General features: G+C 70.9%; 40 protein-coding genes and 1 pseudogene (2 of these 41 only partly in view). 26 read left to right on the plus strand and 15 right to left on the minus strand.

Annotation, left to right across the window (positions count from 1 at the left end):
• The 6 genes in view from G406_RS0131835 to G406_RS0131860 are tightly spaced (at most 54 nt apart) and all read left to right on the plus strand, a layout consistent with a single transcriptional unit that may run on beyond the window.
• Window positions 1-568, plus strand: partial view of an LLM class flavin-dependent oxidoreductase gene (locus tag G406_RS0131835; protein ID WP_028936940.1) — the 3' portion only. 551 nt of this gene lie to the left of the window's left edge; the window shows 568 of its 1,119 coding nt (coding positions 552-1,119); its start codon lies off the left edge, out of view; the stop codon is at window positions 566-568.
• On the plus strand, window positions 565-1,683 hold the full coding sequence (locus G406_RS58565) for an Rrf2 family transcriptional regulator (protein ID WP_051342953.1): 1,119 nt from the start codon (window positions 565-567) through the stop codon (window positions 1,681-1,683). The genes G406_RS0131835 and G406_RS58565 overlap by 4 nt, the downstream gene beginning before the upstream one ends.
• The gene (locus tag G406_RS0131845; protein ID WP_028936941.1) at window positions 1,680-2,147 is read left to right on the plus strand and encodes a cupin domain-containing protein; all 468 of its coding nucleotides are present in this window, start codon (window positions 1,680-1,682) and stop codon (window positions 2,145-2,147) included. Before G406_RS58565 ends, G406_RS0131845 begins: the two co-directional genes overlap by 4 nt.
• 54 nt (window positions 2,148-2,201) lie before the next feature.
• Complete coding sequence (locus G406_RS0131850) at window positions 2,202-3,185, plus strand: ABC transporter substrate-binding protein (RefSeq protein WP_028936942.1); 984 nt, start codon at window positions 2,202-2,204, stop codon at window positions 3,183-3,185.
• Window positions 3,182-4,513 carry an MFS transporter gene (locus G406_RS0131855; RefSeq protein WP_028936943.1) on the plus strand — a complete coding sequence of 444 codons (1,332 nt, stop codon included), beginning with the start codon at window positions 3,182-3,184 and terminating at the stop codon, window positions 4,511-4,513. Before G406_RS0131850 ends, G406_RS0131855 begins: the two co-directional genes overlap by 4 nt.
• Window positions 4,510-5,871, plus strand: coding sequence for an LLM class flavin-dependent oxidoreductase (locus G406_RS0131860; RefSeq protein WP_028936944.1), 1,362 nt, complete (start codon window positions 4,510-4,512; stop codon window positions 5,869-5,871). The genes G406_RS0131855 and G406_RS0131860 overlap by 4 nt, the downstream gene beginning before the upstream one ends.
• A 93-nt stretch (window positions 5,872-5,964) precedes the next feature.
• Here the strand turns inward: G406_RS0131860 and G406_RS54745 are convergent, their stop codons facing one another.
• Window positions 5,965-6,846: a TetR/AcrR family transcriptional regulator gene (locus G406_RS54745; RefSeq protein WP_051342954.1), complete on the minus strand. Its 882-nt coding sequence runs from the start codon at window positions 6,844-6,846 to the stop codon at window positions 5,965-5,967.
• A gap of 123 nt (window positions 6,847-6,969) precedes the next feature.
• Here G406_RS54745 and G406_RS57435 point away from each other — a divergent pair, with 123 nt between their 5' ends.
• Window positions 6,970-7,386 carry a nuclear transport factor 2 family protein gene (locus G406_RS57435; RefSeq protein ID WP_037079463.1) on the plus strand — a complete coding sequence of 139 codons (417 nt, stop codon included), beginning with the start codon at window positions 6,970-6,972 and terminating at the stop codon, window positions 7,384-7,386.
• Entirely contained in the window at window positions 7,383-8,177 is a 795-nt protein-coding gene (locus G406_RS51165) for an enoyl-CoA hydratase/isomerase family protein (RefSeq protein ID WP_051342955.1), read from the plus strand. Before G406_RS57435 ends, G406_RS51165 begins: the two co-directional genes overlap by 4 nt.
• Here the strand turns inward: G406_RS51165 and G406_RS0131875 are convergent.
• Together G406_RS0131875 and G406_RS0131885 are read right to left on the minus strand one after the other, a co-directional pair.
• Window positions 8,174-8,716, minus strand: a complete 543-nt coding sequence (locus G406_RS0131875) for a 3'-5' exonuclease (protein WP_028936945.1) — start codon at window positions 8,714-8,716, stop codon at window positions 8,174-8,176. The two genes, G406_RS51165 and G406_RS0131875, sit on opposite strands and share 4 nt — an antisense overlap.
• Before the next feature lie 723 nt (window positions 8,717-9,439).
• Window positions 9,440-10,375, minus strand: coding sequence for a LysR family transcriptional regulator (locus G406_RS0131885; protein WP_028936946.1), 936 nt, complete (start codon window positions 10,373-10,375; stop codon window positions 9,440-9,442).
• 118 nt (window positions 10,376-10,493) lie between these two features.
• On the opposite strand from G406_RS0131885, the gene G406_RS51170 reads away from it, so the two are divergent.
• Entirely contained in the window at window positions 10,494-11,777 is a 1,284-nt protein-coding gene (locus G406_RS51170; RefSeq protein WP_211241330.1) for an MFS transporter, read from the plus strand.
• Here the strand turns inward: G406_RS51170 and G406_RS0131895 are convergent.
• The gene (locus G406_RS0131895) at window positions 11,681-12,703 is read right to left on the minus strand and encodes an enoyl-CoA hydratase/isomerase family protein (protein ID WP_028936947.1); all 1,023 of its coding nucleotides are present in this window, start codon (window positions 12,701-12,703) and stop codon (window positions 11,681-11,683) included. The genes G406_RS51170 and G406_RS0131895 overlap by 97 nt on opposite strands.
• Before the next feature lie 126 nt (window positions 12,704-12,829).
• Between G406_RS0131895 and G406_RS51175 the strand changes: the two genes are divergently transcribed.
• The 6 genes from G406_RS51175 (at window position 12,830) to G406_RS51180 (ending at window position 19,817) form a co-directional block, all read left to right on the plus strand.
• Complete coding sequence (locus tag G406_RS51175) at window positions 12,830-13,252, plus strand: cobalamin B12-binding domain-containing protein (RefSeq protein WP_084216506.1); 423 nt, start codon at window positions 12,830-12,832, stop codon at window positions 13,250-13,252.
• 26 nt (window positions 13,253-13,278) lie between these two features.
• Window positions 13,279-14,664 carry a phenylacetate--CoA ligase family protein gene (locus tag G406_RS0131910; protein ID WP_028936949.1) on the plus strand — a complete coding sequence of 462 codons (1,386 nt, stop codon included), beginning with the start codon at window positions 13,279-13,281 and terminating at the stop codon, window positions 14,662-14,664.
• Window positions 14,661-15,581 carry a methylmalonyl Co-A mutase-associated GTPase MeaB gene (meaB, locus tag G406_RS0131915; RefSeq protein WP_028936950.1) on the plus strand — a complete coding sequence of 307 codons (921 nt, stop codon included), beginning with the start codon at window positions 14,661-14,663 and terminating at the stop codon, window positions 15,579-15,581. Before G406_RS0131910 ends, meaB begins: the two co-directional genes overlap by 4 nt.
• Before the next feature lie 8 nt (window positions 15,582-15,589).
• Window positions 15,590-17,269: a methylmalonyl-CoA mutase family protein gene (locus tag G406_RS0131920; RefSeq protein WP_245607285.1), complete on the plus strand. Its 1,680-nt coding sequence runs from the start codon at window positions 15,590-15,592 to the stop codon at window positions 17,267-17,269.
• A gap of 94 nt (window positions 17,270-17,363) precedes the next feature.
• A complete protein-coding gene (locus G406_RS0131925) occupies window positions 17,364-19,007 on the plus strand; it encodes an L-lactate permease (RefSeq protein ID WP_028936952.1) in 1,644 nt (547 codons plus the stop codon).
• A gap of 90 nt (window positions 19,008-19,097) precedes the next feature.
• Window positions 19,098-19,817 (plus strand): FadR/GntR family transcriptional regulator, encoded by a 720-nt coding sequence (locus tag G406_RS51180; RefSeq protein ID WP_037079465.1) that lies wholly within the window; start codon window positions 19,098-19,100, stop codon window positions 19,815-19,817.
• Between the two features lie 46 nt (window positions 19,818-19,863).
• On the opposite strand, the gene G406_RS0131935 is transcribed toward G406_RS51180, so the two are convergent.
• The gene (locus G406_RS0131935; protein ID WP_028936953.1) at window positions 19,864-21,411 is read right to left on the minus strand and encodes an acyl-CoA synthetase; all 1,548 of its coding nucleotides are present in this window, start codon (window positions 21,409-21,411) and stop codon (window positions 19,864-19,866) included.
• 132 nt (window positions 21,412-21,543) lie between these two features.
• On the opposite strand from G406_RS0131935, the gene G406_RS51185 reads away from it, so the two are divergent.
• From G406_RS51185 to G406_RS0131960, 5 genes are all read left to right on the plus strand, one after another.
• A complete protein-coding gene (locus G406_RS51185; protein WP_037079828.1) occupies window positions 21,544-22,713 on the plus strand; it encodes a TetR/AcrR family transcriptional regulator in 1,170 nt (389 codons plus the stop codon).
• 90 nt (window positions 22,714-22,803) lie between these two features.
• A complete protein-coding gene (locus G406_RS0131945; RefSeq protein ID WP_028936954.1) occupies window positions 22,804-23,991 on the plus strand; it encodes a lipid-transfer protein in 1,188 nt (395 codons plus the stop codon).
• Complete coding sequence (locus tag G406_RS0131950; protein ID WP_028936955.1) at window positions 23,991-24,455, plus strand: MaoC family dehydratase N-terminal domain-containing protein; 465 nt, start codon at window positions 23,991-23,993, stop codon at window positions 24,453-24,455. The genes G406_RS0131945 and G406_RS0131950 overlap by 1 nt, the downstream gene beginning before the upstream one ends.
• Window positions 24,452-24,880 carry a MaoC/PaaZ C-terminal domain-containing protein gene (locus G406_RS0131955; protein ID WP_028936956.1) on the plus strand — a complete coding sequence of 143 codons (429 nt, stop codon included), beginning with the start codon at window positions 24,452-24,454 and terminating at the stop codon, window positions 24,878-24,880. The genes G406_RS0131950 and G406_RS0131955 overlap by 4 nt, the downstream gene beginning before the upstream one ends.
• Before the next feature lie 8 nt (window positions 24,881-24,888).
• Window positions 24,889-25,725, plus strand: coding sequence for an SDR family NAD(P)-dependent oxidoreductase (locus tag G406_RS0131960; protein WP_028936957.1), 837 nt, complete (start codon window positions 24,889-24,891; stop codon window positions 25,723-25,725).
• Between the two features lie 310 nt (window positions 25,726-26,035).
• Here G406_RS0131960 and ilvY read toward each other — a convergent pair whose 3' ends face one another.
• Window positions 26,036-26,881: an HTH-type transcriptional activator IlvY gene (ilvY, locus tag G406_RS0131965; protein ID WP_028936958.1), complete on the minus strand. Its 846-nt coding sequence runs from the start codon at window positions 26,879-26,881 to the stop codon at window positions 26,036-26,038.
• Between the two features lie 87 nt (window positions 26,882-26,968).
• Here ilvY and G406_RS0131970 point away from each other — a divergent pair, with 87 nt between their 5' ends.
• Window positions 26,969-28,438 (plus strand): ketol-acid reductoisomerase, encoded by a 1,470-nt coding sequence (locus tag G406_RS0131970; RefSeq protein ID WP_028936959.1) that lies wholly within the window; start codon window positions 26,969-26,971, stop codon window positions 28,436-28,438.
• On the opposite strand, the gene G406_RS0131975 is transcribed toward G406_RS0131970, so the two are convergent.
• Window positions 28,425-29,612, minus strand: a complete 1,188-nt coding sequence (locus G406_RS0131975) for an MFS transporter (protein ID WP_084216508.1) — start codon at window positions 29,610-29,612, stop codon at window positions 28,425-28,427. The two genes, G406_RS0131970 and G406_RS0131975, sit on opposite strands and share 14 nt — an antisense overlap.
• Window positions 29,613-29,637: 25 nt before the next feature.
• Between G406_RS0131975 and G406_RS59145 the strand changes: the two genes are divergently transcribed.
• Window positions 29,638-30,093 carry a MerR family transcriptional regulator gene (locus G406_RS59145; RefSeq protein ID WP_245607312.1) on the plus strand — a complete coding sequence of 152 codons (456 nt, stop codon included), beginning with the start codon at window positions 29,638-29,640 and terminating at the stop codon, window positions 30,091-30,093.
• Between the two features lie 26 nt (window positions 30,094-30,119).
• On the opposite strand, the pseudogene G406_RS59150 reads toward G406_RS59145, so the two are convergent.
• Window positions 30,120-30,917, minus strand: a pseudogene (locus G406_RS59150) (alpha/beta-hydrolase family protein); the annotation flags it as partial.
• A 266-nt stretch (window positions 30,918-31,183) separates the two neighbouring features.
• On the opposite strand from G406_RS59150, the gene G406_RS51195 reads away from it, so the two are divergent.
• Complete coding sequence (locus G406_RS51195; RefSeq protein WP_169736824.1) at window positions 31,184-31,447, plus strand: hypothetical protein; 264 nt, start codon at window positions 31,184-31,186, stop codon at window positions 31,445-31,447.
• A 171-nt stretch (window positions 31,448-31,618) separates the two neighbouring features.
• Here G406_RS51195 and G406_RS51200 read toward each other — a convergent pair whose 3' ends face one another.
• From G406_RS51200 to G406_RS51210, 5 genes are all read right to left on the minus strand, one after another.
• Window positions 31,619-32,314 carry an HNH endonuclease family protein gene (locus tag G406_RS51200; protein ID WP_084216509.1) on the minus strand — a complete coding sequence of 232 codons (696 nt, stop codon included), beginning with the start codon at window positions 32,312-32,314 and terminating at the stop codon, window positions 31,619-31,621.
• Window positions 32,315-32,380: 66 nt separating this feature from the next.
• Complete coding sequence (locus G406_RS0131995) at window positions 32,381-33,316, minus strand: alpha/beta hydrolase (protein WP_028936962.1); 936 nt, start codon at window positions 33,314-33,316, stop codon at window positions 32,381-32,383.
• A gap of 46 nt (window positions 33,317-33,362) precedes the next feature.
• The gene (locus tag G406_RS0132000; RefSeq protein WP_028936963.1) at window positions 33,363-34,355 is read right to left on the minus strand and encodes an iron-siderophore ABC transporter substrate-binding protein; all 993 of its coding nucleotides are present in this window, start codon (window positions 34,353-34,355) and stop codon (window positions 33,363-33,365) included.
• A 41-nt stretch (window positions 34,356-34,396) separates the two neighbouring features.
• Window positions 34,397-36,139, minus strand: a complete 1,743-nt coding sequence (locus tag G406_RS51205) for an ABC transporter ATP-binding protein (RefSeq protein WP_064743120.1) — start codon at window positions 36,137-36,139, stop codon at window positions 34,397-34,399.
• Window positions 36,136-37,854, minus strand: a complete 1,719-nt coding sequence (locus G406_RS51210) for an ABC transporter ATP-binding protein (protein WP_037079470.1) — start codon at window positions 37,852-37,854, stop codon at window positions 36,136-36,138. The genes G406_RS51205 and G406_RS51210 overlap by 4 nt, the downstream gene beginning before the upstream one ends.
• Window positions 37,855-38,514: 660 nt before the next feature.
• Here G406_RS51210 and G406_RS0132015 point away from each other — a divergent pair.
• The 3 genes from G406_RS0132015 to G406_RS0132025 all read left to right on the plus strand — a co-directional run bounded on the left by G406_RS0132015 (window position 38,515) and on the right by G406_RS0132025 (window position 55,584).
• Window positions 38,515-42,411 carry a non-ribosomal peptide synthetase gene (locus G406_RS0132015; protein WP_028936964.1) on the plus strand — a complete coding sequence of 1,299 codons (3,897 nt, stop codon included), beginning with the start codon at window positions 38,515-38,517 and terminating at the stop codon, window positions 42,409-42,411.
• A complete protein-coding gene (locus G406_RS51215) occupies window positions 42,408-51,977 on the plus strand; it encodes a non-ribosomal peptide synthetase (protein ID WP_028936965.1) in 9,570 nt (3,189 codons plus the stop codon). Before G406_RS0132015 ends, G406_RS51215 begins: the two co-directional genes overlap by 4 nt.
• Window positions 51,978-52,137: 160 nt before the next feature.
• On the plus strand, window positions 52,138-55,584 hold the full coding sequence (locus tag G406_RS0132025) for a non-ribosomal peptide synthetase (protein WP_028936966.1): 3,447 nt from the start codon (window positions 52,138-52,140) through the stop codon (window positions 55,582-55,584).
• Window positions 55,585-55,591: 7 nt separating this feature from the next.
• Here G406_RS0132025 and G406_RS0132030 read toward each other — a convergent pair whose 3' ends face one another.
• Together G406_RS0132030 and G406_RS0132035 are read right to left on the minus strand one after the other, a co-directional pair.
• Window positions 55,592-56,830 (minus strand): hypothetical protein, encoded by a 1,239-nt coding sequence (locus G406_RS0132030; RefSeq protein ID WP_028936967.1) that lies wholly within the window; start codon window positions 56,828-56,830, stop codon window positions 55,592-55,594.
• Between the two features lie 239 nt (window positions 56,831-57,069).
• On the minus strand, window positions 57,070-57,671 hold the 3' portion of the coding sequence (locus tag G406_RS0132035; RefSeq protein ID WP_028936968.1) for a DEAD/DEAH box helicase. Its footprint extends 2,785 nt past the window's final position; the window shows 602 of its 3,387 coding nt (coding positions 2,786-3,387); its start codon lies off the right edge, out of view; it ends in the stop codon at window positions 57,070-57,072.

Raw genomic sequence — 57,671 nt, forward strand, 5'->3', positions numbered from 1 at the left:
GGTCGGTGGCCGCCACGCCGACGTGTTCGCGCTGTGGGGTGAGCCGCTGGCCGAGACGGCCGAGCAGATCGCGTCCGTGCACGCCGCCGCCCGCGCCGCCGGCCGTACCGAACTGCCGGGGATCAGCGTGTCGTTCCGGCCGATCCTGGCTGCGACCGAGGAGCTGGCCTGGGAGCGCGCGCACCGCATCCGGGACCGGATCGTCGCCGCGAAGGGCGGCCACGGCTCGTTCACCGGCAGCAAGCTGCACCGCGTCACGCCGAGTGGGAGCCCGCCGAACGTCGGTTCGCAGCGGCTACTGGCGGCGGCCGAGCGGGGTGAGCGTCACGACAGGGCGCTCTGGACGGCCACCGCCGCCGCCTCGGGCGCGGCGGGCAACTCGACCGCGCTGGTCGGCACGCCGGACACGGTGGCCGCTGCGTTGCTTGACTACGTCGACATCGGCGTCACCACCCTGCTCATCCGCGGCTACGACCCGCTCGACGACGCGGTGGACTACGGCCGTGAGCTGATCCCGCTGGTGCGCCAGGAGCTGGCGCGCCGCGAGTCGGGGCTGGTCCGGGCATGACGGTTACCCACGAGGGCAGAAAGCCCGGCCTGTGGCAGCCGGATTCGACATCGCGTGGTCTGGTCGTACTACTGACGGGGCGCGGTGAGCACCCCGGCGTCTACCAGCGGCTCGGGCACAGATTGACGATCGATGGCTACACGCTGGTGGCGGCTCGCCAGGACACGGAGGAAGACACCGAGCTGGTTGCCTCGCTACTCGAAGACGGGCGGGGCTCTCGCGTGCTGATCGGGTCCGACTCGGGTGCAGTGGCGGCATGGCGGCTCGCATCGGCGGGAAGCCTGCCGATCGACGGGCTGGTGCTGGCCGGCCTGCCACTCGAACCGCCCCTCAGCGTCCCGTCGACCCGAGACGCCGAGCTGGCCGCCCGCACCTCCTGCCCCGTGCACAGCTCGCTGATCAGCGATGATCCGTCCTTCCAGTGGGGTGAGCTCGCCTCGCCGGCGGGGCCGACCCCGAGCGCGCTTCCCGACCTGCCGATCCTTCTGCTGCACGGCGAGGTCGACTCGATCGCTCCGCTCGAGCCGGTTCGGCGGTTGGTCGGTGCGCATCCGGCCGCGACCTTGTCGGTCGTGCGGGACGGCGTGCACGACGTGCTCAACGACCGGTTCCACCGCAGCGTGGCGGCCCGGCTGGTGCTGTTCCTGGAGGAGATCGGCAAAGGCGCGGTGCTGCGCGACGGTGTCCCGGAGCCGAGCAAGCCGGTGCGGGCGCGGCGTGCCGCACCGGTGCACGTGTCCGCGCGGGTCGACTACGCGCTGCGTGCGATCGCCGAGCTGGCCGGTTCGGGGCGGGTCCCGATGCGCTGCGAGTCGATCGCGCAGGCCCGGGGTCTGCCGCTGAACTCGCTGGTGAACCTCATGATCGAGCTGCGCCGTGCCGGATTGGCGCACAGCCAGCGCGGCTGCGAGGGTGGCTACTGGCTGGCCCGGCCCGCCTCGGAGATCACCGTCGCCGAGGTGGTGCGCGCGGTGGAAGGCGAGCTGGTCTCCCGCCACGCCGACGGACCGGACTCCTGGCTGTGGGACCGACTCGGCCAGACCGTCGCCGAGTTCCTCGACGGATGGACCGTCGAGGACGTCGCGGCCGGCCCGGGCAGAAAGGCACGGCCGTGAGCACGCACGAGGGATTCCACCCCGACCTGACCTCGAACACCGCTCCGCTGCGCACCCGGCTGCACCACGTGCGGGCCGGGGAGCTGGACGGCAACACCGCGCAGTCCGGCGGCATGACGCGGCTCGCCGCGATCAGCGGGGCACGCGTCGGTTCCGAGGCGATCTGGATGGGGGAGACGCACGTCGCGCCGTCGACCGCGTCGGACAACCACCATCACGGCGAGTCGGAGACCGCGATCTACGTGGTCAGCGGCCGCCCCGAGTTCGTCTTCCACGACGGCACCGACGAGGTGCGGATCAAGACCGGGCCCGGCGACTACATCTTCGTGCCGCCGTTCGTCCCGCACCGCGAGGAGAACCCCGACCCGGACGACCCGGCGGTCGTGGTGATCTCCCGCAGCACGCAGGAGGCGATCGTCGTCAACCTGCCAGAGCTGTATCCCCTGGAAGACACCCGTGAGTGAGTTGGGCTGCCAGGGCAGCCCAACTCACTCACGGGTCCTGATCTCGGAGGTTCTATGAAGTCCCGGCGATTGTTGGTTGCGCTGGCCGGCGCACTGGCGTTGTTGCTGCCGACCGCGTGCTCCAGCTCGTCGGACGGGCCCGCCGACCTCAGCTCGGTCACGCTGAAGGTCGGTGACCAGGCCGGCATCCAGCAGGCGCTGCTGCAGGCCTCCGGAGTGTTGAACGGGACGCCGTACAAGGTGCAGTGGGCGCAGTTCCCGGCCGCCGCGCCGCTGCTCGAAGCGCTGCGCGGCGGTGCGATCGACATCGGCATCGCGGGCGACGCGCCGACGCTGAACGCACTGGCCGCGACGAAGGACATCACCGTCGTCGCGGCGAACGAGTCACCGGCGCGCGGCGGGCTGGCGATCCTGGTCCCCAAGGACTCGCCGATCAAGACCGTCGCGGACCTGCGTGGACACACCGTGTCACCGACGACGCAGGGCAGCATCGGGCACTACCTGCTGCTGCAGGCACTCACCGAGGCGGGGCTGACCGCGAAGGACGTCACGATCAGCTTCCTGCAGCCGGTGGACGCCGCGGCCGCGATGCAGTCCGGCTCGATCGACGCCTGGTCGACCTGGGACCCGTACACCGCGGTCGCCCAGCAGGAACAGGGTGCGCGGATCCTGCGGGACCCGATCGGGCTCGCGTCGGGGCTGAGCTTCCTCGACGCGAACAACGACTCGCTGGCCGACGCGTCCACCCGCGCCGCGATGACCGACTTCGTCCGCCGCTACAACACCGCACTGCAGTGGGCACGAACGAACCCGGGTGAGAACACCCGCATCTACGTGCAGCTCACCCGCCGCCCCGAGGCGGTGGCCGGGCTGGTCGCGCAACGCTCGCTGCGCACCGGGGTGCCGCTCGACGCGCGGGTCGTCGGGAAACTGCAGGAGGTCGCCGACAACTACCACCGCTACGGCGTCATGCGCCAACCCGTGGCGGTCGCGCAGCGGGTCCAGGATCTGGCGGCACCCGCCCAGGAGCAACGATGACACTGAGCACCACAGCGCCCGCCCGCCCGCGCCGGGCGGCGGTCGCGGGCCTCGTCGGGACCACCATCGAGTGGTACGACTTCTACCTCTACGCCACCGCGTCGGCGCTGGTCTTCGGCCCGCTGTTCTTCAGCAAGGCCGACCCGTCGGCGGGTGTGCTCGCCTCGTTCGCCGTGTACGCCGCCGGGTTCGGCGCCCGACCGGTCGGCGCGCTGGTCGCCGGTCACCTGGGCGACCGGATCGGCAGGCGCACCATGCTGGTCGCCTCGCTGCTGCTGATGGGCGTGGCCACGGCGGCGATCGGGGTGCTGCCGACCTACGCGAGCGTCGGGCTGCTCGCCCCAGCACTACTGGTCGTCATGCGGCTGCTGCAGGGCCTCGCCGTCGGCGCCGAGTGGGGCGGCGCGGTGCTCATGTCGGTCGAGCACTCGGAAGGCTCGGGGCGGCGCAGGCGCGGGTTGTTCGGCAGCTTCCCCCAGATCGGCTCGCCCGCCGGCATGTTGCTGGCCACCGGCATCTTCGCCGCGGTGCGGGGTTCGATGGACAAAGCCACCTTCCTGGACTGGGGTTGGCGGCTGCCGTTCCTGCTCAGCATCGTGCTGGTCATCGTCGGGCTGGCGATCCGGCTCGGGCTCGCGGACGCTCCGCTCTACCAGCAGGTCAAGGACAGCGGCCGGGTCTCGACGGCGCCGCTCGCGCAGGTCACCCGGGGTCATCGACGCAACCTGTGGCTGACCATCGGCATGCGCATGTCGCAGAACGCGCTCTACGTGCTGTGTACGACGTTCGCGCTGACCTACCTCACGCAGGGCTCCTCGGCGGACCCGAACGCGGGCCTGACGGCGGTGATCGTCTGCTCGGTGATCGGGCTGATCAGCACACCGGCGTGGGCGATCCTGTCCGACCGGGTCGGCAGACGCCCGGTGTACCTGTTCGGCGCGATCGGTGCCGCGGTCGCGATGATCGGCTTCTTCCTGCTGCTGGATACCGGGTCGACCGTGCTGATCGTGGTGGCCATGGTGATCACGGTCAACGTGTTCCACGACGCGATGTACGGGCCCCAGGCGGCGTGGTTCACCGAGCTGTTCCCGACCGGCGTCCGCTACAGCGGTTCCTCGATCGGCTACCAGTTCGGCTCGGTCCTCTCCGGCGGCACGGCGCCGCTCATCGCGGCCGCGCTGCTGCTGGAGGGCGGTGGCAGGCCGTGGCTGATCTGGCTGTACTTCCTGGTGCTGTCCGCGCTGACGATCACCGCGACGGTGCTGGCGCCGGAGACGTTCAGGGCGCCGATCACCGACGCGGCGGCAGGGGAGAGGATCGACGAGTGAGCCGAATCCTGCTGAACGCCTTCGACATGGCCTGTGTCGGTCACCAGTCGGCCGGCCTGTGGACCCACCCGGACGACCAGGGACACCGCTACCGCGACCTGGACTACTGGACCGAGCTGGCGACGCTGCTGGAACGCGGCGGCTTCGACGCGCTGTTCCTCGCCGACGTCCTCGGCGTGTACGACGTGTACGGCGGCTCCCGGGACGCCGCGGTGCGCCAGGCCGCGCAGATCCCGGTCAACGACCCGCTGCTGGCGGTGCCCGCGATGGCGGCGGTGACCGACCGGCTCGGGTTCGGGGTCACGGTGTCGCTCGCCTACGAGCAGCCGTATGCGCTGGCCAGGCGGTTCACCACGCTGGACCACCTGACCAAGGGCCGGGTCGCGTGGAACATCGTGACGTCCTACCTGGACAGCGCGGCGCGCAACCTCGGCAGGGGCGAGCAGATCCCGCACGACGAGCGCTACGAGCTGGCCGACGAGTACCTGCAGGTCTGCTACAAGCTGTGGGAGGGCTCCTGGGAGTCCGACGCCGTGGTGCGCGACGCGACGCGCGGGGTGTTCACCGACCCGGCCAAGATGCACGACATCAACCACAAGGGCCGCTACTTCGAGGTGCCCGGCCCGTTCCTGTGCGAGCCGTCGCCGCAGCGCACCCCGGTGCTGTTCCAGGCCGGCGCCTCGCCCCGAGGCGCCCGGTTCGCCTCGACGCACGCCGAGGCGATCTTCGTCAGCGGACCGTCGCCCTCGGTGCTGCGCCGCACGGTCGACGCCGTCCGCTCCGGTGCCGAAGCAGCGGGACGGGATCCCCGGTCGATCAAGGTGTTCGCGATGTTGACCGCGATCGCCGGTGCCACCGACGCCGAGGCACTCGCCAAGCGCGACTCCTACCTCGAGCACACCAGCCACGAGGGTGCGATGGCGCTGTTCGGCGGCTGGACCGGCGTCGACCTGGCCGAGGCGTCCCCCGAGCAGCTCCTGGAGTACGTCGAGACGGACGCGAACCGCTCCGCGCTGGCCTCGTTCACGACGTCGGATCCGGACCGGCGGTGGACGGTCGGCGAGCTGGCGAAGTTCATCGCGATCGGCGGCCGGGGACCGGTCGTGGTCGGCTCCGGCGCGACCGTGGCCGACGAGCTGGAACGCTGGGTCGACGAGGCCGACATCGACGGCTTCAACCTCGCCTACGTCGTCACGCCAGGCACGTTCGTCGACTTCGTCGACCACGTCGTGCCGGAGCTGCGCGCGCGTGGTCGGGTGCAGTCGGAGTACGCGGCGCCGACACTGCGGGAGAACCTGGGCACCGCGCCAGGACCGCTGCTGCCCCCAGACCATCCGGGCGCCGCCTACCGGCGCTGACGCACGTTAATGCGGGTCACCTCGCAGAGCCTCGTGTTGCGTCGCAGACGCTGCAGTGTCTGCGACGCGACGTGAAGCTCTGCGACGTCGCGCTCAGTGTGGGTTGCCGGCTACCGGAGCTGAGGCACCGTCCAGGATCAGCCGCCGGATCGCGTCGGTGAGCTCTCCGGTCGTGCGGTGCGCGCGCCAGGCCCACTGCGAGGCCGCCTCGATGGAGTTCACCACGAACAGTCGGATGAGGTAGCGGTGGATGTCGTCGCGCAGTGCACCGTCCTCGATGGCGGCACCGATCAGGTCGGACCACAGCGCCCCGTAGGCGAGCCGGTGGGTCCGGACGCGGCGGCGCATGGCGTCGGGCAGCTGGCCGTAGACCTGGGTGTGCGCCCGGACCAGCACGTCCAGCTCGATCATGGTCTGCAGGTGTGCGGCCATCGCGGCGGCCAGCCGGTCGATGGGCGCGGCGTCGTCCGGCAGGGCGGACAGACGCTGGTGGACGCGGCGGTGCGTGGTGGTCACCCCGAACCGCAGCACCTCCTCGATCAGCTCGTCCTTGGACGGGAAGTGGTGGTAGACGCTGCCGGCACGCAGCTGCGCCCGCGCCGCGATGTCGCTGATCCGGGTCGAGGCGTACCCGCGTTCGGCCAAGACCTGGGCGGCGGCGTCGAGGATGCGCAGCCGGGTGCCCTCGGAACGGGGACGCGGGTGCGGTTCGGCGGTGTCGAGCCCGGCCGTCGGTGCGGGACCGGCGGCGATGAGCGGCGACCCGGCGTCGTCCCCGACCCGTTCGGACAGCCGGCGGAACCGTTGCTCGGCGGCTTGGCGCGACCGCAGGCCGAGCGCGTCGGCGATGTCGGTCCAACTGCCGCCGTGCCCTCGGGCGGCGGCGATCAGCGTCAGCTCCGACCGCTCCAGCGCGGCGAGCCGGGGCGGAACCTGGCTGAGCTGATCGAGCGCGGCGCGCCTCGAACCGTCCATGGCGCCAGCGTGACACAGATTGTCAATTTTTTGTTGACACTGTGGCGCCGAAACAGGCACGAAGTCGACGTGGTGCTTCGAAATGGTGGACGAATCCGGTCGAGTGTTCGACCATCGTCGTTGATGAACGTTACTGAGACGACTGTCCGGCCACTGGTCGAGCGACTGTACGCGGCGCTCGGCACCGGCGACCGAGCCGCGCTGACCGAGGTCCTGCACCCGAACTTCGAGGGCAACTACAGCCCGGGGCTGCCGGAACCGATCGGCGGCCGCCACGTCGGTGCGCAGGCGTGCATCACCGAGGGGTGGTGGGCGATCGGTGCACTGTGGTCGATGCGGGCGAAGCCGGAGCGCTGGCTGGACTGCGGTCCCGGCGAGCTGCTGGTCACCGGTCAGTACGAGGGCACGGCGCGGGCGACCGGCCGCCCGGTCAACGCCCCGTTCGCGCACCTGTGGTCGGCCTCGGAAGGCACGTTGCGCACCCTTCACCAGTACACCGACACCGCTCTGTGGCGCGATTCCCTGGAGGCCAGGTCGTGAGCGATCCGGATGCACGCACGCGCCTGACCGTGGAGGGTGGGCTCGCGCACCTGCGGCTGGTCCGCGTCGCCGGGCGCAACGGCATCGACCTGGCGATGGTCCGGTCGCTGGGTGCGCACGTGGAGCAGATCGCGGCGGACCCGAGTGTCCGGGCCGTCCTGATCGGCGCGGACGGCCCGGCGTTCACCGTGGGCGGCGACCTGCGCTACCTCGACGGTCAGCTGGACCGGTTGCCGGACGAGCTGACCACGATGATCTCGGCCTACCACCGGACACTCGCCCTGCTGGCGCAGCTGCCCGTCCCGGTCGTGGTCGCGGCACGAGGCGCGGTCGCGGGCGGCGGCCTCGGTCTGCTGTGGTGTGCCGACCTGGCGATCGCCGCCGACGACCTGCGGATCGCCACCGGTTTCGCCCAGCTCGCCCTGTCCGGCGACGGCGGCAGCTCGTGGCACCTGCCCAGACTGGTCGGTCTGCGGCGGGCGCAGGAACTGATCCTGGGTGGCCGGGTGCTGGACGCCGCCGAGGCACTCGACTGGGGTCTGGTGACCAGGGTCGTGCCGGCCGCGGACCTCGAGGACACCGCCCTGGAGCGGGCGCGGGCGCTCGCGCAGGGGCCGACCTACGGGCTGGGCCGGATGAAGCGGCTACTGCTGGAGTCCTCGACGAACACCTATCCGGAACAGCTCGCCGCCGAGCAGCGGGCGATCGTGGCGTGCGCGGGTACCGACGACGCCCGGGAAGGAATCACCGCGTTCGGCGCCCGTCGACCACCCAAGTTCGTCGGTCACTAGGTCCAGCTGCCGCGCTCGACCATCAGCAGGATCAGCGCGGCGATGTTCCACGCGTCGTCCTCGCCTCGGTGGTGCCTGCCCTCCAACGGGAGACCGGCTACCTCCAGCGCGCCATCCATACCGGTCGGTTTCGGCAGCCCGAACGCGGCCGCGAAGGCCTTCTTGGCGTTCGTGTGGTGCTCTCCGAACGGGTAGCTCGTGCCGGTTGCCTTGCACTGGCGCCGGAACTGGTTGCGGTCGTAGTCGCCCCAGCTCGCCCAGGGCCTGGTGCCCGAATCGTGTTCGTCGACCAGAGCCGCGCACGCCTCGGCGAAGTCGATCCCGGAGTCGACGTCGGGCTGGGTGAGGCTGGTCAGCTCGGTGCAGAAGTCGCTGACCGTCGAGGTGCGCGGGCGGACCATGATGCCGTGGCGGCTGACCCTGGTGCGGGCTTCCAGGTCGACGACGGTCAGGCCGATCTCGATGATCTCGCTGGACTGGCCTTCCGGGGGGCTTCCCCGCCAGCAGGTGGCTTCCAGGTCGACGACGTTCAGGAGCATCCGTGCACGGTAGAGCGTCGTTTCCGGGTGATCCCCGCTGGCTCGTCAGTGTGCATCCCCGCTGGCTTTCAGTGTGCTTGGCGTGGCCGCCCGCTCTCAACCCCCGGCTGGCGCCGGCCTCGCGCGGGTCCTGGTTGCACGTAGTTCGGGGGCGAGGTTTCAGGGTTGACAGCGGGCGGCCACGCCAAGTGCTTAGCCAGGATCGCGGGGATGGGGCAGGTGTGCGTGCATGCCGTGCGGGGTGGCGGGCCGATCGCGCTGTTGTTGCGCATCGGGCTGCGCCCTCGCGCGATCACGTAGTCCCAGGAGTCTCTGTGGTCACTCGTGTCCCGCCTCGCAGAGCTTCGTGTCGCGTCGCAGATGTTGCAGTGTCTGCGACGTGACGTGAGCTTCTGCGAAGTTCTCGGCGTGTGGCGTGTGGCGCGTGGCGCGTGTGGCAGGTGGGGTGCCGTCGCGGACTGTGCACACCTACGTGCTGCGTCGCATATGTCCGGAGGTGTGCGACGCGGCACGTAGGTGTGCACAGTGCCGCGATGTGGCTGGTGTGCGCATCGGGCTGCGCCCTCGCGCGTTGCGGGCGGTACCTCTGGTCCCGGTGGTCGCTGGTCACGCGTCGCAGAGCTTGGTGTTGCGTCGCAGGTGTTGCAGTGTCTGCGACGTGACGTGAGCCTCTGCGACGTTCTCGGCGCGTGGCGTGCGTGGTGGTGATCATGGGGGAGTCGATCACCGGGGCGGTGTCCAGGTGGGGAGCCAGGTGTTCGGGTGGGGTGCTGCTGTTCGCCTCGCGTCCAGGTAGGTGCGCAGAGTGGTGAGGGCTGGGTGGGAGTTGTCCTCGCGCCAGATCAGGGACAGGGGGTAGATCGGGGCGGGGTCGCGGATCGGGATTCGGCGCAGGTCGTAGCTGTCCGGCCACATGTAGCGCGAGCGCACGCCGATCAGGGTCGCCAGGTTCGAGGAGTCGGCGATCTCGTCCAGCAGTGCCTCGTTGCCGAAGACCGGGCCGGTCATGTCGATCGTGAGGTCGAAGGCGGCCGCGAGCTCGGTGTAGTAGTCGGCCACCTCGCCCCTGGCGTCCAGGCCTGGCATGCGGATCCGGTGACCGGCGAGCCCGCCGGGCGTGACGGAGTGCGCGTCGGCGAGGGGATGGCGCGGCCCGACCAGCAGCTCGTGCGCCTCGTGGACCATCGGGATGGTCCGGACCGTGCGCGGGACGTGGAGCCGAGGTGGGACGCCGTGGAACGTGACGTCGATCGTCCCGTTCTCCACCGCGGCGATCGCGCCTGCGACGTCGGCATCGAAGGTCACGATGTCCAGCTCGATCTCGGGGTGCGCGCGGTAGAAGTCCTGGAGGAGTACCGCCGTCGCGACCCGGCGGTTGACCACGTCGACGCGGAACGCGCGCCTGCCGGGGCGGACGGACGCGTCGGCCCGCTCGGCCGCCCGGAGCAGGTCGCGGGCGTGCGGGAGGAACGCCTGGCCGTCGATCGTGAGCCGGACACCGCGCGGAGTGCGGGTGAACAGGCGCACCCCGAGGTCCTTCTCCAGCAGGGCGATACGTCGGGAGACGGCCTGCTGGGTGACCGCCAGCGTGGCGGCGGCCTCCTGGAACTGGCCGGCGTCCGCGGCGGTGACGAACGTGCGGACGGCGTCGAGATCCACGGCCCGAACCCTACGGACACAACGGTGCGTTGTGGCTCGCCGCCCGGCCGGTTGTTTGATCCGAGGGGACCGGATGGCTTTGGATCGGTGCCGTGTCGGGTGAGCAGCAGGTGGACGTGTGAGGCGGTCTCTCGGGCGGCGGTTCGGCTGCCTGTGGGCGGCCTACGCGGTTAGTGCGTACGGGACGGGACTGGGGTTCGGTGCGTTACCGCTCATCGCCGTGCTGGCGCTGCACGCCGCTCCCTCGGAGGTGTCCGCGCTGGCCGCGGTGGGGCCGGCGGTGGGCGCGCTGATCGCGGTCAAGCTCGCGCCGTGGGTGGAGTTCCACCGCACACGGCCGGTCATGATCGGGATGGACCTGATCCGGTTCGCCGTGCTGGCGACGGTCCCGGTCGCCTACGCACTCGGCCTGCTCAGCCTCGTCCAGCTGCTCGTCGTCTCGGCCGTCGTCGCGGCCGCCAAGATCGCGTTCAACGCGGCGAGCGGCGCCTACCTCAAGGTCCTCGTCGCGCCGGAGGACCTGCTGGTCGCGAACGCACGGTTCGAGTCGACGAACTGGAGCTCCATCGCCGTCGGGCCACCGCTGGGCGGTGCCGCGATCGGGCTGCTCGGGCCGGTCATCACCGTCGTCGCCGACGCGCTGAGCTATCTGCTCTCCGCGCTCTGTCTCACCGCGATCCGCGTCCGCGAAGAACCCGCGCGGCGGACCGACGCGAACCCGGTCCGGGCAGGCGAGCTGCTCGACGGGTGGCGGCACATCCTGGGCCACCCCGTCCTGCGCGCGCTCTACCTCAACAACCTGCTCGTCTCCGGCCTGATCATGGCGACCGAGCCGCTGCTGGCTGTGCTCCTGCTGCGTGAGCTCGGGTTCCCGCCCTGGCAGTACGGGCTGGCGTTCGCCCTGCCGTGCCTCGGCGGACTGGTCGGTTCCCGGCTGGCCCGCCGCGTCGTGGCCCGCCTCGGCGTGCGCCGGGTGTTCCGGACCGTCGGCACGCTGCGTGTCGTCTGGCTGATCGGTCTCGTCCTCGTCGGCCCGGGGGTCCTCGGCCTCGTCACCGTCATCGTGGTCGAGCTGGCGATCATCGTCTTCATGAGCCTGTACACCCCGGTGCTCGCCACCTACCGGCTCCAGCACACCCCTCGGCATCTCGTCGCCCGCACGCTGTCGGCATGGTCGATCGGCCAGCTGGCATCCATCGCACTGTTCACCGCGCTGGCCGGCCTGCTCGCGGACCTCACCAGCCTCCGCACGGCGCTCCTCACGGCCGGACTGCTGATCCTCGCCAGCCCCCTGTTGCTGCCCGGTCAGGACTCCAGTGACAGCTCGTCGCCGTCCAGCGGGTCGAAGAACGCGGCGACGGAGGACGGTTCGACCTCGGCGAGGCGCGACGGCGTCCACTGAGGCACGTGGGTCCGGTCCACGACCCTGGCGGTGATTCCTTCCACCAGGTCGGGGTGGGCCAGGAACCGTCGGATCGCCCGGAAGTCACGGATCAGACAAGGTTCCAGGCCCGGTTCGTCGGCGGCCAGCCGCAGGGCGTGCAACGTCACCGCGACCGCCGTGGGTGACCGCTGTCCCAGCAGCTCGCCGGCCGCCCGGGCATCGGGATGCGGATGGTCCAGCAGCCGCGCGACGATCTTCGCAGGGTCGTCGCCCGCGTAGCACTCGTCGATCCACGGGCGGGAGTCCGCCAGCGAACCGGGCGCGGGCGTGCCCAGCGAACGCAACGAGCCCGAGCGCAGCAGCTCCGGGACCCCGGCCAGCTCCTCCGACGGCAGGTACGTGTCCGCGAGACCGCACAGCATCGCGTCCGCCGCGCCCAGGTTCATCGAGGTCAGCGCCACGTGTGTGCCCAGCTCGCCGGGTGCGCCGGCGAGCAGGTCGGCGGTGCCGCAGTCGGGGGTGAACCCGATCAGCACCTCGGGCATCGCCACCCGGGACCGCTCGGTCACCACCCGGACGTCGGCCCGTCCGGCGATTCCGAGGCCGCCGCCCATCACCACGCCGTCCATCAGCGCGACCACCGGCTTGGGGAAGCGGGCGATCAGCTGGTCCATGACGTACTCCTCGCGCCACAGGGTGGCGGCGACCTCCTGGTCGCCCATCGCCGAGTCACGCACCACGGTGATGTCGCCACCCGCGCAGAGTCCTCGATCACCCGCGCCGTCCAGCAGCACGATCTCGACCGACGAGTCGTCCCACCAGGCCCGCAGTGCCTGGGTGATACCCCGGATCATGTCGACGGTCAGCGCGTTGATCGCCTTCGGGCGGTTCAGGGTGATCCGCCCGAGGCGGTCTTCCGTGCGGACGTGAAGCTGATCGGTCACTGCTGCTCCGTTCGTGCGGTTCTGACCGCAGTGTTCCCGGTTACTTCGCGGTAACCCTTGTTGTCCCGGTCACACACTTCTATGGTCTGACCACACGAAGGATCTGCCACAGGATGAGGTGACCTTATGGTGCGGGAGCAGCCGCCGATCCGGGTGATGCTGGCGAAACTCGGCCTGGACGGGCACGACCGAGGCGTCAAGGTCGTGGCACGGACACTGCGCGACGCGGGCATGGAGGTGATCTACACCGGGCTGCACCGCACACCGGAACAGGTCGTCGAGGCCGCGGTGCAGGAGGACGTCGACGTGCTCGGCGTGAGCATCCTGTCCGGCGCCCACCTGCCGATCTTCCGCAAGCTCTACCAGGTGCTGGACGGCTTCGACGAGCCAGTCGGGTTCGCCGTCGTCGCCGGTGGCGTCATGCCGGAGGAGGACGAGGAGACACTCAAGAAGATGGGCGTCGCCGAGGTACTCGGCCAGGACACCACGCCGGACACGATCGTCGAAGCGGTCCGGGCCGCGGCAGCCGACCGCCCGGTCGGCGTCTGATGGCAGGCCTGTCGAGGGAGCCCGAGATGGAGCAGTGGACCTGGCCGCCGCGCTACGACGAGAGCTACCGGCCGCCGACGAACCAGGAGCACTGGTTCCCGCGCCGCGAGATGATGCCGGCGGACGAGCGTGACGAGGCGATCCTGGGCCGGATCCGCGAGCTCATGTCCTACGCCTGGGACAACTCGCCGTTCTACCGGAGCAAGTGGTCCGAGGCGGGTATCGAGCCGAACGCCATCCGCACCCTGGAGGACTTCGAGCAGGTCCCGGTCGTGCGCAAGGAGGAACTGCGCGCCGACCAGGCCGCCAACGAGCCGTTCGGCAGCTACCTGTGCGTCCCGGAGAGCGAGGTCGCGCACGTCAACGGCACGTCCGGCACGACCGGTCGGCCCACGGCCTTCGGCATCAGCGAACGGGACTGGCGCAGCGTCGCCAACGCGCACGCCAGGGTCATGTGGGCGATGGGCATCCGGCCGAGCGACACCGTTCTGGTCGGCTCTCCGCTGAGCCTCTACTGGGGTTCCTGGGGCGCCTACATCGGCGCCGAACGGCTCGGCGCCCGGGTGTTCCCGTTCGGCGCGGGTGTCGCCGGGCAGACCGCGCGCACCGTCATGTGGATGCGCCAGATGGGCGTCACGGTCTTCTACGGCACCCCCTCCTACGCGCTGCGCCTCGCCGAGGTGGCGAGCGAACAGGGCGTCGACCCCGCCGACCTGGGGCTGCGCAAGCTGTTCTTCTCCGGCGAGCCGGGCGCGAGCATCCCGTCCATCCGGGGACGCATCGAGAAGGCGTTCGACGCCCAGGTCTACGACTCCGGCTCGATGGCCGAGGTCAGCCCCTGGATGCACCTGGGCGCGGGGGCCGACGAGCCGGGCGTGCTGTGCTGGCAGGACCTCGTCTACACCGAGGTGTGCGACCCGGCCACGCTGCGCCGCGTCCCGTACGGCAGCGAGGGCACCCCGGTCTACACGACGTTGGAACGCACCAGCCAGCCGATGATCCGGCTGCTGTCCAACGACCTGACCCGCTGGGAGGCCCCGGACACCGCGCGCGGTCGCACCTACCCGTTCCTGCCGCGCGGCATCTACGGGCGCATCGACGACATGTTCATCGTGCGCGGCGAGAACATCTACCCGAGCGCGATCGACGAGGTCGTCATGTCCGACCCCGGATACGGCGGCGAGCACCGCATCGTGATCAGCCGGACCGACACCATGGACTCGCTCGTCGTGCAGGTCGAGCACCAGCCGAACCAGGCACTCGACGGGCTGTCCGACCGGCTGCGCACCGTGCTCGGGGTCGGCGCGACCGTCGTGCCGGTCGCCAGGGGCACGTTCGAACGCACCGAGTTCAAGGCGCGCCGGGTCATCGACGACCGTGACCTGCTGCAGTCGCTCAAGGCACACACGTGAACCGGGTGGAGCGGGTCCGCGCCGGGGAGACGGCCTCGATCGCGCGCATGATCAGCCGGATCGAACGGCGCAGTGACGGTGTCGCCGACGAGCTGGCGCAGCTGCACCGGGCTGGCGGGCACGCGCACATCATCGGTGTCACCGGTGCCGCCGGCAGTGGCAAGAGCACGCTGGTCGGCGAGCTGACCGCGCACTACCGTCGCGCCGGGCGCACCGTCGGCGTCCTCGCGGTCGACCCGTCGAGTGTGTTCTCGGGCGGTGCGATCCTCGGTGACCGGATCCGGATGTCGGCGTTGTCCGGCGACGACGGGGTGTTCATCCGCTCCATCGCCACCCGAGGTGCGCTCGGCGGACTGTCCCGCGCGGCGCTCGACGCGATCACCGTGCTCGACGCGGCCGGCAAGGACGTCATCGTGCTGGAGACCGTCGGCGTCGGGCAGGCCGAGGTCGACGTGATCAGCGCGGCGCAGACCGTCGCGGTGGTCAGCGTGCCCGGCATGGGTGACGACGTGCAGGCGATCAAAGCCGGACTGCTGGAGATCGCCGATGTCCACGTGCTCAACAAGGCCGACCGGGACGGCGCGCAGAAGGCCTACGCCGAGCTGCGCGACATGCTCCGGTTCGCCCCGCGTACCGACTGGGAGGTGCCGATCCAGCGCACCGTCGCCGCGACGGGCGAGGGCGTCGAGGAGCTGGCCACCCGGTTCGACGAACACCACGAGTGGATGAGCCGGACCGGCGAACTGAACCGCCGCGCCCGGCGCACCGCGGCGACCCGGATTCGCTGGATGGCCGAGGAGATCGTGCTGGATCGCCTGCGCGACGGCGAACCCGAGTTCGACCGGGAGGTCGACCAGGTCGCCGACATGTCCACCGACCCACTGCACGCCGCCCAACGCCTGATTGGAGCGTTATGAATCACGAGTTGACAACGGAAGCCCTGGTCAAGGCGGTGACCGAAGAGCTCGCCGACTGGGAGGGTGACGAGCTCGCCGCGTTCACCCGCCGCGCCCCGGAAAGCCGCGAGCAGTACCTGACCGGCAGCGGCGCCCCCGTGCAACGCGTCTACACCCCGGCCGACCTGCCGGCGGACTGGGACGAGATCGGGTTGCCCGGCCGCTACCCGTACACCCGGGGCCCGTACCCGACGATGTACCGGGGCCGGACCTGGACCATGCGCCAGATCGCCGGATTCGGGCAGGCGGAGGAGACCAACGGCCGGTTCCGCTACCTCATCGCGCAGGGCCAGACCGGGCTGTCCGTCGACTTCGACATGCCCACCCTGATGGGACTGGACAGCGACGACGACATGAGCCTCGGCGAGGTCGGCCGCGAAGGCGTCGCGATCGACACGCTGCCGGACATGGACGCCCTGTTCGACGGCATCGACCTGGAACAGATCAGCGTCTCGATGACGATCAACCCGTCCGCCTGGATCCTCCTCGCCATGTACGTGGCGGTCGCCGAGGAGCGCGGCCTTGACCTGAACAAGCTGTCCGGGACGATCCAGAACGACATCCTCAAGGAGTACGTCGCGCAGAAGGAATGGATCTTCCCGATCCGGCCCAGCATGCGCATCGTGCGCGACACCGTCACCTACTGCGCCGGCCGCATGGCCCGGTACAACCCGGTGAACATCTCCGGCTACCACATCAGCGAAGCCGGGGCGAACGCTCTGCAGGAGATCGCGTTCACCATGGCGATCACCCGCGCCTACGTCGACGACGTGGTCGCCACCGGCGTCGACGTCGACGAGTTCGCACCCCGGCTGTCGTTCTTCTTCGTCAGCCAGGCCGACCTGTTCGAGGAGGTCGCCAAGTTCCGCGCGGTGCGCCGTTACTACGCGAAGATGATGAAGCAGCGCTACGGGGCGAAGAACCCGCAGTCGATGCGGCTGCGCTTCCACGCCCAGACCGCGGCGGCCACGCTGACCAAACCACAGCCGCTGAACAACATCGTGCGTACCGCGCTGCAGGCGCTGTCCGCCGTGCTCGGTGGTGCGCAGTCGCTGCACACCAACGGTCTCGACGAGGCGTACACGATCCCCAGCGAGCAGGCCATGAAGGTCGCGCTGCGCACCCAGCAGATCATCGCGGACGAGACGAACGTGCCGAACGTGATCGACCCGCTGGGCGGCTCGTACTACGTGGAGAGCCTGACCAGCGAGCTCGAGGCCGGCATCGAGCGGTACTTCGAGAAGATCGACGAGCTCGGCGGCGTGGTCGCGGCGATCGAGCAGGGCTTCTTCCAGCGCGAGATCTCCGACACCGCGTACGACTTCGCCCGCCGCAAGGCCAGCGGGGACCGCCCGGTGATCGGGGTCAACAAGAACGTGGACACCGAGCCGGACGCCAAGATCGAGACCCACCAGCTCGACCCGGAGTCCGAGGAACGTCAGATCCGCCGGCTCAAGCAGGTCCGGGCCGACCGGGACGAGCAGCGGGCCCAGGCCGCGCTCGCCGCGCTCATCGAGGCGTCCCGCGACGACTCGGCGAACCTGATGCCCGCCACGATCGAGGCGGTCAAGGCCCACCTGTCGATGGGCGAGATCACCGGCGCGCTGCGCGACGTCTTCGGCACCTACACCGAAACTCCCGTGTTCTGACCCCATAACCGCAGGTCACAAGCCGTGAGTGGCGAGTGGTCTCAGAAGACCACTCGCCACTCACGGCTCCCACTCCTCAACGGCGAGGTGTTCCATGTTCCAGCAGCCCATTGCCCCCGTAGGTGGCAGTCTCGGTTGGTCGGCACTGGTGGCGGCGTTGCCACTGCTGCTGTTGTTCGTGTTGCTCGGTGTGTTCCGCGTCCGGGCATGGCTGGCGTCGCTGATCGGTCTGGTGGCGTCACTCGTGGTCGCGCTTGCGGTCTACGGCATGCCCGGTGACCAGGCGTTCTCCTCGGCTGCCGAAGGGATCGCGTTCGGGCTGTTCCCGGCGATGTGGATCGTGGTCAACGCGATCTGGATCTACCGGATGACCGTGACGTCCGGGCATTTCGACGTGCTGCGGCGCAGTTTCGCCTCGGTCAGCGACGACTTCCGGGTGCAGGCGATCATCATCGCGTTCGCCTTCGGTGCGCTGCTCGAAGCGCTCGCCGGGTTCGGTGCGCCGGTGGCGATCTGTGCGGTCATGCTGGTCGCACTGGGTCTGCCACCGTTGAAGGCGGCCGCCGTCGCGCTGGTCGCGAACACCGCGCCGGTCGCCTACGGCGCGGTCGCGCTGCCGGTGATCACGCTCTCCCGGATCACCGGGCTCCCGCTGGACGACGTCGCGGTCATGACCGGGCGGCAGGTGCCGTTGCTCGCGGTGATCGTGCCGTTCGTGCTGCTCGGTCTGGTGGACGGCAAGCGTGGGCTGCGTGAGGCATGGCCCGCCGCGCTGGTCGGCGGCGTCGGGTTCGGTGTCGCGCAGTGCCTGATGGCGCACTTCGGTCCGATCCAGCTCGCCGACATCGTCGCGTCGCTGGTGTCCGCGGGTGCCGTGCTCCTGCTGCTGCGCAGCTGGCGCCCGGCCGGCGGGTCGCGGTCGCTGGGTGACGACGAGCAGGTGCTGACCGTCGCACCGGGCGGCGGTCCGGGCACCGCGCACGTCGGCGCCGGTGACCGACGCAGCGAGGTCGTGCGGGCGTTCGGGCCGTACGGCGTGATCATCCTGCTGTTCGCGGTGGCCGCCCTGCCGCCGGTCGCGGCGGCACTGGGATCGGTGACGAAGTCGTTCGCCTGGCCCGGTGTGCACGTGCTGACCGCCGAGGGCAAGCCGCTGAGCCTGGCGACGTTCAAGTTCGACTGGCTCGCCAACAGCGGCACGATCCTGTTCATCGCCGGGCTGCTGACCATCGCCATCCTCGGTCTGACCGTCCCCGAGGCCGTCCGCACCTACGGCCGGACGCTGCGCCAGCTGGCCGGCGCGATCGTGACCGTCGTGTCCGTGCTCGGGCTGGCCTACGTGCTGAACCTGTCCGGCCAGACCGCGACGCTCGGGCAGTTCCTGGCCGGAGCGGGCGCCGCGTTCGCCCTGTTGTCACCGGTGCTCGGCTGGTTCGGTACGGCGGTCACCGGGTCCGACACCTCGTCCAACTCGCTGTTCGGGCTGCTGCAGGTCAGCGCCGCGCAGCACGCGGGGATGTCGCCGCTGCTCGCGGCGGCCGGCAACACCACCGGCGGCGTGCTGGGCAAGATGCTGAGCCCGCAGAACCTGGCGATCGGGGCCAGCGCCGTCGGTCTCGCCGGCCGCGAAGGTGACCTGCTGCGCAAGGTGCTGGTCGCCACACTGATCTTCCTGCCGCTCATGTGTCTGCTGGTCTACCTGCAGTCCACGCCGGTTCTCGGCTGGATGGTGCCGTGAACCGCCCCGCCTGGGTGACCTGGACGCAACCGGCGGCGGGTAGCGTCGAAGATGGTCAGACCACAAGACGGCCACACAGGGAGCCCGACGATGTCCGAAACCGCCGAGAACGGGTGGCAACCCGTCCGTCGGTTGCGCACCCATGAGCACGTGCTCGCGCAGATCGAGCAGCAGATCCTCGACGGGCGGCTGGCCGCGGGGGACCGGCTGCCGGGGGAGCGTGAGTTGGCCGACTACCTCGGAGTGAGCCGCGCCGGGGTGCGCGAGGCGATGCGGGTGCTGGAGGCCCTCGGCGTGGTGAGCGCGGGTGTCGGCTCCGGCCCGACCTCGGGTTCCGTGGTCCGGGGCGAGGGCAGCGAGGCGCTGGCGAACCTGCTGCGGCTGCACCTCGCGCTGTCCCGGTTCACCCAGCGCGAGGTGATGGAGGTCCGCATCCAGCTGGAGCGGTGGGCGGTGGCCGAGGCCGCCGTCCACGCCACGGCGTCGGACGTGACGAAGCTGCGGGCCGTGGTGCTGGCGATGCGCCAGCGCGACATCAGCTACGAGGAGTTCAACGAGCTGGACACCGGCTTCCACGTGTCGGTGGCGGAGATGAGCGGCAACGCACTGCTGGGCACGCTCATGCGGGCCCTGCGCGACGCGGTGCGCCGCGAGATGCTCGCGGTCTTCGAGGATCTACAGGACTGGCGAGGCACGGCCGACTCACTGGCCGACCAGCACGCGGCGATAGTCGAGGCGATAGCCGCCCACGACTCGACCGGCGCAACAGCCCTGGTGGAACGCCACATCACCAACTTCTACGCAGGCTAGCCGTGAGTGGCGAGTGTCCCCATAGGACCACTCGCCACTCACGGCTTTAGTGCACGTTGCGGGCGCCTTCTCCCCAGTAGCGGGCGCGGAGGTCGCGCTTCAGGATCTTGCCTGCCCCGGAGAGGGGGAGGGAGTCGACGAACTCGACCGTTCTCGGGGCCTTGTAGCCGGCGATGTGTTCCTTCACGTGGGCGCGCAGGTCCTCGGCCGTCGGGGACGTGTCGCCGGTGAGGACGACCACCGCGTGCACCCGCTCGCCCCAGTCCTCGTCCGGCACGCCGATGACCGCACAGGACGCGACCGACGGGTGTTTGCCCAGCGCGTTCTCCACCTCGACGGAGTACACGTTCTCGCCGCCGGACACGATCATGTCCTTGATCCGGTCGACCACGAAGAGGTAGCCGTCGTCGTCCAGGTAGCCGCCGTCGCCGGTGTGCATCCATCCGCCGCGCAGCGCCGCCTCGGTCTCCTCGGGGCGGTTCCAGTAGCCGAGCATGACGTGCGATCCCCGGCAGACGATCTCCCCGACGGTGCCGTTCGGGACCTCCCGGTCCTCGTCGTCGACGATGCGAACCTCGGCGTGCGGCGCCGCGCGACCGGCGCTGCGCCGCAGGCCGGCGACGCCGTGGTCGCCCGGGCTGAGCAGCGTGGCGACCGGGGACAGCTCGGTCATGCCGTAGGCCTGGGTGAACGCGGCCGTCGGCATGCGCTTCCCGGCGCGTTCCAGCAGCGCCTCGGAGATCGGTGACGCACCGTAGATGAGGTTGCACAGGCTGGACAGGTCGGAGTCGGCGGTGTCGGGGGAGTCGACCAGCATCTGCACCATGGTCGGCACCAGCAGGACGTCGGTGACTCGGTGCCGTTCGATCGCGTCGGCGACTCCGGCGGGGGTGAACCCGGGCACGATCACGTGCGTGCCGCCGACCGACGTGCGCGCCACCCAGGCGGCGCCGTCGGCGAGGTGGAACATCGGCGCCGCGTGCAGCAGCCGTCCGCCGGGAACCATGAACGTGCCGGACGCGGTGGCGCCCAGTGCCGAGGTGAGCAGGTTCAGGTGGCTGAGCATCACACCCTTGGGTTTTCCGGTGGTGCCGCCGGTGTAGTAGACGCCGGCCAGTGAGTCACCGCCTCGGCGCGCGTCGGGGATCGGGTCGTGACCCGCGATCAGCTCCTCCAGGTCCAGTGCGCCGTCCGGGGCGGACCCGTCGCCGATGTAGATCACGGTCCGCAACACGGGTGCCTCGGCGTGCAGCCGGGGCAGCATCGGGACGAACGCGTCGTCCACCAGCAGGACCCGGGTGTCGGAGTCCTGCAACGAGAAGGCGATCTCGGCGGCGCTCCAGCGGGTGTTCGCCGGGGTCAGCACGGCATCGGCCCAGGGGACGGCCAGCATGTACTCGTGGTAGATGTCCGAGTTGTTGGCCAGGATGCCCACGCGGTCCCCGGAGCCGACGCCGAGCGCGCGCAGTGCACCGGCGAACCGTGCGACCCGCCGCGCAGAGTCCGCCCAGGTGCGGGTCCGGTCACCGAAGATGGTCGCGGGCAGGTCGGGGGTCTGCTGCACGGTGCGGTGCAGCCCCTGCGTCAGGTACATCGTTGACCTCTCGGCGGTAGCGGCGGTTCACATCATCGAGAAACCGGCTGTTAGTACGGCCAGATGGGCGCTGAATTTGCCGGTGCGGGGTTCACAATGGCAGCTTGGACCCGACTTGTGAAGGGAGTGGTGGTGGCGCAGCCCAAGGTGGACCCGGTCCGTAAGCGCCCTCGGGACCGCAAGGCGCAGATCGTGGCGGCCGCCGCGCGGCTGTTCTGGGAGCAGGGCTACCCCCAGGTGGCCATGGCCGACATCGCCTCGGCCGTGGGGATCGGGGCCAGTGCGCTCTACCGTCACTTCCGGGGCAAGGGTGACCTGCTCGGCGCGGTCCTGACCGACGCGGTCGAGCAGCTGGAACAGGCGGTCGGGGAGTCCGCCGACCTCGACGAGATGGTCACCGCCATCGCCGAGGTGATGCTGCGCCACCGGGAGTACTCGGCACTGTGGGACCGCGCGGGCGGTCAGCTGGCCGAACCGGAGTACGAGCGGCTGCGGGACCGGCGGCGCGCGCTGGCGGGTCGGATCAGCACCGCCGTGGACGTCGTCGTGGGTGGCTCGCCGGAGGCGCGGGATCCTCGCCGGGTTCGGGCGGTGAGCGCCGTGCTGGAGAGCCCGTCGCGGCATCGCGTCGAGCTGGACGAACGACGGTTCGTCACGCTGCTGCACGATGCGGCGATGTCGGCGCTGGCCGTGGAGCTGCCTGCCGGGACGTCGACTCCGCCTGTCGACGGCGGGACGCGACTGTTGCCCGCATCGCGAAGGGAGGCCTTGCTGGCGGCCGCCGGCAGGTTGATGGCGGAGCGCGGCTACGCGGCGGTGAGCCTCGACGACATCGGCGCCGAGATCGGCATCGCGGGCCCCAGCATCTACCACCACTTCACCAGCAAGAGCGATGTGCTGCTGAGCACGCTCAACCGGGGCAACGAGGCGTTGTGGTTCGGGTTGCACCAGGTGCTGGCCTCGGCGGACGGTCCTGCCGATGCGTTGGGGCGGCTGGTGGACAGCTACGTGGCGATCATGGCGGGCAACCCGGAGATCATCTCCGTGCTCGGCAGGGAGGTGAACAGTCTTCCGGAGCAGCACCGCGTCCACTTCTACCGTGTGCAACAGGACTACGTCGCCGAGTGGGTCGCGCTGCTCCGCGGTTCCCGTCCCGAGCTGTCCGAGGCCGAAGCGCGGGTCCTGGTGCACGCCGCGCTCGGCCTGGTGAACTCCCTGTCCCGCAGCCGGCTCCTCCGCACGCGCGCGACGATCACGTCGGACATCGGTGCGCTCGGTCGCTCCGTTCTCGGCCTTGCGTGAATAAGTGAATCGTGATTAGGTCCGATACCAAGAGCTGACGGTGCTGTGGGCTCGTCAGCGTCGGGGTGTATCGACGCAAAGGAACCTCTCATGAGTCGGACCGTGCACGTTGTCGGAGTCGGCATGGTTCCCTTCACGAAGCCACGCGAGACGCAGGGCTACGAAGTGATGGGCGAACAGGCCGGGCGTGAAGCGCTGCAGGATGCGGGTATCGGGTACGACCAGGTTCAGCAGGCCTACGCCGGCTGGGTCTACGGCGACTCGACCTCGGGCCAGGCCGCGATCTACGGGCTCGGCCTGAGCGGCATCCCGATCGTGAACGTCAACAACAACTGCTCCACCGGTTCGTCGGCGCTGTACCTGGCGCGGCAGGCCGTGGAGAGCGGCGCGGTCGAGTGCGCGCTCGCGCTCGGGTTCGAGCAGATGGCCAACGGTGCGCTCCAGATGGGCTACAGCGACCGCACCTCGCCGTTCGCCCGGTTCGACGAGGCGGCGGAGGGCCTGTACACCGCCGAGGAGAACGCCCCGCTGGCCCCGCGCTACTTCGGCGGCGCCGGCCAGGAGCACATGGACCAGTACGGCACGAGCGTGGAGACGTTCGCCAAGATCTCGGTGAAGGCGCGCAAGCACGCCGCGAACAACCCGTACGCGGTGTTCCGCGACCAGGTCACCGAGGAGCAGGTGCTCAGCTCGCCGCGCATCTTCGGCCCGCTGACCAGGCTCATGTGCTGCCCGCCCACCTGTGGCGCGGCCGCCGCCGTGCTGTGCAGCGAGGACTTCGCCCGCCGCCACGGCCTCGACACCTCGGTCGCGATCCGCGGCCAGGCGATGACCACCGACTTCCCGAGCACGTTCGAGGCGCGCGAGCTGCGCCGCATCGTCGGCTACGACATGACCGTCGAGGCCGCCCGCCAGGTGTACGAGCAGGCGGGCGTCGGCCCGGAGGACATCAAGGTCGTCGAGCTGCACGACTGCTTCGCCACCAACGAGCTGCTCAGCTACGAGGCGCTGGGGCTGACCCCGGAGGGTTCGGGCGAGAAGTTCGTCGCCGAGGGCGACAACACCTACGGCGGCAGGGTCGTCACGAACCCGTCCGGCGGGCTGCTGTCGAAGGGGCATCCGCTGGGCGCCACCGGTCTCGCCCAGTGCACCGAGCTGGTCTGGCAGCTGCGCGGCACCGCCGGTCCGCGCCAGGTCGACGGCGTGCGGCACGCGCTGCAGCACAACCTCGGCCTCGGCGGCGCGTGCGTCGTCACGCTGTACGAGAAGGTCGCCTGATGGCCGGCATCGACCCGTCGGTGATCGGCACCGAGATGCCCGAGCTGACGGTCGACGTCGAGCGCGGCCGGCTGCGGTCCTTCGCCGGTGCGATCGGCGAGACCGACCCGGTGTACTCCGACCTGGACGCCGCGAAGGCGGCGGGGCACGACGATCTGCCGGTGCCGCCGACGTTCCTGTTCGGTCTCGGGTTCGGCCGGGGCGCGGCGGACTTCGCCTGGCTGACCGACCTGGGTGTCGACCTGCGGCACGTCCTGCACGGCGAGCAGAGCTTCACCTACCACTCGGTCGCCCACGCGGGGGACACCCTGACGCTGGCGCCGAAGATCACCGATGTGTTCAGCAAGCGCGGCGGCGCACTGCAGTTCCTGGTCCGGGAGACCGCCGTGCGGGACGCGGGCGGCGATCCGGTCGCGGACCTGCGGGAAACCATCGTCGTACGGGATCCGGGGGCTGGACGATGAGTACCGCACTCACCGACGTCGAGGTCGGATCCGAGCTGCCGCCGCTGGAGCTCCCGCCGATCACCCGCACCACGCTCGCGCTGTTCGGGCCCGCCTCCGGCGACCTCAACCCGATCCACCTGGACATCGACGTGGCCCGTTCCGTCGGGCTGGACGACGTGTTCGCGCACGGCATGCTGTCCATGGCCTACCTGGGGCGGCTGCTGACCAACTGGGTGCCGCAGGACCGCATCCGGACGTTCGCGGTGCGCTTCGCCGCGATCACCCCGGTACATGCGCAGCCGACCTGCACGGGCCGCGTTGTGGCGATCGACAAGATCGATGGTGAGCGGCGCGCCGATCTGGAGCTGACCATCACACTCGCCGACGGCACCGTCACACTCACCGGCACCGCGACCATCGCACTCGACGAATCCACGACCTGAGGAGACCCATGTCCGCACTTCCCCTCGCCGACCGCGTCGCACTGGTCTCCGGCTCCGGCCGGGGCATCGGCCGGGAGATCGCGCTCAAGCTCGGCTCGGCAGGCGCGTCGGTCGTCGTCAACGACCTCGACAAGGACGTCGCCGAGCAGACCGCCGCCGACATCACCGCGAACGGCGGCAAGGCCACCGTGTGCGCGGGCAGCGTGACCGACCCCGAGTTCGCCGACCGCTTCGTCGGCACCGCCGTCAACGAGTTCGGCGGCCTGCACATCATCGTCAACAACGCCGGCTACACCTGGGACAACGTCGTCCAGAAGATGACCGACCAGCAGTGGGACGACATCCTGGACGTGCACCTCAAGGCGCCGTTCCGGGTCCTGCGTGCCGCGCAGCCGGTGATCAGCGCCTCGGTCAAGACCGAGCGCGCCGCCGGTGGTGACCGGATCACCCGCAAGGTCGTCAACATCTCCTCGATCGCCGGTACCGCCGGCAATGCCGGGCAGATCAACTACAGCTCCGCGAAGGCCGGCGTCACCGGCCTGACCAGGACGATGGCGAAGGAGTGGGGCCGCTACGACGTCACGGTCAACTGCGTGGCGTTCGGGCTGATCCGCACCCGCCTCACCGAGACCCCCGCCGGTGGCGACGCCAAGATCGACGTGGACGGCCGGCAGATCGCGGTGGGCGTGAACCCGGAGCTGCTGGCCCAGTTCGAGCAGACCATCCCGCTGCGTCGCGCCGGCACACCGGTGGAGGCGGCCGGCTCGGTCTACCTGTTCTGCCTCCCGGAGAGCGACTACGTGAGCGGCCAGGTCCTGATCTGCGGCGGAGGCCTGAACGGCTAACCCCCCTCCGTGAGTGGCAAGTGGTTCTACCCCGAAGGGGCGCCGAAGGCGTAGCAACCCTGGGCACTCACGACAGCTTTTCCGTCGTGAGTGCCCAGGGTTGCTATAGGACCACTTGCCACTCACGAAAGCCGGGGCACACGGGGATCAGCACGTCAGGGCTGCACGTAGGTCGGAGTGCGCTGCCTCGGGGTCCCTCGTGAGTGCTGAGGGCGCCTATAGCCGCTCTACGCACTCACGACGGAAAAGCTGTCGTGAGTGCGTAGAGCGGCTACGCTGCGCGCCCCTTCGGGGTAGACGCCCTCATCACTCACGAGGGGGTCCAGAGGGCTGCTAGTAGGGGGCGGCGTAGGTCTTGGCGGCGGACGCAGAGGCCGATGGTGAACGGGTCGAGGGGTGGAGTCACCGGGACCGGCATCAGGCCCAGGGTCGCGGCTCGGGCGTCCAGGACCAGCTGGGGGACGATCCCGATGCCGCAGCCCAGCGCGACCAGGGTCAGCAGCGCCTCGTGACCGTCCGGTTCGGCGGCCAAAGAGGGGGTCAGGCGCTGACCCCGGAACCAACGGTCCGCCGCGTCCCTGGCCAGGCCGCTGCGCGGTAGTACGAACGGCCCGTCGCGCCACGAGGAGAGATCCGTTCCCTCGGCGGCGATGAAGACCAGCGGGGTCCGCGCGACGATCCGGCTGGTCATCGGCTCGGGCATGCGGGCGGGGAGCGCGGCGACCGCGACGTCCACCGCACCCTCGTCGAGCCGGGCCAGCGCCGCGGCGGCGTCCCCGGTCTGGATGTCCAACAGCACCTGGGGATGCGCCGCCCGGAACGGCCGGAGCAGGTCGGGCAGGATCGCGTGACACGCGGTGACCGTGGCGAAGATGCTCAGCCGGCCGCGCAGACCGGCGGGCGGGTCCTCGTCGTCGCGGTAGCGCCGCCACAGCGCCAGGGTCTCGCGTGCGTACTCCTGGAACCGGCGTCCCTGTGCGGTGAGCGCGACCCCCCTCGGCCCCCGGTCCATCAGCCGATGCCCGACGTCGTGTTCGAGGCGCTGGATCGCCCTGGTCAGCGTCGCCGGGCTGACGTGGCACTCCAGGCTGCTCCTGCCGAAGTTGAGGGTCTCGGCGACGTGCAGGAACAGCTGGAGATCACGGAAGTCCTCCACGGCTGACCTCGATGTTTCGGCATGTGCAACTGGTCGTTGCAGCTCTTGCGCTTGCCGCAAGGCTAGTGCCGAGCTTACAAACTTCCCATGACCACATTCAGCTCAGCGGTGTTCCCGGTCGAGACCATGGACGTCCCCGGAGGCTCGGAGACGATCGTGCGCGGTGCGCGTCACCTGTTCGCCTCGCTGCCCCGGGCCTTCGAGGGGGTGCGCCGGATCGGAGTGCTGGGCTGGGGTCCGCAGGGCAGGGCGCAGGCACTGAACCTGCGGGACTCGCTTGCCGGTACGGACGTCACCGTCGCGGTCGGGCTGCGTCCGGGTTCCTCCTCGGTGGCCGCCGCGCGGGCCGAGGGTTTCTCCGAGGAGGACGGCACGCTCGGTGACTGGCTGGCGGTCGCCGGGTCCAGCGACCTGGTGCTCCTGCTGATCGCCGACTCGGCGCTGGCCACGCACTACCGGGACGTGTTCGCCGCGCTGCGCCCCGGCACGACGATCGGGCTGTCGCACGGGTTCCTCCTGGGCCACCTGCGCGAGGTGGGTGACGACTGGCCCTCGGAGGTGAGCGTCATCGCGGTGTGCCCGAAGGGCATGGGTGACTCGCTGCGCCGCCTGTACGTCCAGGGCGCCGAGATCAACGGCTCCGGGATCAACTCGAGCTTCGCCGTCGAGGTCGACCACGACGGCCGCGCCACCGACCGCGCGTTGGCCTGGTCGATCGGGCTCGGCTCGCCCTACACCTTCCAGACCACGCTGAGCAGCGAGTACCTGTCCGACATCGTCGGGGAACGAGGCATTCTGTTGGGCGCGGTGCACGGGATCGTGGAGAGCCTGTACCAGCGTTTCCGGCTCGGCGGTGTCGATACGGTCGAGGCCTACGAACGGTCCAGCGAGAACATCACCGGCCCGATCGCCCGCGCGATCTCCGACGGCGGGCTCGCCCACGTCCGCGACGTGCTCGCGCCCGAGCAGCGGGAGGTGTTCGACCGCGCCTACACCGCGAGCTACCGGCCGGCGCGCGAGGTCCTGGTGGAGATCTATGACGAGGTCGCCAGCGGAACCGAGCTGCGCAGTGTCGTCCTCGCCGGTCAGCGGCTCGCGCACACCCCGATGACGCAGATCAGCGGGTCGCCGATGTGGTCGTACGCCGACGACGTGCGTGCCCAGCGCGCGCAGCGGAACCTGCCGATCGACCCGTTCACCGCCGGTGTGTTCGTCGCGGTGATGACCGCGCAGGTCGACCTGTTCGCCGAGCGCGGCCACCCGTGGTCGGAGATCGTCAACGAGTCGGTCATCGAGGCGGTCGACTCGCTGCTGCCGTACATGCACGCGCGCGACGTCGCCTACATGGTCGACAACTGCTCCACCACCGCGCGCCTGGGCACCCGCCGCTGGGGACCCCGGTTCCAGGCGGTGCTGGAGCAGATCGCCTACCCGGTCGCGGACAGCGGGGCCGCCGCGGACGAGGCGCTGATCAAGGCGTTCCTGACCAACCCGGTGCACGAGGCACTCGCCGCCGCCGCCGCGTTGCGCCCGCCGGTGGACATCAGCCTCGCCTGAGCCCGGCGGCGGGCACCGCGAGATAGGACAGGCCGAGGCCGGCCAGTGCGAGCAGGGCACCGGCGATGCCGTTCCAGCGCAGGAGATCGGCGGCGACGAGCCCGCCGCCGATCGCCGCGCCCAACGCGTTGGCCAGGTTGAACGCGCTCACGTTGACCGCGACGGCCAACGTGGGCGCGGCCTCGGCGTGCCGCAGGATCAGGATCTGCAGCGGGGTGATCGTCGCGGTGGCCAGCAGACCGAAGACCAGCACCGCGACGACCGCGCTCGGCTTGGCCTGCGCGGCGAACGGCAGTACGGCGAGTGCGGCGGCCAGCCCCAGGAACACGCCGCGCAGCGTGCCGGTCGACGAACGGTCGGTGAGACGACCCGAGACCAGGTTGCCCACCAGGCTGCCCAGGCCGTAGGCCAGCAGCAGCACCGAGGCGATCCCGGTGCTGAACCCGCTGACCTCGGTCAGCAGCGGGACGATGTAGGTGAGCACCGCGAACACTCCGGCGAAGCCGATCGCGGTGGTGAGGATGGCCAGGTACACCGGCCGCTGTGCGAGAGCCGTCAGCTCGGCGCGGACTCCCGTGACCTGCGCCGGGGTTCGCGGCAGAAAGAGGGCGAGGAGAACCCCGCCGGCCAGCGCGGTCATCGCGACGGCCAGGAACGGTACGCGCCAGCCGAACCGCTGACCGAGCAGCGAGCCGAGCGGTACGCCGAGCAGGGTGGCGAACGTCAGGCCGGACACGACCGTGGCGATGGCGCGACCCACCCTCTCCGGCGCCACGATGCCGGTGACCGTGATGAGCGACAGAGCGAACAGCGTGGAGTGCGCCAGCGACGAGAAGACCCGCGCCGCGAGCAGCGCACCGTAGGACGTGGCGGCGGCGCACAGCGCGCAGCCGAGCGCGAACGACACGACCAATGCGAGGACGAGTCCCTTGCGGGGAAGCCGAGCGGTGGCCATGGTGATCAGCGGGCCGCCGATCACCACTCCCATCGCGTACGCGGTGACGGTCTGCCCCGCGCTCGCGACCGAGACCCCGAGCTCCGCAGCCACGGGCGGCAACAGCCCGGAGACCAGCAGCTCGGCGGTGCCGACCGCGAAGACGCACAGCAGGAACCCGAGGGTGATCAGCGTGAGGTGCCGGGTACCCGGGCGGGAATGTTCGGTGGTGGAGACCATGCGACGACGCTAAAGTCTGACATCGATGTCAGAGTCAACGCGTTGTGGCGCGGGTCGCACACCCGACGAGACGCTCCGGATCGGCGAGCTGTCCCGGCGCAGCGGCGTGAGCCAGCGGCTCCTGCGCTACTACGAGGAACAGGGCCTGCTCACGCCCTCACGCCGGCCCAGTGGATACCGCGAGTACCCGATGTCCTCGGTGGCCACGGTCCGTCGCATCCGGGGACTGCTCGCGGCCGGGTTGTCGACGTCGACGATCGCCACGGTGCTGCCGTGCATCCGGGACGACGGTGAACGGCTGGTCCCCACCTGCCCCGGTCTGGTGGCGGACCTGGCACGGGAGAAGGCCCGCATCGACGGAGCGATCGCGGACCTGACGGCCTCCCGAGACGTCCTCGCGCAGGTGATCGCCGCCGGTCCCGGTGGTGGTGACTTCGTGACGCCCGTGGCGCGCCAGGCGGCGAGGAGCTCGCGGCCGTAGTGGTGGCCGTGGCCCTCGGGGGCGTCGGCCGCGCCGGGCAGGGTGGCGGTCACCTGCCCGAACGAGATCAGCGGCAGCCACGTGCCGCGCCAGCCCGTCGGCCGGTGCACGAGCAGCGAGGCCGACCACCAGCCGACCGGGTCGTCCGGGTGGACGAGCAGCGTGACCCGGGGGTCCGCCGGGTGCGTGCCGGCGGCGCCGGGCAGTCCGGCGAGCAGCGTCCGGTCGGCCAGGCCGGCGGATACCTTCGCGGCCACCGCGCCCAGGCTCTCGCCGTAGATGACCAGCCGGGGGCGGCTCGGCTCCGGGATGGCGTCCAGGCGCCGGTGCAACGCGGCCGCCAGCGCGGACACGGACCGTTCAGCGCGGCCGGTGCCCAGCAGGTACTCCAGCCAGCTGGGTCGATCCGCGTACTGCACGGCGACGCTCGCCAGGTCGCCGCCGGTCAGGTACTCCAGCGAGGCCACGGCGGTCTGGTTGACCCAGCCCGAGCCGGTGGGGGCCACCAGCAGGATCGTGGAGCGGTCGAATGCACCGGCCCGCTCCAGCCTGATGACCGCGAGCGCCGCCCGGTCCGCATCGGTGCTCGCTTCGCGCATTCCCACGTAGGTGCGGACCGCGCCGGCGGTGGCGGTGCGCTCGAACGCCGTGCCCTCGACGCCGAGCGGGCCAGTCGTCACCGTCACCGGCCGAGCCGGGCAGCTGGTGAACAACACCGTCACGGCGAGCCCGACAGCCAGCCTCCGGGTCCGGTCCGGGGTGACGAACCGGCCTGCGGTGACTACCGTGACCAGCGCACACACGCTCACGAGGGGTGACAGCACGCTGCTCGACGTTAAGCAGGTGACGGCCTCGGAACGTCCCTCCGGAGGACCGTTCCCGGCGTGCGACCCCGGGAGCGGGCGCAGTCCCAAACACCACGTGAGTACCAGGGACTGATCAAGTTAGGTAGCCCTGACCTGGGCAATTTAGAGCACGGTTAAAACTTGCATAAGGTACGCTGAGTACCGTTTACAGCACAACGATCTTCCTATTAGTGTCCTTTATGCACGGCGATCGTCGTGCGCAATCGCATTTGAGGGAGGACACCGTGCAGCGCATCCTGCGCGTTACCGCCGCTTCTGTCGCCACCGTGGCAGCGGCACTCTTGATCAGCACCGGCACCGCCGGTGCGGCCACCCCGGCCCAGCTGACCATCGCCCCGGTGGTTGCCGCCGCGGACGCCGGCGCAGCCGCCGGTGCCGACGCCTCCGGCGTCGGTGGCCTGGTCACCGACATCACCGGGCAGGCCACCGGCCTGGTGAGCAACCTGCTCAAGACCATCTTCGGTCTGCTCGGCAGCCTCGGCGGCTGATCTATCCGCCGTCACGTGTGACACAGGGGAGTGCCCAGCCGGGGAGAGTTGCTGCTCCTCCGGACCGGGCTGAGGTAACTCCCTGTTGAGCACGCTCCCGTCCTTTCACCGAGGCTCGGGGGCGTGCTCTTTGTCATTTCCGTGAATTCATCGAGAATTGTGTCCGTGGTCTCAATCCACGGGCAATGGTTCACCGGGGCAATCGGCCAGAATTCCGGAAATCGCGTCGCGCTCCGCTTTTGTCACCCACAGGTGGTATCGCGCCTTCACCGCGACCTGCCTGGCGACGTACGCGCACCGGTACCGCTTGTTCTTCGGCAGCCAGGTCGCGGCGTCCCCGTCACCCTTGCTCGCGTTCGTCGGGCCGTCCACCGCCAGGAGCTCCAGTAGGTCGTTGGCCAGCAGGTTGCGCTGCTTGTCGGTGAGCTGCTGCGCACCCTTCTGCCACGCGTCGGACAGCGCCACCACGTGGTCGATCTGCACCGCGGTGCTCGTCTTCGCGCCCCGGGTGAAGTCGATCTCCTGACCGCCGTAGGGGTCGACGAGCCTGCCGGTCAGCACCACGCAGTCATGGGTGCCGGGCTTGAACGTCTCCTCGGTCATGTCCCTGGCCAGCACCTGGTTGCGCTGGTCGCACCCGTTGTGGTCGGTGTCGGTCCAGGACGCGCCGAACCGGTCGCGTGAGTAGCCGGTCTTCGGCGCACGGCCCTTCACCGGCAGCGTCGCCAGCGCGGCGGCGGCCGAACCACCGTGCGCGAGCGGTGTCGCGGCGGCCGCGTCGACCGGCTGGACGATCGTGGCGCATCCCGAGGTCAGAGCGACCGCGAGAGACACGACGAACACCACGCACAGCCGACCCGAAAGCATGACGACAAGCTTGAGTGCCGAGCGACCGGGCGTCGTGGATTTGGGCCTGGCGAGTCGCTGTGTCCTTCAGCTCGCTGTGCGTCGGCCGGTTCGGAGCAGCTCGTCGAGCGCGGCGCACACGGCCTCGGCGCGGCGCTCCGCCTCCTCGACCAGACCGAGGAAGGCGAAGTATCCGTGGACCAGACCGGGCCCGGGCACGTGCCGGACCTCGACCCCCGCCTCGCGCAGCCGGACCGCGTACGCGTCGCCCTCGTCGCGCAGCGGGTCGAACTCGGCGGTGGCGACCACGGCAGGCGGCAGACCTTCCAGGTCGGACGTGTGCAGCAGGTCGAGCTCGTCCCGATCGGTGCCGTCGGGCAGGTACTGCCGGTAGAACCAGGACATGTCGGCGGCGGTCAGGAAGTAGCCGTCGCCGTTGTCCCGGATGGACGCCTGCCGCATCGCCGGGTCGGTCGCCGGATACACCAGCAGCTGCGCGGCCAGTGACGGTCCGTCGGAGCGGGCGCGCAGCGCGGCGCCTGCGGCGAGACTCGCACCGGCACTGTCACCGGCCACGACGAGCGGCTGCCCTGGGTAGGCGGTGGCGGTCCAGCGCAGCGCGGCCATCGTGTCGTCGAGCGCCGCCGGATGCGGGTGCTCCGGCGCGAGCCGGTAGTCGACCGCGACGACCGTCGCGCCGAGTGTGTTCGCCAGCCGCCGGCACACCGGGTCGTGGGTGTCGAGATCGCCGAGGACCCAACCGCCACCGTGCAGGTAGGTGATCACCCGCCCGCGTTGCCGGGTCGGTTGGTAGATGCGCACCGGGACGGCGCCGCCCGGGCCGTCGACGGTGCGTTCTTCGACCGAGGCGACCACCTCGGGCTGGTAGCCGGGGCCGCGCCGGGACATCGCGAGCGTCCGGTAGTGCGCTCTGGTCTCCTGCGCGGTTCCCCTGACCAGTGGGAGCGCACCGGCAGCGGTGAGCTGGTCGAGAACGGCGCGGAACTGCTGGTCGAGGGCCACGGTCGGACGCTACCTCCGCTCGTGCCGGCCCGCGCGCCCGTGCTGCTCAGGAGCTGGGCGCCGCCTTCGCCGCCGCGGCGAGTTTCGGCACGACGTTGGTCATGGCCCAGTCCAGGCTCAGCGGCGACGGGAACGCCATGGACACCGACGTGCTGAAGTCCAATGGCACGTAGGAGCCGCGTTGGACCGCGGTGAGCCGGGAGAACACCGGGTTGCGGCTCAGATCGTCGAGCGTGGCCTGGCGCCCGGCGGACAGGACGACGTCGGCGTCCAGCACGCCGAGGTTCTCCATGCTGATCTGCGACCGGCCGGCCAGCCCACCGGTGGGCAGCGTGAGCAGCGGCGGAGACAGCCGCATGCCGAACGCGTCGAGGATCTTGACCGACACATCGTCGTCCGAGTTCACCGTCCAGATCTCGGTCGGGGCCGACGCGACGACGTAGCTGAACGTCTTGCCGGTCAGCTCGGGGTGCTCGGTCTTCTGCTGCGCGATCCGCGCCTCGGTGTCGGCCGCGACCTTGCGGCCCTGGTCGACCTTGCCCAGCGCGGTCGCCGCCGTGTCCAGGTTCTGCTGCCAGCTGTCGCTGTTCACCCCGCTGACATAGGTGACGACCGGCGCTACCTGGGACAGCTGCGGATAGCTGCTGGTCAGGTTGTAGTCCTTCGTGGCGAGGATGACGTCCGGCGCCAGCTCGGCGACCTTCTCGATCGGGTCCGAACCCCGGACCGAGAACAGCGCGGGCTTCGCGCCGCGCAGCGCGGACTCCGTCCACGGCTGCAGACCGGCCGGCGTGTCGTCGGCCTTGGCGATGCCGACCGGGGTGATGCCGAGTGACAGCGCGATGTCCGCGTCGGTCCAGCTCATCGCCACGACCCGGACCGGGTTCTTGGTGATCGTCGTGGTCCCGAACTTGCCGGCGACCGAGGAGTGGAATCCGTCGGAGCCCGTGCCGCCCGACGCTCCCGAGCCGCACGCGGTGAGCACACAGGCCAGCAGCACGGCCACCACCGGGCCGATGATTCGCTGCCTTCCGAACATCCACTCACTCCTCTGTCGACGACCCCCAACTGTAGGTGAGCCTAAGTTGGGTTCCCGGTGAGTCGCCAGCCTCGGGCGCGTTCCCGCTCCGTCCACAGCCGCGCGTAGCGGCCTTCCGCCGCGAGTAGCTCCGCGTGGCGGCCGTGCTCGACGATGCGGCCGCCCTCCAGCACCGCGATCTGGTCGGCGCCGGCGATCGTGGTCAGCCGGTGTGCGATCACCAGCAGCGTCCGGTCGCGGCCCAGCTCGGTGAGCGCCTCGTGGATCGCGGCCTCGTTCTCCGCGTCCAGCGCCGACGTCGCCTCGTCCAGCAGCACGATCGGCGCGTCCTTGACCAGGGCCCGCGCGATGGCGACCCGCTGCCGCTCACCGCCGGACAGCAGCCTGCCGCCCTCGCCGACCCTGCTCGACCAGCCGTCGGGCAACCGCTCGACGATCGTGTCCACCCTGGCCCTGCGCGCGGCGTCGCGGATCTGTTCGGTCGTGGCGTCCGGCGAGCCCATCCGGACGTTGTCCTCGATGCTCGCGTCGAACAGGTAGACGTCCTGGAACACGACCGCGACCGTGCGTTCGAGGTCCGCCGCGGCCAGGTCGCGCACGTCGACGCCGCCGATGCGCACGCTGCCCGCCTCGACGTCGAAGAACCGTGCCACGAGCTTGGTGACCGTGGTCTTCCCGGCGCCGGACGGGCCGACCAGCGCGGTGGTCGTGCCCGCCGGAATGCGCAGGTCGACGCCGTCCAGCACCGGCTCGGGGCCGTAGCCGAAGCGGATGCCGGTCAACTCGACGGACGGTTCGCCGACCGGCTCGGGATCGCTCGGTTCCGGCAGCGGAGGTGTGGCGAGCACGGTGTCGATGCGTTCGATCGCCGCGAGACAGACCCGCAGTGAGCTCGCGGCGCCCGCGACCACCGCGAAAGGTTGCAGGAAGTGCACGCCAAGCACCAGCAACGCGATGACCCTGGCCGGGCCGATCGTGGCGCCTTCGGCGAGCAGCAGACCCACGGACAGGATCGCGGTGAACGCCAGCTGGATGGTCAGCTGACCCAGGTGCTGCCCGGGCAGCGCGCCCATGACCTGCCTGCGGGCCGACCGGTACTGGGCGTCGAGCGCCGAGTCGAGCAGCTCGCGCCCGCCCCGCGACCGGCCGTTCGCCCGCAGCACCGGCTGTGCGCTCGCGAACTCGACCAGCCGGGCGCTGGCCTCGGCGCTCGTCGCGTCGTGCTCGGCCTCGGTGCGGTCGGTCAGGCGCCTGGCGAAACCGAACACCAGCAGCACCGGCGGGACCGTGACCAGCACCGCGAGGGCCATCCGCCAGTCGAAGCACAGCAGGAACACGAAGATCGTGGCCGGTGTGACGATCGAGGAGATGAGCGTCTGCGCCAGGTTCACGCTGCGCACGGCCGTGCCGACGCCCCGGCCGAGCAGCTGCTCGATCTGCCCGGTGCGGTTCCCGTCGAACCAGCCCAGCGGCAACGCGACGACGTGGTCGCCGATCCGTTCGTACAGCGAACGTCGCCATGCCGAGGACAGCTCCAGAGCGCGCACACCCATGTCGTAGTGCCCCACCCAGCCGACGGCGACGCAACCGGCGAGCGGCAGCAGCCACCAGGCGGCGTCGGCGGTGTGCCCGCCGAGCAGCGCGGTGAGCAGTGGGACGAGCAGCCCGAACGCGGCGCCCTCGCTGATCGCGTAGACGGTCGTGGAGATCAGGTACCGGCGCAGCAGCGGGTTGCGGCCGTCGGCGGACAGTCCGGCCGCGATCCGGGCGAGCAGGGTGATCACGAGGTACCCCCGTACTGCGCGCGCCACAGCGACGCGTAGTGCCCGTTGGCCGCCAGCAGCTCCTCGTGGCGTCCGCGCTCGACGATGCGGCCCTCGTCCAGAACCAGGATCTGGTCGGCGCCGACGATCGTGTGCAGCCGGTGCGCGATGACCAGCAGGGTCCGGCCGGTGGCCAGCTCCGCGAGCGCGTCCTGCACCGCGGCCTCCGACTCCGGGTCGGCGAACGCGGTCGCTTCGTCCAGCACCAGGATCGGGGTGTCCGCGAGCAAGGTGCGCGCGATGCTGACCCGCTGCGCCTCGCCGCCGGACAGTCGCGCGTCCTCGCCGATCACCGAGTCGTAGCCGGCCGGCAGGGCCTGGATGCGGTCGTCGATGGACGCCGCGCGCGCCGCCGCCCGGACCGTCTCGTCGCTCGCGTCCGGCTCGGCGAGCGCGATGTTGTCGCGCACCGACTGACGCAGCAGGACCACGTCCTGGAACAGGAAGCCGACGTGCCGGTACAGGTCCGCGCGGTCCAGGTCCCGGATGTCCAGGCCGCCGAGGCGGATCGCCCCGGCGGTCACGTCGTAGAACCGGGCGAGCAGCATGCCGAGCGTGGACTTCCCGGCTCCGGACGGGCCGACCACGGCGGTGACCGTGCCCGGTTCCAGTGCGGCGGTGACGCCACGCAGGACCTCGTGGCCCGGCTGGTAGCCGAACCGCACGTCGTCGATCCGCATGGTCAGCGGCCCGTCCGCCAACGCGACCGGGTTGCGGGCGGTGTGCTCGGCCGGTTCGTCGAGCAGCGCGGTGACCCGCTGCGCGGCCGAGTGGGCCGTCCGGCGCAGGTCACGGGCCGCGTACAGCGGGGTGAGCAGCTCGAAGAGCCCGAGGCCGAGCAGGACGAACGCCACGATGCTGATCGGTCGGGTCCAGCCGAGCGCGACGAAACCGGTTCCGCAGCCCGCGACCAGCAGCAGGATCGTCGCCGGAGCCACGGTGGCCCTGGTCAGGCTGCGCTGGCGGACGAAGATTCGCTGCGCCTCGTCGTGGGCACAGGCGTTGGCCAGCGCCGCGGCCCGGAACCGCTGAGGGGCTTTGGCCTGGCCGAACGACTTCACCACCGCGATGCCGCGCACCAGCTCGATCGCCGAGGCGGACAGCTCCGAGTTGGCCTCGGCGATGCGCCGCACCGGGTCCGCCGAGAGCCTCGCCATCCGCATCCGCACCGACTGGGCGGCCGCGATGGCGGCGAGCGTGATGACCGCGAGCCGCCAGTCGACCACGAGCAGGTAGCCGGCGATCACCGCCGGCCCGACGACGGCCGCGGCCAGCTCACCTCGCGCATGCGCGACCGCGTGGTGCAGCGCGGCCACGTCGTCCTGGACCGTCGTCTTGACCTTGGCCGACACCCCGCCGGCGAACCAGTGCAACGGCAGGACGGCGAGATGGTCGGCGAGCCGGGCACGCAGGCGCACCGCCAGCGTGGTGTCGGCCAGATGGCTGATCAGCTCGGCGACCGCGTACAGCACCAGCCTGGCCGCGAACAGCCCGATCGCCAGCCACGCGATGGTCCACAGCCCGTCGTGACGTCCGTCCAGCAGCCGTCGGCCGATCTCGACGACCGCGACCATCGGGGCGACGGCCAGCGCGGTGGCCAGTGCCTGCAGCACCGCGGCGAACGTGACCCTGCCGCGTACCGAACGCTGCAGCTCGGCCAGAGCTTGATCCGCCATATCGCCGATCACGGTAGCGCCACCACAACTCCCGCGCTCGAAGGGCGCCCCCGCGAGGTTCCCCCAGCACAGTGACCCCAGCCACAGCGAACTGAGCCACAGCGAACCAAGCAATGGCTGAGTCGGCTCCGCGAGTCTCCGAAGGAGTTCCGGCGAAGGCAGCCCAACCAGGCGACACAAGCGCAGCGCCAGCGAAGTTGGCTCCGCCGGTCTCCGATGGAGTTCCGGCGAAGGCAGCTCAACCAAGCGACGCAAGCGCAGCGCCAGCGAAGTTGGCTCCGCCGGTCTCCGAAGGAGTTCCGGCGAAGGCAGCTCAACCAAGCGACACAAGCCCAGCGCCAGCGAAGTTGGCTCCGCCAGTCTCCGAAGGAGTTCCGGCGAAGGCCGGGCAGTGGATGTCCGCGACAACCGCGCCTACGCAAGGAGGCGGCTCCCAAGGTGACGACAAGCGCGCGCCCGGCGACGAAGGAGCTTGTTTTTCTGGGAGTACCCCAGCGAGCGATAGCGAGCCGGGGTGGTCACAGAAAAACTCCGCGCGGAAGCCGCTTAAGGGCCAGCGTGACGCAGCTCCACCTTGTGTCTCTTGTTAGGCAAGCCTAGGTTTAGGTGGTTGCGGGTTGAACTAGAGCCACAGATTTGGGAGGACCTCGGCGGTGCAGGTTGTCTGACTCGAGGCGTATCCACGATGTCGTACCGCTGTCGCCGTTGCAGTCCGGGTTGTTCTTCCACGCGACCTCCGGCGACGCCGATGTGTACCGCTACCAGGTGGAACTGGAGATTCAGGGCCCGCTGGACGCGGCCCTGCTGCGACGCTGCGCCGACGCACTCCTGGAGCGGCACACCGCGCTGCGCACCGGATACCTGGCGGAGGAGACCGACGAACCGGTCGGTGTCGTCCTCGACGGGGTGAGCGTTCCCTGGCAGGAGGTCGACCTGACCGACGTGCCGGAGCCGGCGTCCCGGCTGCGCGGGCTCGCGGTCGGTGAACGCACCCGGCCGCTGCCGCTCGACGACCCGCCGCTGCTGCGCATGCTGCTGGTCAGGGTGGCGCCGGGCCGATCTGTGCTGGTTCTCACGGTGCACCACATCGTGCTGGATGGCTGGTCGATGCCGGTCCTACTGCGGGAGCTGTTCGCGCTGTACGCCGCCGGGGGTGACGGCACGGCGCTCCGCGCCGCGCGCCCGTTCCGCGACTACCTGGCCTGGCTCGCCGCGAAGGAAGAGCAGGACCCGCTCGCCCGGTGGCGGACGTCGTTGGAGGGGTTGAGCGGACCGACGCTCATCGGTACCCCGGGCTCGCCCGCCGACCTGCCGGTGCGCCTGCCGGTCGAACTGGACCGGGAGCTGTCCGGCCGGTTGACGAGGATGGCGCGGGAGCAGGGTGTCACGCTCAACACGGTGCTCTCGGTGCTCTGGGGGCTGCTGCTGAGCAGCGTCGCCGGGCGAACCGACATCGTGTTCGGCAGCACGGTGACCGGACGTCCCTCGGACCTGCCGGGTGCGGCCGACATGGTCGGGCTGTTCATCAACACGGTCCCGCTGCGGGTCCGGCTCGACCCGGGCGAGACCGTCGCGCAGCTGCTGCGACGGGTGCAGGACGAGCAGGTCGCGCTGCTGGACAGCCATCACGTCGGGCTCGGCCGGTTGCAGCGCGAGGCGGGTTTCGCGCCGCTGTTCGACACGCTGTTCGTGCTGGAGAGCTACCCCGGCGGTGAGCTGGGCGAGCTGCTGGCCGGTACCGGGCTGACCGTCGTTCCTCGGTCCGGCCAGGACGCGACGCACTATCCGCTGGTGCTGGTCGCGGTGCCGGGCGACCCGATGACCCTGCTGCTCAAGTACCAGCCCGCCGCGATCCCTCGGGAGCGTGTCGAGCAGCTGGCGAACCGGTTGCCGGAGCTGGCGGCGGAGCTCACCGAGCACCCGGACCGCCTGGTCGTCGCACTCGCCTCGCGCGCCGACGCCGAGGCGCGGCTGGTCGAGTCGTGGAACGACACCGAAGCACCCACGACCGACGCGACACTGGTGGACCTGGTCGAACAGTGGGCGGACCGGACGCCTGATGCGCCGGCGGTCCGCTGGTCCGGCGGTGAGCTGACCTACCGCGACCTCGACGAACAGGCCAACGCCCTCGCGCACCGCCTGATCGAGCAGGGTGTGGGCGCCGAGACGCCGGTGGGCCTGTACCTGTCTCGTTCACCGGACCTGGTCATCGCGATGCTGGCGGTAGGAAAGGCGGGCGGCGCGTTCGTCCCCCTGGACCCGGACTGGCCCGCCCTCAGAACCCAGTCGGTCGTAGCCAACGCACAAATCACCACGATCTGCACCCCCGCCCCCTCTCCCGATGGCACGAATGTGGCTTTAGGGACGTTGAACGTCCCTAAAGCCACGTTCGTGCCGGTCGATCGGGGTGGGGTGGGGGTCGGGGGGCGGCCGGAGCGGTGGGGTGACGGTGAGCAGGTCGCCTATGTGATCTACACGTCTGGGTCCACCGGAACGCCCAAGGGGGCGATGATCCGGCATCGGTCGATCGCCAATCGGATGGTGTGGCAGCAGGGGTTGCTGGGGTTCGGGCCGGGGGACGTCGCGCTGTTCAAGGCGCCGCTCGGGTTCGACATCTCGATCAACGAGATCTTCCTGCCGCTGACCACCGGCGCGGTGCTGGCGATCGCGGAGCCCGGGGCCGAGCGCGACGTCCAGTCGCTCGTGCGGCTGATCGCGCGGGAGCGGGTCAGCTTCTGCTACCTGGTGTCCTCGATGCTCGCCGCGATGCTGGAGCTGCCCGAGTTCACCGGTTCCTCGGGCTCGCTGCGGCACGTGTGGTGCGGTGGTGAGCTGCTCACCCCGGAGCTGTTCGCGCGGTTCCGCGCGTCGGTGGATGCCACGATGTACCACGGCTACGGCCCCGCCGAGGCCACGATCGGCGTCACCCACGAGATCTACCGCGCCGACGGCCTGCGCGACGGTGCGACGATCGGACGTCCCAACCCGAACACCCGGGTGCAGGTACTCGACGAGTTCCTCCGGCCCGTGCCGATCGGCGTGGTCGGCGAGCTGTACGTCGGCGGGCTGCTGCTCGGCCGGGGTTACGTCGGTGATCCGGTCCGGACCGCCGACCGGTTCGTCGCGGACCCGTTCGGCGCGGCGGGCGAGCGGCTCTACCGCACCGGCGACCTGGCCTGTTGGCTGCCCGACGGTCGGTTGAGGTTCGCCGGCCGGGGCGACAACCAGGTCAAGATCCGCGGCATGCGGGTGGAGCTGGAGGAGATCGAGTCGGTGCTCGCCGGGCATCCCGACCTCACCCAGGCCGTGGTGCTCGCACCGCTCGACGACACCGGGACCGCGCGGCTGGTCGGGTTCTACGCGGCTCGCGACGGTGCCGTCTCACCCGCGGTTCTGCGGAGCTGGCTCAAGGCACGGCTGGCCGAACACATGGTGCCGGCCGAGCTGGTCGAGCTGCCGTCGCTGCCGATCCAGCCGTCCGGCAAGGTCGATCGTGCGGAGCTGGCCAAGGCCGTTCCGCAGCCGAGCACCGAGTCGGTCGCGCCGGGCACGGCGACGGAGAAGCGCCTCCTGGAACTGTTCCGCACCGTCCTGGCACGTGAGGACCTCGGGGTCACCGACGACTTCTTCGCGTTCGGCGGGCACTCACTGCTGGCCACCCGGCTGGTCGTCGCGATCCGGTCGGAGTTCGAGCAACCGTTCGCCGTGCGCTCGCTGCTGGAGCAGCCGACCGTCGCGGAGCTGGCCGTGCTGCTGGACTCGGGCCAGGATCTGGCACGTCCGGCGTCGGGGGTGCTGTTCCCGCTGCGCCGGGACGGCTCGGGGCCACCGCTGTTCTGTGTCCACCCGGTGAGCGGGCTCGCCCAGGCCTACTCGGGTCTGCTCGGGGAGCTGCCGGACCGGCCGATCTACGGCCTGCAGGCACGCAGCCTCGTCACCGACACCGGTCTGCCGGTCGATCTGGAGGACATGGCCGAGCAGTACGTGCGGGAGATCCGCGAGGTGGCGCCGGCCGGGCCGTACCACCTGCTCGGCTGGTCGCTCGGCGGCACCGTCGCGCACCTGATGGCGTGCCTGCTCGTCGAGGCGGGTGAACGGGTGGAGACGCTCGCATTGCTCGACTCGATCCCGGGCCGGCTGCTCGGATCGGTCGACGAGAGCTGGTCGCTGGAACGGGGGCTCGCCCAGCTTCTGCGGGTGAGCGGTTACCCGGTGGACGCGGACCAGCTGGACCCCGGCCGCGCGCTGGAGACCATCGCCGGCGACGGCTCGCTCGGGGCGTTCACCAGCGACGACCTGTGCAATGTCGCGCTCAGCTGGCGCCACTCGGCGGGGCTGACGGCCAGGACGAACCCGGTGTACCCGGGGGAGCTGGAGCTGTTCCAGGCCGAGCGGGACGCGGACGGCCGCGATCTCGCCCAGGCATGGAAACCCCAGGTCAGCGGACCGATCCAGGTGCACCACGTGGACGCGACGCACTGGGACATGGCATTGCCGGGACCGCTTGCGCAGGTCGCGGCACGGCTACTCGCACGACCGGCGAAGGGTGGAGCATGACCGACAGCGATCTTGCCGCACGGCGGGCCGCTCTCCTGCGCAAGCGTCTCGCGCAAGCGGGCGTGAGCGGTGGCTCCCAGCAGAAGCAGATCACTCGGCGCTCCGACCCGACGAGCGCACCGCTGTCGCCTGCCCAGCGGCGCATGTGGGTTCTCGACCGCGCGGATCCCTCGGGTGTCGCCTACAACGTGTGCCTCGACGTCACCTTCACCGGCCGCCTGGACGTCCCGGCGCTGCGGGAGGCCTTCCGCGATCTGGTGGCCCGGCAGGAGGTACTGCGCACCCGCTACCCACTGGGCCCCGACCAGCTGCCTCTCCAGCGCATCGACCCGGCACCGGACGACTACCCGATCCCGCTGGTCGAGCGGCCGGCGGAAGAGGTCGACGAGCTGCTGACCGAACTGTCCGGCCACCGCTTCGACCTGGCCAGGGACTGGCCGATGCGCCTGGCCCTCTACCGGACCGGAGAGAACGAACACCGCCTGGGCCTGGTCGTACACCACATAGCCTGGGACGGCGGCACCTGGCCGGTCATCTCGAAAGACCTGACCGACGCCTACACCCACCAACAGCGAACGCAAGAACGGCAAGCCCAGCAGGCACAAGCCCAGCAACAGCAAACGCAACAACAGCAGGCCCAGCAGGCACAAACCCGGCAACAGCAAACGCAGCAAGGACAACCAGCAGTAGAGCCGGCTCCGCGAGTCTCCGAAGGAGTTCCGGCGAAGGCCGGCGCAGTGAATGTCCGCGATCAGGCTCCCGAGCCGAGCGGCGGCTCCCAGGGCGACGACAAGCGCGCGCCCGGCGACGAAGGAGCTTGTTTTTCTGGGAGTACCCCAGCGAGCGCCAGCGAGCCGGGGTGGTCACAGAAAAACTCCGCGCGAAACAGGCCCAAAAATACAGAGATCCAGTACGCAGACTGGGCCTCCGTCCAGGCCGATGCCAGGGCGCAGCCGGCCGACCGTGACTACTGGGTGGAGCGGCTCGCCGGCCTGCCCGGCGCGCTGCCCCTACCGGCGGACAGCCCGGGGGAACGCGGCGGCGGCCGGGTGTCGATGAGGTTCGGCCGGGACGAGACCGCTCGGTTCACCGCGCTCGCCGCCGCCCGGTCGGTCACCCCGTTCACCGCTCTGATCGCCGCGTTCGGTGCGCTGCTGCACCGCTACGGCGCGGGCACCGATCTGCCGATCGGTTCGGCGAGTATGAACCGGGACAATGCGCAGACGCAGGCGTTGATCGGCAACTTCGGCAACACCCTGCTGCTGCGGCTCGACGCGGCGGGCGACCCGAGTTTCGCCGAGCTGGTGCGCCGCGCCGACGAGGTGTGCTCCGGCGGGTTCGCCCACCAGGACATGCCGTATGACCAGGTCGTGGCGGCCTTGCGGGAGCGGGGCACAGACGGTGACCTGTTCAACGTCATGTTGCTGTTCCTCACCCAGGGGATGGTCGGGCCGGAGCTGCCGGGCGTCGACACGAGCTGGCGCACCGTGCACAACGGGACGACCCAGTTCGACCTGTCGCTCGAAGCGTTCCTGATCGACGGTGACCTGGAGATCGAGGCGACGTACTCGGCCGAGCTGTTCTCCGCCTCGCGGGTCACCGAGCTGCTGACCGACCTGCGCGGCCTGCTGCGCCAGGTCGCGGAGGATCCCCTGGCCCCGTTGTCCGCGCTCACCGTCCACGACTGGGGTGTCGAGACACCTCGGGCGCTGCCGAGCGCAACACCCACGCAGGCCGGTGACCAGGAGATCGAGCACCGCCTGCGCGCGCTGATGGCCGAGCTGCTTGAGTACGACGAGGTCCCGGCCGACGAGGACTTCTTCACCCTCGGCGGCAACTCGCTGCTGGCGACGAAGCTGGTCGCGCAGGTGCGGTCGGCGTTCGGCGCGGACGTCTCGGTGCGCACGATCGCGGAGAACCGCACTGCCGCGCGGCTCGCCTCGGTCATCTCCGGTTTCGGCCGCGCGGCCGACTGGCGTGAGGTGACCAAGAGCCCGGACATCGGCACCCGCCCGCTGTCGGTGCCGCAGCACGCGCTGTGGTTCCTGCACCAGATGACCGGGCCGTCGCCGGACTACAACCTGGCGTTCGCCCGCCGCCTGACCGGTGGTGTCGACCAGCCCGCGTTGCGGGCGGCGATCGCCGACCTCGTCGACCGGCACGACGTCCTGCGCGGCGTCATCAGCTCGGACGGGGTCGACGTACTCGACGTGGACACCGCCGCAGAGAAGGGCGCCCGGCTGCGGGTCGTCGAGTGTGGCGCCGACGAGCTGGACGCGGCGATCGACCGCGAGCTGCGCTACGAGTTCCGGCTCGATGCGGAACCCGCGTTCCGGCCGACGCTGTTGCGGACCGGCGCCGAGGAAGTACTGCTGATCCTGGCGCACCACACGGTGTCCGACGAGTGGTCCGAGACCGTGCTGTGCGCTGACCTGAGCACCGCCTACCGGGCGCGGGTCGGTGGCGCGGCACCGAAGTACGACGAGCTTCCCGTCGGCTACGCCGACTACGCCCGCTGGCAGCGCGGCGCACTGGACGGCGCGGAGCTGGAGCAGCAGCGCGCGTTCTGGCGGGAGACCCTGCGTGACCTGCCGGAGCAGGTCACGTTGCCGACCGACCGCCCCCGGCCGGCGGAGCCGTCGACCGGTGGTGACCTGGTGACGGTGCCGCTGCCGCGTCCGGTGCTGACCGGGCTGCGCGCGCTGGCGTCCGCGACCGGGAGCTCACCGTTCATCGTGTGGCACGCCCTCGTCGGGCTGCTGCTGGCCCGCAACGGTGCCGGTACCGACATCCCGGTCGGTACGCCGGTCGCGGGCCGTGGGTCCAGCTCGCTGCACGGTCTGGTCGGCATGTTCGTCAACAGCGTCGTGCTGCGGACCGACCTGAGCGGCAACCCGACGTTCCGTGAGCTGGTCGCCCGCGTCTCCGACGCGGATGTCAGCGCGTTCGCCAACCAGGACCTGCCGTTCGAGCGGGTCGTCGACCTCGTCGCGCCGCCCCGTGTGCTCGGCCGGTCGCCGCTGTTCCAGACCATGGTCGTCTACGGTGACGCCACACCGCCCACGCTGGGTCTGCCCGGCATCGAGGACGAGCCGCTGCCGGTACGGCTCGAGATCGCCAAGTTCGACCTGAGTTTCACCCTCATCGACACCGACGCCGACGAGCCGTCCGCGAGCATCCGGTACAGCACCGCGCTGTTCGACCGGAGCACCGCCGCACGGCTCGCCGCCGAGCTGCGCCAGCTCGCCGAACAGGTCGCCGCCGACCCGGACCTGCCGCTGGCCCGCATCGAGCACCTGCCGCCGGCCGAGCGCGACCAGATGCTGCACGGCTGGAACGACACCCGGGCGGCCACCTCGGACGTCACGCTGCCGGAGATGTTCGACGCGCAGGTGCGCGCGACACCGGACGCGGTCGCCGTCGTGTGCGGCGACCGGGAACTGACCTACCGCGAGCTCGACCGCTGGTCGGGCGGGCTGGCCGCGGAGCTACGCCGCCGTGGCGTCGGGCCGGAGCGCACGGTCGGCATCCACCTGGAACGGTCCCTGGAGATGATCGTCGCGCTGCTCGCGGTACAGCGCAGCGGCGGCGTGTTCGTCCCGCTGGAGCCGTCCTGGCCGGCGCGGCGCATCGCCGACACCCTGGCCACCTCACGCCCGGTCCTCGTGCTCTCGCAGGACCCGCTGAGCTGGACGGACGTACCGGCGATAGCGGTCGCGGAGTCGTCCGAGGAAGCGCCGCCGCTCCCGGATCTGGACCCGGAGAACCTCGCGTACGTCATGTACACGTCCGGGTCGACCGGCGTGCCGAAGGGCGCGATGATCCGGCACCGGGCCATCGCGAACCGGCTGCTGTGGCAGATCGACATGCTCGGTTTCGGTCCCGGGGACGCGGCTCTGTTCAAGGCGCCGCTCGGGTTCGACATCTCGATCAACGAAATCTTCCTGCCGCTCGTCTGCGGTGCCCGGCTCGTGGTGTGCGAACCCGGGCTGGAACGCGAGGTCGACGAGCTGGCCGCGCTGATCGGCAGGCAGCGGGTCACGTTCTGCTACCTCACCTCGTCGATGCTGGAGCTGCTCCTGGGCGTCGGTCGGCAGGGCGAGCTGACCTGCCTGCGGCACGTGTGGTGCGGCGGCGAGCTGCTCACCCCCGAGCTGTTCGCCCGCTTCCGGTCCCAGGTCGACGCGACGCTCTACCACGGCTACGGCCCGGCGGAGGCGACCATCGGGGTCAGCCACGAGATCTATCGCGAGGGCCACGAGCGCGGCGCCGTCACGATCGGCAAGCCCAACCCGAACACCGCGATCTACCTGCTCGACGAGCAGCTGCGCGCGGTCTCGGTCGGGGTCGCGGGCGAAATCCATCTCGGCGGCCTGCCGCTGGCGCGCGGCTACGTCGGTGAGCCGGTCCGCACCGCGGAACGGTTCGTCGCGGACCCCTTCGGATCGGCCGGTTCGCGCCTGTACCGCACCGGCGACCTGGCCAGATGGCGGAGCGACGGGGTGCTGGAGTTCCTCGGCCGCGCCGACAACCAGATCAAGATCCGGGGTATGCGGGTCGAGCTGGAGGAGATCGAAGCCGCGCTCGCCCGGCACCCCGACGTGCGTCAGTGCGCGGTCCGTACCCACGAGGGCCCGACCACCCGGCTGGTCGGCTACCAGGTGCCGGTCGAGGGCACCGGCCTCGACAGCGCAACCCTGCGGGACTGGCTCACCGGGCAGCTTCCCTCGCACATGGTGCCGGACACGATCGTCACTCTGGACGCGTTGCCGATGCTTCCCTCTGGCAAGATCGACCGCGCCGCGCTGCCCGCCCCGGTCCTCACCCGAGGCAGCTCCCGTGCCCCCAGCGGCGAACGGGAGACTCAGCTCGCGGCGCTGTTCGCCGAGGTACTGGGGTTGAGCGACCCGGGAGCCGAGGACGACTTCTTCTCACTCGGCGGCGACAGCATCTCCTCCATCGCGCTGGTATCGGCGGCCCGGGGGCTGGGACTGCGGTTCACCGTGCGCGACGTGTTCGCCGCACCGACGATCGCCGCGCTCGCGCCGCTCGTCACCGACGTCGAACCGGACACCGAGATCGCCGAGGGGCCCGACGACCGCACCGAGCTGCCGCTGTCGCCGTTGCAGCGGGGACTGGTGTTCCATTCGCTCGCCGACGAGACCGTCGCCGACGCCTACCTCGCCCAACCTGTCCTGACCTTCACCGGCGGCGTCGACCCGGAGCGTCTGCGCGCCGCGCTGCACGCGGTCGTGCACCGGCACGACAGCCTGCGCGCCGCGTTCCTGCACGAGGGACGGCGCGACCCGGTCGCGGTGATCGCCGAGACGGTCGAGGTGCCGTGGGACGAGGTGGACCTGCGCGACGCTAATGCGTCGACAACGAACCTTCGTGGTCAACGCACTACCGAGGACCGCTGGACCGAGCTGCGCCGCGAGCGCAGCACCCGATTCAGGCTGGACCGCGCGCCGCTGATGCGCGCCACCCTGGCCCGGGTCGGCGAGGACGAGCACCGGCTGCTGCTGACCAACCACCACCTGCTGCTCGACGGCTGGTCACTGCCGCTGCTGGTCACCGACCTGCTGGCCGCCTACGCCGACGGTTCGCTGCCGCCCGCGCCCGGCCAGTACCCGCGCTACCTGGACTGGCTGGCCCGACGCGACCACGCCGCCGCCGAGCAGGCCTGGCGCACCGCACTGGACGGCGTCACCGGACCGACGCTGCTGGCCGGCGTCGAGGAGCACCCCTACCAACCGTCCGAGCAGCTGCGGTTGCAGCTCGGACCTGACCTGACCGCCGACCTGACGACGCTCGCCCGTGCGCACGGCGTCACGCTCAACAGTGTCTTGATGGCCGGCTGGGGAACGCTGCTCGGCGTCCTGACCGGTGAGCCGGACGTGCTGTTCGGCATGACCGTGTCCGGCAGGCCGACCGAGCTGCCGGAGGCGGCGCGCACCGTCGGGCTGTTCATCAACACGATCCCCGCGCGCGTCACGGCCGCTCCGGACGACACCGTCGGCGCGCTGCTGCGCCGCGTGCAGGCCGACCAGGTCGACCTGCTGGAACACCAGCACCTGGGGCTGGCCGACATCCAGCGCGCGGTCGGGCTCGGCGAGCTGTTCGACACGCTGCTGGTGTTCGAGAGCTACCCGATGCAGCGTTCCACGCTGGAGGACACCGCGCGCCGGGGCGGGCTGACGCTGGCCGATGTCGACGCGCACGACGACACCCACTACCCGCTGACCGCGCTCGTGCTGCCCGGCGAGGACCTGCGCATCTCGCTGAAGTACCAGCCCTCGGTGTTCGACGCCGAGCACATCCGGTCGCTGGGTGAACGACTGCGTGCGGTGCTGGCGCGCTTCGTCGAGGCACCCGAGGCTCTCCTCGCGCAGCTGAACCCGCTGTTGCCCGGCGAGACCAGCAGCTTCACCGGCGCGACCGCCCGCGAAGGCGACGTCGGGGCCGACATCGTCGCGGCCGCCGTGCGGTGGCCCGACCGGGTCGCGCTGAGCGTCGAGGGCGAGCACCTGACCTATGCGCAGCTGGATGCGAGGATCAATCAGGTCACCTGGGCGTTGCTGGAGCGGGGCGCGGGCCCGGAGAAGACCGTCGGCGTCGCGGCCCGCAGGGGCGTGGAGCTGATCGTCGCCCTGCTGGCCACGATGCGGTCCGGTTCGGCGTTCCTCCCGCTCGACCCGGACCAGCCGGCGGCTCGCCTGTCGGCGATGCTCTCCGAGGCCGACCCGGTCGTCGTGCTGACCACGTCCGATCTCGCGGCGGGCCTGCCGGGGTCGGTCGCCGTCGACCAGATCACCGGGGGACCGACGGTCACACCGGCCGTTCCGGTCGACCCGCAACACCCGGCGTACGTCATCTACACCTCCGGCTCCACCGGCCGCCCCAAGGGCGCCGTGCTGACCAGGGGCGCCCTGTACAACCGGCTCTCCTGGATGGCCGAGCACTACGGCTTCGACCACACCGACGTCATCGCACAGAAGACCCCCGCCGGTTTCGACGTGTCGGTCTGGGAGTTCTTCCTGCCGTTCATGATCGGCGCGCGGCTCGTCGTGGCCCGCCCCGACGGGCACCGCGACCCGGCCTACCTGGTCGAGCTGATCCGCCGCGAATCGGTGACCAGCGTGCACTTCGTGCCGTCGATGCTGCGGGCGTTCCTCACCGATCCGGAGGTGGCCGAATGCCGGTCGCTGCGCAGGGTGCTGTGCAGCGGCGAGGAGCTGAGCACCGAACTGGCGGCCCGCTGCGTCGAGCTGCTTGCCGGGGTACAGCTGCACAACCTGTACGGACCGACCGAGGCCACGATCGACGTCACCGCCGCCCGCTACGACGGGCAGCGGGGATCGGGTGTGCCGATCGGGCGGGCGATCGACGGCGTGCACCTGCGGGTGCTCGACGCGTTCCTGCGTCCGGTCCCGCCCGGTGTCCCCGGCGAGCTGTACCTGGGTGGCGTCCAGCTGGCCAGGGGATACCTGAACCGGCCCGGCCTGAGCGCCGCGAGCTTCGTCGCGGACCCCCTGGGCCCGCCGGGTGCAAGGCTGTACCGCACGGGCGACATCGTGCGCGCCGAACCCGACGGAACCTGCGTCTACCTCGGCCGTAGTGACCACCAGGTGAAGATCCGGGGCGTCCGGGTCGAGCCGGGCGAGGCGGAAGCGGTGCTGCGTGCCCAGCCGGGGATCACCGGAGCGGCGGTCGTCCCGCGTGACGACGGCCCGAGCGGCACCTGGCTGGTCGGGTACGTGGTCGCGGACGACACCGTGGACGTGCGGGCACTGCGCGACGCGGTGGCCGCCGAGCTGCCGGACCAGTTCGTGCCGGCCGCGATCGTCCTGCTCGACGCGCTGCCGCTGACGTCGTCCGGCAAGCTGGACCGGCGGTCGCTACCTGCCCCGGTGCGCGAGTCCGGGCAGGCCTCGCGGGCGCCAGACGGCCCGGTCGAGACGCAGCTGTGCGCGCTGTTCGCCGACGTACTGGGCCTGGACACGGTGGGTGTCGACGGCAACTTCTTCGCGCTCGGCGGCGACAGCATCTCCGCGCTGCGCCTCGCCTCGCTCGCCCGCCCGCTGGGCCTGGCCTTCTCCCCGAAGCAGGTGTTCGAGGCCAAGACCCCCGAGGCGTTGGCGCTGGTCACCCGGCACGTGGAGACCGCGCACGCGGACCGGGACGGCGCGGGTGACGTGCCGCTGATGCCGATCATGCACCGGTTGCTGGACCGGGGCGGGCCGTATGAGGCGTTCTCCCAGTCCGTCCTGCTGCACACCCCGGCGGGACTGACCTTGCCGGCGCTGACCGACGGCCTCGCCGCGGTGGTCGCCGCGCACGACATGCTGCGCGCCCGGCTGGTGCTCGACGGCGAGCCCCGGCTGTACGTCGAACGCGAGGGCCAAGGTCCCACGCCGACGCGGGTGGACGGCGTGCCGGGCACCGAGGAGATCGCGGCGGCCGAGCAGGACCTCGTGCGGGCGCTCGACCCGGTGGCGGGCGACATGGTGCGTGTCGTCTGGTTCGACGGCGGCCCGACCGAACGCGGGCGGCTGCTGATCGTTGCGCACCACCTCGTGGTGGACGGCGTGTCCTGGCGCATCTTGATCGGCGACCTCGCCGGTGCCTGCCGGGGCGACGCGGTCGCGCCGGTCCGGACCTCGATGCGGGCCTGGGCCACCGGCCTGCGCCGCCGTGCCCCGGAGCTGGCCGACCAGCTGCCCACCTGGCTGACCATGCTGGCCGGCGATCCGCCGCGCCTGGGCAACCGCGCACCGGACCCGGAACGTGACGTGCTCGCGGCCACCGAACGCCTGGTCGTCCGGGTGCCGAAGGACGTCACGAGTGAGGTACTGACATCCCTGCCCCAGACACTGCGGGCGCAGACTCAGGATGTGCTGCTCGCCGCACTGCTCGCGGCGGTCGCACGCGGCGGGGACGCCGCGCCGCTCATCCGGCTGGAAGGTCACGGTCGGGAGGAGGAACTGGTCGACGGCGCCGACCTGACCCGAACGGTCGGCTGGTTCACCAGCGCCTTCCCGGTCCGGCTCGACGCGACCGGCGTGAACGTCGACGACGTGTTCGCGGGCGGCCCGGCCGCGGGAACACTGGTCAAGCGGGTGCGCGAGACGTTGCGGGCGCTGCCCGACCGGGGAGCCGGCTACGGCGTGCTGCGCTACCTCGACCCGGCGTCCGCCGCCCGGCTGGCGCCGCTGCCCGAGCCGCTCATCGGCTTCAACTACCTCGGTCGGTTCGACTCGACCTCGGGTGGTGACTGGGCACTGGACGCGGGCGCCCTGGGCGGCGGCGGTGACCCCCGGATGCGCGTCTCGCATCCGCTGGACATCAACGTGCTGGTCGACTCCTCGGGCATGCGTGCCTCGTTCACGTACCTGCCCGAGGTCGTCCCGGACGTGCAGGCCACCGCCGACTCGTGGGTCGCGGCACTGCACGCACTGGTCTCGCACGCTGCACGCCCGGAGTCCGCCGAGGTCAGCGCGGAGGACCTGAACTTGGTGAACGTGAACGCCAGCCAGCTCGATCGCCTCCGGAAGAGGTTCGGGTGAGCACCGGATCCCGCACCCCGCGAGTCGGGCACCTCAGCACAGCGAGTCGGGCGTCACAGCACACCGAGTTGGGCACACCGGCACAGGCACCTGTGCCAGGACTCCCGACTCAGTGTGCTGAAACCCCCGACTCGCGGAACGTCGGAAAGGACGAGCCAGCATGACCGTGGACACAATTCTGGACGAGGTTAGGGCGCTGCTCACCGACGACGGTGACGTGCCCAGTGACACCGACAACCTCATCGAGTGGGGTCTGGACTCGATCGCTCTGATGAGCATGGCCAGCCGGTGGCGCCGCGACGGCATCGAGGTGTCGTTCGGTGAGCTGGCCGCCGAGCCGACACTGGGCCGGTGGCGGGAGATCCTGCGGGCGAGCGCCGGGGAGCCGGCCCCGGCCGACGAAGCGCCGGAGACCCACACCGAGGGTGATGCGTTCGGGCTGGCGCCGCTGCAGCACGCCTACTGGATCGGCCGGCAGGACGGCCAGGAGCTGGGCGGGGTCGCCGCGCACCTGTACACCGAGTTCGACGGGACCGGCGTCGACCCGGAGCGGCTGGCGCGCGCGGTCACCTCGGTGCTGCGCAGGCACCCGATGCTGCGGGTGACCGTCACCGGTGACGGTACCCAGCGGGTGCTGCCGGAACGCGACTACGCGCCGATCACCGTCGTCGACCTGCGCGAGGACCCGGACGTCGAGTCGGCCCTCGAGGAGCTGCGGTCGCGGCGTTCGCACGAGCTGCTGGACATCGAGGCGGGCCAGGTGTTCGACATCGGCCTGACGCTGCTGCCCGAGGGCCGCACCCGCCTGCACGTGGACGTCGACATGGTCGCGGCCGACGCGCGGAGCTACCGCATCCTGCTGGCCGACCTGGCTCGCAGCTACGCCGAGGACCGAGAGCTGGGCGACGCGCCGAGCTACGGCTTCGCCCGCTACCTCGCCGAGCACGAACGCTCCGTCGCGCCGGCCGTGGAACGCGCAGCGCAGTGGTGGCGCGACCAGCTCGACGAGCTGCCGGGCGCACCCGAGCTGCCCATCGACACCCAGGCCGCCGAGCCGGGCCGCACCGGACGGCGATCCCGGCTGTTGTCGCCCCGGCTGCGCGACCGGCTCGCCGACCGCGCGCGCCGGCACGGCGTGACCCTGGCGATGGCGCTGGCAGCCGTGTACGCCGAAGTGATCGGCGGGTGGAGCGCGCAGAGCCGGTTCCTGCTGAACGTCCCGCTGTTCGACCGCGAGCCGCTGCACCCGGACATCGCCGAGCTGATCGGCGACTTCACCTCCTCGGTCCTGCTCGACGTGGACCTGCGCGAGCCACGCGACTTCACCACCAGGGCCCGCGCGCTGCAGGCACAGCTGCACGAGCGCGCCGAGCACGCCGCGTTCTCCGGCGTGCACGTGCTGCGAGAGCTGACCAGGGCACGCGGTGAACAGGTCGTCGCGCCGGTCGTGTTCACCAGCGCGCTGGGCCTCGGCGAGCTGTTCGATGCACGGGTCCTCGGTGAGTTCGGCGACCCGGTGTGGATCATCTCGCAGGGCCCGCAGGTGCTGCTCGACGCGCAGGTGACCGAGCTGCACGGCGGTGTGCTGGTCAACTGGGACGTCCGGGAGAACCTGCTGATGCCCGGCGTCGCCGACGCGATGTTCGAGACGTTCTGCGCGCTGATCGACCGGCTCGCCGACGACGACACGGCGTGGACCGAGCCGGTGACCGACCTGCTGCGCCCCGAGCAGCGCGCGGTACGCCAACGGGTCAACGACACGGCGGGGGAGTTCCGGCCGAGGTGCCTGCACGAACCGTTCTTCACCAATGCCGCGCGCACCCCGGACTCGCCCGCACTGCTCTGGGGCGCGACCGGGACCTGGAGCTACGGCGAGCTCGCCGGACGCGCGTTGAACGTCGCCGGAGCCCTGCGCCGGCACGGCGTGCGGGTCGGTGACCCGGTCGCGGTGGGCCTGCCGAAGGGCCCGGAGCAGGTCGCCGCGATCCTCGGGGTACTCGCCGCGGGCGGCAGCTACCTGCCGATCGGCGCCGACCAGCCGGACAGCAGGCTGCACAAAATCCTGGGCATCGCGGACGCCTCGGTGATCGTGACCGACCGCGACCCGTCGGTCCTGGACGGGGTCACCGTGCTGGCGCCCGCCACCGTCCTCGACTGGCCGGACCCGCTGCCCGCGCCCGAGATCGCGGACCCCTCCTCGACCGGGTACCTGCTGTTCACCTCCGGCTCCACCGGAGAACCCAAGGGCGTCGAGGTACCGCACACGGCGGCGATGAACACGATCGACGACCTCGTCTCCCGCTACGGCCTCGGACGCCGCGACCGCGCGCTCGGCGTGTCCGCGATGGAGTTCGACCTGTCGGTGTTCGACGTGTTCGGCATGCTGTCCGCCGGCGGTTCGGTCGTCGTGGTCCGCGAGGAGGAACGCAAGGAGGCCGCCGACTGGGCACGGCTGGTGCGCGAGCGCGGCGTCACCGTGCTGAACTGCGTGCCTGCGTTGCTGGACATGTTGCTCACCGTCGGTACAGCGGAACCGGGCGGTCTCGGCACCACCCTGCGGCTCGTCCTGCTTGGCGGCGACTGGGTGGGTGTCGACCTGCCGGTGCGGCTGGCCGAGCAGCTGCCGCGCTGCCGGTTCGTCGGTCTCGGCGGGACCACGGAGACCGCGATCCACTCCACCGAATGCGAGGTCGTCGACGCCAAGGTGCCGCCGCACTGGCGCGCCGTGCCCTACGGCGTGCCGCTGCGCAACGTCGCCTGCCGGGTCACCGACGAACAGGGCCGCGACCGCCCGGACTGGGTCATCGGCGAGGTGTGGATCGGCGGTACCGGTGTGGCGACCGGCTACCGGGGCGACCCGGAACGCACCGCCGAGAAGTTCGTCCTGCGCGAGGGCAAGCGCTGGTACCGCACCGGCGACCTGGGCCGCTACTGGCGCGACGGCACCCTGGAGTTCCTCGGTCGCGCCGACCATCAGGTGAAGCTGCGCGGCTACCGGGTGGAGCTCGGTGAGGTGGAGGCGGCGCTCGCCGCGCAGCCGGGAGCCCGCCGAGCGGTCGCCAGGTTGTTCACCCGCCGCGGGGGTTCGCTGCAGGCCGTCGTCGCGGGCGAGGCGGGCCTCGACGAGGCCACGCTGCGCGAGGGTGTGACGGAGCTGCTGCCGAGCTACATGATTCCGGAGCGCATCGTCGTCGTCGACGAGCTGCCGTTGACCCGCAACGGCAAGCCGGACCGTCGCGCCATCGCCGCGCTGCTGGACTCGGCCACCGACACGTCCTCGGCCGAACCCGCACAGCCGCGCAGCGCGCTGGAGAAGGTCCTGCTGCAGGTCTGGCGCGAGACCCTGGAGGACGAGACGCTCGGCATCGAGGACGACTTCCTGTCCAGCGGCGGCGACTCGGTGCTGGCCACCCGGATCGTTGCGGGGCTGCGCGAGGCGTTGCAGACCGACGAGATCCGGGTCCGCGACGTGTTCACCTCCCGCACCGTCGCGGCGCTCGCCGAGACGATGCTGGCGAGCGACTCCCGGTGGGAGGAGATCGCGGCGATCTCCCTGGAAGTCAGCGCGATGTCGGAGGAGGAGCTGGAACTGGAGCTGCGCAAGTAGCGCGGGCTCAGACGGAGCCGGACAGCAACGCGTAGGCGACCTGCTGTCCGGCGACGTCGGAATGCCCCGAGATGAACTGGTCGGACAGCAGGTTGTGCGGCGCACCCGGCCGCCACGAGTACGCGCCACCGACCGGCAGCAGCGTGGCCGGCACGGCCTCTGGCGTGTTGAGCGCGCCGTTGTGGCCGAGCGCGCCGTACAGGTCGGTCGCGCCACCGGGTGCCACCAGATCGGCGTTGAAGTCGCCCGCGACCCGCGAGGCCAGTGCGTAGGCGATGCCCAGCAGCACGTCGTTGACCGTGTAGGTGATCAGCATCGGTCCGGTGACGCGATGCCTGTCGATCACCGGGCGGAAGTAGCCGGGACGGCCGGTGCCCCAGTTGTCGGCGAACCCGTACTGCGAGAAGGCACCCTGCAGCAGGCTCAGCGTGGAGACGGCCTTGTCCCCGGTGAGCGCGCCCGCCGCGGCGGTGACCAACCGCGCACCGAAGCTGTGGCCGACGAGGTGCAGCCGAAGGCCGGGCCTGGTCAGCTCGCTCAGCAGCGGCGCGAGCCCCAGCGTGCCGACGGTGCCCGCGCGGGCCTTCATCTCGTAGAACGTGAGGTAGTTCAGCAGGTTGGTCGCCGCGTCCCAGGCCCCACCGGCACGAGCCGGAGCCGGGGCCGGCGGTCTGGCCAGGCGGCTCATCAGGATGTCGCCGGACACCGCGAACATCTCGGTCGACGCGTCGTCCGGGCTCGCCGCCGCCGGGCTGACCAGCGACCGCAGCGACTCGGCGAACTCCGCCCTCGCCGGTTCCTGGTTCGGCAGCTTCGGCACCAGCGCGCTCGCCCGGTCCAGGGTGCGCTGCGCCTGGGGTCCGGGGAACACGGCGCGCATCCGTTGCACCCCGGCGAGGACCCGCGCACCGTCGCTCTCCGGAGCGACCACGGCCGCGGTGTGTGAACCCGAGGCGACGAGGTCGGCGAACTGCTTCGACGGCCAGATCGTCCCGGCGATCGCGGGCCGCCGACCGGCGAGCGCGGGAACCGCACCGGAGTCGAACACGGCCCGCAGCGATGCGGCGAGCGCCCCGTAGAGCTGGCGCGCGCCGTCGGCGTCGTTGTTCCACCCGTGCCCGAACACCCACAGATCGGTGACGTCGGCCTGTCCGGCGAGCGCCCGCACGGCATCGGTCCCGCCGAGCACGCCCCCACCGCTGTCGAACTGGACCTCCGCGTACGGGAACCCCGACAGATCAGCCACAGCACAGCTCCCCACCCCGGGCCCCGCGTTGGCCCGATCCGACCACCAGTGTGCCCGCTGGACCCACACCCCACGCCCCCTCCCGCGAGTCGGTCACCCCACCAGCCTCATCGTGGGTGACTTTGCACGTGTTCGTGCTGCGTCGCACATGTCCGGAGGTGTGCGACGCAGCACGTAGGTGTGCACAGTCGCCGGAGATGCGCTCACGAGCCCGACTCGCGGGGAGGGGGCGGGTGGGGTCAGGTGAAGAGGCCTCGGATGTCGTCGGCGTCGAGCTTGGTGGCGAAGAAGTTGCCGTCGTCCATGACGCTGGAGAACAGGGCGGCCTTGCGGGCCTTCAGCGCCATGACCTTCTCCTCGATGGTGTCCTTGGCGATGAGCCGGTACACCATGACGTTGCGGGTCTGGCCGATGCGGTGCGTGCGGTCGACGGCCTGGGCCTCGGTGGCCGGGTTCCACCACGGGTCGAGCAGGAAGCAGTAGTCGGCCTCGGTCAGGTTCAGACCGAAGCCACCGGCCTTGAGGCTGATCAGGAAGACCGGCGCGGTGCCCTCCTTGAAGTCCCGCAGGACCGAGCCGCGGTCCTGGGTCGAGCCGTCGAGGTAGCAGTACTCCATGCCGGCTTCTTCGAGACGGGTGCGCACCAGGTCGAGGAAGCTGGTGAACTGGCTGAACACCAGCGCCCGGTGGCCGCCCTCGGCGACGTCGGTGAGCTGCTCCAACAACGCGTCGATCTTGGCGGACGGCACGTCGCGCTGGTCGTCGTCGACGAGACCGGCGTGCAGGCTCAGCTGGCGCAGCAGGGTGAGCGAACGCAGGATCGTGAACCGGTTGCGGTTCA

The organism is Actinospineispora spinosispora DSM 44797 (assembly GCF_000429025.1).
In the GTDB taxonomy this organism is placed as follows: domain Bacteria; phylum Actinomycetota; class Actinomycetes; order Mycobacteriales; family Pseudonocardiaceae; genus Pseudonocardia; species Pseudonocardia spinosispora.

Excerpts from the sequence above, each read along its gene's own strand:
- G406_RS0131925 (WP_028936952.1), top strand. The coding sequence starts at position 17,364 with ATGTTCCAGCAGCCCATTGCCCCCGTAGGTGGCAGTCTCGGTTGGTCG.
- G406_RS0131970 (WP_028936959.1), top strand. The coding sequence starts at position 26,969 with ATGACCACATTCAGCTCAGCGGTGTTCCCGGTCGAGACCATGGACGTC.
- G406_RS58565 (WP_051342953.1), top strand. The coding sequence starts at position 565 with ATGACGGTTACCCACGAGGGCAGAAAGCCCGGCCTGTGGCAGCCGGAT.
- G406_RS0131850 (WP_028936942.1), top strand. The coding sequence starts at position 2,202 with ATGAAGTCCCGGCGATTGTTGGTTGCGCTGGCCGGCGCACTGGCGTTG.
- G406_RS51200 (WP_084216509.1), bottom strand. The coding sequence starts at position 32,314 with ATGCTTTCGGGTCGGCTGTGCGTGGTGTTCGTCGTGTCTCTCGCGGTC.
- G406_RS0131960 (WP_028936957.1), top strand. The coding sequence starts at position 24,889 with ATGTCCGCACTTCCCCTCGCCGACCGCGTCGCACTGGTCTCCGGCTCC.
- G406_RS0131945 (WP_028936954.1), top strand. The coding sequence starts at position 22,804 with ATGAGTCGGACCGTGCACGTTGTCGGAGTCGGCATGGTTCCCTTCACG.
- G406_RS54745 (WP_051342954.1), bottom strand. The coding sequence starts at position 6,846 with ATGGACGGTTCGAGGCGCGCCGCGCTCGATCAGCTCAGCCAGGTTCCG.
- G406_RS0132025 (WP_028936966.1), top strand. The coding sequence starts at position 52,138 with ATGACCGTGGACACAATTCTGGACGAGGTTAGGGCGCTGCTCACCGAC.
- G406_RS0132000 (WP_028936963.1), bottom strand. The coding sequence starts at position 34,355 with ATGTTCGGAAGGCAGCGAATCATCGGCCCGGTGGTGGCCGTGCTGCTG.
- G406_RS51215 (WP_028936965.1), top strand. The coding sequence starts at position 42,408 with ATGACCGACAGCGATCTTGCCGCACGGCGGGCCGCTCTCCTGCGCAAG.
- G406_RS0131955 (WP_028936956.1), top strand. The coding sequence starts at position 24,452 with ATGAGTACCGCACTCACCGACGTCGAGGTCGGATCCGAGCTGCCGCCG.
- G406_RS0131910 (WP_028936949.1), top strand. The coding sequence starts at position 13,279 with ATGGAGCAGTGGACCTGGCCGCCGCGCTACGACGAGAGCTACCGGCCG.
- G406_RS59145 (WP_245607312.1), top strand. The coding sequence starts at position 29,638 with ATGTCAGAGTCAACGCGTTGTGGCGCGGGTCGCACACCCGACGAGACG.
- G406_RS0131975 (WP_084216508.1), bottom strand. The coding sequence starts at position 29,612 with ATGGTCTCCACCACCGAACATTCCCGCCCGGGTACCCGGCACCTCACG.
- G406_RS51210 (WP_037079470.1), bottom strand. The coding sequence starts at position 37,854 with ATGGCGGATCAAGCTCTGGCCGAGCTGCAGCGTTCGGTACGCGGCAGG.
- G406_RS0131935 (WP_028936953.1), bottom strand. The coding sequence starts at position 21,411 with ATGTACCTGACGCAGGGGCTGCACCGCACCGTGCAGCAGACCCCCGAC.
- G406_RS51180 (WP_037079465.1), top strand. The coding sequence starts at position 19,098 with ATGTCCGAAACCGCCGAGAACGGGTGGCAACCCGTCCGTCGGTTGCGC.
- G406_RS0131875 (WP_028936945.1), bottom strand. The coding sequence starts at position 8,716 with ATGCTCCTGAACGTCGTCGACCTGGAAGCCACCTGCTGGCGGGGAAGC.
- G406_RS51175 (WP_084216506.1), top strand. The coding sequence starts at position 12,830 with ATGGTGCGGGAGCAGCCGCCGATCCGGGTGATGCTGGCGAAACTCGGC.
- G406_RS57435 (WP_037079463.1), top strand. The coding sequence starts at position 6,970 with ATGAACGTTACTGAGACGACTGTCCGGCCACTGGTCGAGCGACTGTAC.
- G406_RS0131855 (WP_028936943.1), top strand. The coding sequence starts at position 3,182 with ATGACACTGAGCACCACAGCGCCCGCCCGCCCGCGCCGGGCGGCGGTC.
- G406_RS0131950 (WP_028936955.1), top strand. The coding sequence starts at position 23,991 with ATGGCCGGCATCGACCCGTCGGTGATCGGCACCGAGATGCCCGAGCTG.